A 57,671-nucleotide genomic window follows, 5' to 3' on the forward strand; every position below is an offset into this window, starting at 1 on the left:
GGTAATGTGCCTCTTACTCCAATTCAGTGCTGGTTCTTCGAGCAAGAACATCCACATACAGAGCATTGGAATCAATCAATGCTTTTAAGAGTAAAAGAAAGATTGAATGTGAAATTACTAGAGGGAGCGATATTAAATTTACTGAAACATCATGATGCTTTACGTTTCCGGTACGAACAGTTACCAAACGGAACGTGGAGGCAGAGAAATGAAGGGACTGATGAGCTGTCAGTACTCCATGTTGTAAAACGTAATCAAGTTAATGAAAAAGAGTGGAATAAAATAATACAAGAAGAGATGAACATTAATCAAGCTAGTTTCAATTTAGTTACTGGTCCGTTAATGAGAGTAGTGTACTTTGAAGATAACTTGACTGGAAATGATCGAATATTCTGGGTGATTCATCATTTAGTAGTAGATGGAGTGTCATGGAGGATTCTATTGGAAGATTTACAGGTGGTATATAACCAGATGAAACAAGGTCAAGAAGTTCGCTTACCTGCGAAAAGTACATCTTTTAAAGAGTGGTCTGAACGACTCCAGACATACAGTGATTCGGGTATTTCAAAAGAAGTACAAAATTATTGGAATGAACAAGTAGAAAAAGAAACGATGAAAATTCCAATGGACTATCCAATACAAGAAACAACAGAAGAATCGATTGATCAAGTGACGAGGACTCTAGGAATAGAAGAAACACAAACATTGTTATACGAATTTCTAGTCACTCATAAGACAAGGATTGATGAGGTACTATTAACGGCATTAGGACAAGCTATCGTTGATTGTATAAATCAGCAAACCGTTTCTATTCATCTAGAAGGACACGGAAGAGAAGAGATGATTGAAGGTATTGATTTATCAAGGACAGTGGGCTGGTTCACGAGTATTTATCCCGTTCATCTCAATTTTCAAGGAACTCAGACACCTATTGAAGGGTTAAAGGCTGTCAAAGAACAATTACGTCGAATTCCAAATCGCGGAGTTGACTATGGTATTTTACGTTACTTGAATAAAGGATTACTTCCGTTTTATCAGCAAAAGCCTTCAATAAGCTTTAACTATTTGGGCCAATTTGATCAGGTGTTTTCAAGGGACTCTTTGTTTATGCAAGAGACAGGATTTACATTTTTAGATCATGCTCCAGATTCCAAACCGTCTCATCTAATTGATGTTATCGGAATGGTGAAAGATGAAAAGTTACATTTTATTTGGATGTATAGTAGGGAACAGTTTTCTAAATTAAAAATTCAAGTGATAGCAGATGGTATGTTAAGGCATCTCCGTCAACTTATAAATAAACCAACAACAGAGTCTGCTTTTACGGTATCAGATTTTGCTGATGCAGAGGATCTTACGGAAGAAAGCTTAAGCAAAGTATTACTTAAATTAACAAAAAAGAGGGTGTAAAAATGGGAGACGTTATTGATATATATGGTTTATCACCTTTGCAAAAAGGAATACTGTTTCATACTTTATACGATCAAGATGATGAACATTCTTTTTCCTATATTGTACAAGTAGGTTTCTTGCTCGGGGGGCAATTGGATGTTGCTACTTTTGAAAAAGCTTGGGAATATGTTATTCAACGACATGAGGTTCTGCGCTCAGTATTTGTTTGGGAAGAAGTAGAAAAACCTCTACAAGCAGTTTACGAACGTCTTCCTTTTACTATTCATCAAGAGGATTGGAGTACCTATTCGCATGAGGAGAAGGAGAAGAAATTACAACAGTTTTTGACTGCAGATCGTAGGAAAGGATTTTTATTGGATGAAGCACCATTGATGAGAGTCACTGCGATTAAAGAAGCAAAAGAGGAAACGAGAATTATCTGGACACATCATCATATTTTGCTAGATGGATGGAGTGTGTCATTGGTCTTTAGTGAAGTGATGGAAGTTTATCTCAAGATGATAAAGGGAGAATTTTTGAATCTTCCTAAATCTCTTCCTTATAAAAAATATATTCAATGGATAAATAAACAAGATCAAAGTCAAGCAGAGGAATTTTGGAAAGAAGAATTAAAAGGATTCTATGCACCTACTCCATTAGCAATGGAAAGAAAGGATCGAGGACAAGAGAAGGGTTATGGGGAGTGTGCTTATCAAGTATCTGAGGAACTTACTGAGAATTTACAAGAGTGGGTACGAAATAGTCGATTAACGTTGAATACGTTAGTACAAGGTGCATGGGCTTATTTGATGAGTAGGTATAGCGGTGACAGTGACGTCGTATTTGGCGTAACTAGCGCTGGACGTCCTACTGATTTAATGGGAGCAGAGAATATGGTGGGGCTATTTATTAACACATTACCTACCAGAATTCGATTAGCGGATAATACATCAGTAGTAGATTGGCTTCGTAAAATACAAATGAAAGAAATGGAACGAAGACAGTATGAGTATAATTCGTTGATAGATATTCAAGGCTGGAGTGAGGTTCCGCGAAATAGCTCCTTATTTCATACCTTGTATGTGTTTGAAAATTATCCAATTCAAGGTGAGAGAAATGATGATTTAAGATTACTAGATGTTAAAAGCACGGAACAAACAAATTATCCTTTAACACTCATTGTAATGCCCGGTAAGAAAATTACTTTAAAGTTGATGTATGATCGAAGCTATTTTAATGAAGAAACAATAAATCTGATTCAGAATCACTTATTGCAAATATTAATTCAGATGACGAAGAGCCTAGACTCAAAACTATTTGAAATTACCCATTTAACAGAAGAAGAACAGATACAGTTACTAGAGGAATGGAATCATACTCAAGTTAATTATTCGGCTGAAGGCATGATTCATACGATGTTTGAGGAGCAAGTTAAAAAAACACCGGAAGCAATCGCGGCTAGTTACGAAAATGAACAAATTACCTATAAAGGGTTGGAGAAGCGTGCAAATCAGCTAGCTCATTATTTACAAAAGCATGGTGTAGGCCCAGAGTCTCTAGTTGGGGTATATATGGAACGTTCATTACAAATGATGATAGCGTTATTAGGTATTCTAAAATCAGGAGCAGCGTATGTTCCACTTGACCCTACTTATCCAGAGAGTCGACTTCGATATATATTAGAGGATGCTGGAATCGAAGTACTAGTGACGGAAGAGAATTCTAAAAATTTGTTTGTATCTGAAAATATAGAAACGATTTGTATGAATAAAGATTACACTGCAATTGAAAAAGAAGAAACAACCCCATGTATAAGTGGTGTAACAGGAGAAAATTTAGCGTATGTTATGTATACTTCAGGATCTACAGGGAATCCAAAGGGAGTAATGATTGAGCATCATTCAGTAATTAATTATCTAGAATGGATGCAACATAAATATCCGCTTTCTGAAAAGGATGTGGTCTTGCAGAAAACGCCATTCTCATTTGATGTCTCTGTTTGGGAATTGTTTTGGGGCATTCACGTTGGTGCAAGTGTATCTTTCCTACCTCCAGGTGGAGAAAAAGATCCTTCTATTATAGCTGAAGTGATTAAACAACATCAGGTTACTATAGTTCAATTTGTACCTTCGATGTTATCTGTTTTCTTAGACCACTTCAATCATATTGAATTGAACATGAATTGTTCGTCCGTACGCCATGTATTTTCTGGTGGAGAAGAACTAAGTTCAGGGTTAGTTAGACGTTTTCAACAGAAATGGGATTATAGTGGACAAGTGAAATTAACCAACTTTTATGGGCCAACTGAAGCCACTATTTATGTGAATGCATTTGATATTCAGCCTAATCAAGAATTTGTTTCTATTGGGCAACCAATACAGAACACGCAATTATATGTATTAGACCAAAATCAACGCTTGCAATCAATAGGAATTGAGGGTGAGTTATATATTGGTGGTGCTGGTTTGGCACGTGGATACTTAAATCGTCCGAATCTTACTGCTGAAAAATTCGTTTCGCATCCATATCGATTTTGGGAACGACTATATCGAACAGGAGATTCAGTAAGATATCTAACTGATGGAAATTTAGAATTTATAGGTAGAATGGACCACCAAGTCAAAATGCGTGGTTTTAGGATTGAATTAGGAGAAATTGAAGCGACTTTAGAAAAATGTTCGTTTATTAAAGAGGCTGTCGTATTAGTTAGAGAAGATCGTCCAGGTGATCAACGATTGGTTGCATATGTAATAAGCGATGGAAATACCCAAGAGTGGAGAGAGTATTTACAAAAACAATTACCGACTCATATGATTCCAGCGCACTTTATAGAGTTAGAACACTTCCCGCTTACTCCAAATGGGAAAATTGACCGAAAGGCCTTGCCAGCACCTGATGAGCAAGTTATTGAAGATTTAAATGTGCTACCTCGGACGCCATCGGAAGAGCTTATTGCCTCGGTTTGGGGTCAAGTGTTAGGGATAGAAAATATTAGTATTCAGGATTCCTTCTTTGAACGTGGTGGGCACTCACTACTTGCTACTCAAATCGTCTCTAGATTGCAAGAACTGTTCCAAATTAAAATTCCATTACGTGAACTTTTCAAGCACGATACAGTGGAAGCATTGGCGAAACGAGTGGATCAGTTACGAAAAGAAGATAAAAAACGAGAGGTTGCTCCTCTTGTACCTATGAAACGAGAAGAAATTATCCCACTTTCCTATGCGCAGAAACGTCTATGGTTTATTGATCAATTAATGCCAAATAGTGCTATGTACAATATTCATGCAGCGTGTCGCTTAACAGGTAAATGGTCAATTGAAGCATTGGAGGTCGGATGGAATCAATTGTTGGAGCGTCATGAATCATTAAGGACGACAATTCTAGAACAAGAGGGTGAACCTTTTCAACAGGTTCAATCTCATGTGTTCAGACATATTCCTCAAACGAATCTAACAGATCTTTCTTTGGAAGATAGGGAAAAAGAAATGCAACGCCTTATTCAAAACGAGGCGGAGGAACCATTTCATTTTGGACAAGATCCTCTGATTCGAACACGAATATTGAAAGTGGACAGGGAAGAATGGGTTCTCATTTGTACGATGCATCATATTATTTCAGATGGATGGTCAATGGGAATCTTACTTGAAGAATGGATGGCTTTTTATGAAGGAGCACTAACCGGAAAACCAGTGGAATTGAAGGAGTTATCTATCCAATATGCAGATTTTGTCATGTGGCAGAAGGAATGGCAAAAAGAGGAGAATTTGAATCAGCATCTTCAATATTGGAAGGAAGAATTATCTGGGGAACTACCGGTTTTACAATTACCGATGGATCGTCCTCGACCTGCAGTTCAAACCCATCGTGGTGCAAGTCAGTCCTTAATAGTGGCGAATTCCCTACAGGAAAAGCTCAAAGATTTAAGTCTGCAAGAAGGATGCACTTTATTTATGACATTGATGGCAGCGTATCAAAGCTTCCTTTCTCGTTATACAGGACAGGACGACATTATAGTTGGAAGCCCAATCGCTAATCGAAATGTGAAAGAGATTGAGGGATTAATTGGATTCTTTGCAAATACGTTGGTTTATCGAGCTGATTTCAGTGAAAATCCGACGTTCCAAGAACTTTTGTCGCAGGTAAGAAAAAAAGCGCTAAAAGCATACGAGTATCAGGACATCCCATTTGAGAAAGTGGTAGAATCCGTAAAACCTGAACGGAATACAAGTCATTCACCAATATTCCAAACTATGTTTACTTTACAGAATACGAAACAAGAGTTTCTTCAGCTATCTGAAAGACAAATGGAACTCATGGAAAGCCATGCTTCTGTTGCCAAATTTGATTTGAGTTTATTTGCTTCTGAGACGGAAGAAGGATTATCACTAACCTTTGAATATAATACTGATTTGTTTAATGATACAACCATTGAGCGTATGGCAAGTCATTTTAAACATTGGTTAAATCAAATTGTCTCTCATCCAAAATGTGTACTATCAGAACTGAATATGTTATCGAAAGTAGAATATAAGCAACTACTAGAGGAATGGAATAAATCGCATGTTATAGATATGGAAGAAAGTACGATTCATACAATGTTTGAAGAACAGGTGAAAAAAACACCAGAAGCAATTGCAGTAGTGTGCGAAGATGAAGAACTAACATATCGAGAGTTGGACGAACGCTCGAATCAGTTGGCACATTATTTACAGAAAAATGGTGTAGGTTGCGAATCATTGGTTGGGATTTGTGTTACACGTTCATCTGAGATGATTGTAGGCCTCTTAGGAATTATGAAGGCAGGAGGAGCATATGTCCCAATTGATCCAGCGTATCCGGAAAGTCGACTGCAATACATTTTAGAGGATACTCAAATAAAGGTACTGGTGACACAGGAAAAGTTACAACAAAAAATGGTTATACCTAAATTCGTTGACGTGATTTGTATTGATCGTAATCGAGCAGAAATAGAACAAGAAGTAACTACGGTATGTATGAGTGAAGTGACGGGCGATAACTTAGCCTATATTATCTATACTTCAGGTTCCACTGGAAATCCAAAGGGAGTAATGATTGAGCACAGGAATACAGTAACAATGATTCATTGGGCGCATCGTACGTATTCCCGAAAGGAATTAGCGGGAGTGTTAGCTTCAACTTCGCTATCTTTTGATTTATCCGTTTTTGAATTATTTGTTCCCTTAACGATGGGTGGTAAGGTGATTGTCACTGAAAATGCTCTACATCTAGAGAAGTTGTCTACCAAAGGTGTAACTTTGGTTAATACTGTGCCATCGGTAGCGAAGGAACTGGTTCGAGTAAAAACAATCCCTTCTTCGGTAAAGGTGATGAATTTGGCTGGAGAACCATTGCCATATTCGCTTGTTCAAGATTTATACGAGAGAAGTACAATCGAAAAGGTGTACAACCTATATGGACCGTCCGAAGATACTACGTATTCCACGTATATGGAATTAGAAAAGGGTGTCATGTATAGGGTACCACCAATTGGTAAACCAATATTCAATACAGAAGTATATGTACTAAGTGCCGAACAAAAAATGGTTCCAATTGGTGTAGTTGGTGAGCTATACATTGGTGGATCAGGGTTAGCACGTGGATATTTAAACCGCCCTGACTTAACGCAAAATCTTTTTATATCGCATCCGTTTAAAGAAGGAGAGCGAGTATACCGGACTGGAGATCTAGTAAGGTATTTACCAGATGGAAATTTGGAGTATGTTGGACGAATTGATCATCAAGTAAAAATTCGTGGGTTCCGGATTGAACTAGGAGAAATTGAAGCGGCATTACAAAGGCATATATTAGTTAACGAAGCTATTGTAATGGTGCGGGAAGATTATCCTGGCGATCCACGTTTGATCGCCTATGTTGTAGGAGACGGGGATGCTCAAAAGTGGCGTGATTATCTCAAGGATCAACTACCAAATTATATGATTCCATCCTATTTTGTTGGATTAAATGCATTTCCACTCACTCCTAATGGGAAAATTGATAGGAAGGCTTTACCAGCACCAGAGAAGCAGGAGATAGCGAGTTGTTATATTGCTCCTCGTACGTCTACGGAAAAAACAATTGTTTCGATATGGCATGAAGTTTTAGGTATGGAAAACATCGGAATTCAGGATTCGTTTTTTGAAATTGGTGGACATTCATTACTTGCTACGCAAGCTGTTTCCAATCTTAAAGAGGCTTTTGGAATCGAGATACCATTGCATGATTTATTTATGTTTCATACGGTGCAGCAATTGGCAGAACAGATTGATCAATTGCTCGATAACAAAAATCAAGAAATGCAGAATGATAGTAAGGAGAATGTAAGTCTTCAAGACTATGTTCAAAAAGAAGCAGAAGTGAGTAATGATGAAGAATTATTGGAACTACTTAAGCAATTAGAGGAGCTATCAGAGGAAGAAGCACAAGGGATATTCGAGAGTAATTTGATTGAGGAAGGGGTAAAAAAATGAGAAGTGATTTACTTGCAAAGCTGAGTTCACTTTCTCCTGAGAAGAGAGCATGGCTTCAGAAGCAAATGCAAAAAAAGGAGAATAAAGAAGCACTCCCGTTGTCTTATGCACAACAACGTTTGTGGTTTATGGACAGATTTAACCCAAACAGTTCTTTATATAATATTCCAACAGTATGGCATCTAAAAGGAAATTGGATACCTGAAGCATTAGAGAAGGGATTCAATCGACTCATTGAACGTCATGAATCATTACGAACTGTTTTTAAAGAAATAGGAGAACAGCCTGTGCAACAAATTGTCGAATTCCTTCCTAGCGCATTACCTGTAAGGGATTACTCTCAACTTCCTCTAGAAGTAAAAGAAAAAGAGGTAGATAGTTTAATTGCGAGAGAAGCGCAAGAACCATTTGATTTAATGAATGGTCCTTTAATTCGTAATCAGCTTGTTCAATTAGAGAAGGATGAATGGTTATTACTGTGTACGATGCATCATATTATTTCTGATGCTTGGTCCATTGGTATATTCATGAATGAATGCCTTGCTTTCTATGAAGAAGAAACAGGCGGAAATCCTGCTAAATTAAGTTCATTATCTATTCAATATGCAGACTTTGCGAAGTGGCAAAAGGAGTGGTTGCAAGGTGATGTGCTAAATCGTCAGCTTACGTATTGGCAGGAAGAATTGTCTGGTGAGCTTCCTATCTTACAACTGCCAGTGGATCGACCTCGACCGGTTAAGCAGACTTACTCTGGGGCTGCGCATCACGTGATTTTTCCTTATAAATTGCTCAGTCAATTGAAGGATATAAGTCGACAAGAAGGATCCACTTTATTTATGACTTTAATGGCCGCATACCAGAGCTTTCTCGCTCGTTATACGGGACAAAAAGATATTCTAGTTGGTAGCCCGATTGCAAATCGGAACCATAAGGGAGTAGAAGGATTAATTGGTTTCTTTGTTAATACATTGGTTTATCGATCAGATTTGAGTGGCACCCCTACTTTTCGGGAGATTTTGAACCAAACAAAGAAAAAGGCGTTAAAAGCTTACGAATATCAAGATATACCATTTGAAAAAATGGTAGAAGCTGTGCAACCTGAACGAAGCATGAGTCATTCCCCTATATTTCAGACCATGTTTACGCTACAGAATATAAAACAAGAACGACTAGATTTGCCTGATAGAAGTATTGAAATGGTAGAAAGTAATATGTCTATTGCTAAATTTGATTTGAGCTTAACTGCCTATGAAGTGGAAGAAGGTCTATTCGTCTCATTTGAATACAACACGGATTTATTTGATAGTAGTACCATTGCACGTATGGCAGGACATTTTGAGAACTGGATAAATGAAATCACGTATCATCCAGATGAATCATATACAAAGCTGTCAATGTTATCGGATACTGAGCAAAAACAACTCTTAGAAGAATGGAATGATACGGACGTAGTTTATGGTCATGATTGTATGATTCATGAGCTATTTGAGCAACAAGTTGCACGGACACCTGATGCAGTGGCGGTAGTTTATGAGGGTGGAAAGCTAACGTATCAAGAACTAAATGAAAAATCGAATCAATTGGCACATTTTCTACAAAAACGAGGTATCGGACCTGAATCATTGGTTGGTATATGTATTGAACGTTCTCCTGATATGATTATCGGTCTCTTTGGGATTTTGAAGGCAGGTGGGGCTTATGTCCCACTGGACCCAAGTTATCCTGAAAACCGCCTGAGATATATTTTGGAGAATTCACAAATTCAAGTGCTGTTAACAAAAGAGGCACTACAGGACTGGTTACCTAAAGATATTCAAGCAATTTGTTTAGATCGGGATCAAGTGATGATTTCTAAAGAGAGTAATTTAGCTCCGGTAAGTGGAGTAACAGCAAATAACTTAGCCTATATTATATACACTTCGGGTTCGACGGGAAATCCAAAGGGGGTAATGATTGAACATCATTCCGTTATCAACCGCCTACAGTGGATGCAGAAAAAATACCCATTGTCCGGGGAGGATACAATCCTACAAAAGACACCGTTTTCATTTGATGTTTCTGTATGGGAATTATTTTGGTGGTCATTTGTAGGAGCACGTGTTTGTTTACTTCCACCAGGAGGAGAGAAAGATCCTGCGGTGATTGAGGAGTATATTGAACGATATCGCGTGTCCACCATGCACTTTGTTCCGTCGATGTTATCTACTTTCTTAGATTATATGGAACTATATAATTCGAAAAGGGATGTATCGTCTTTAATTCAAGTTTTTACTAGTGGAGAAGCGTTAAACACTGAGCAGGTTCGCCGGTTTAAGGGGATCTTTTACAATGTTCAGCAAACAAAGTTAATTAACTTGTATGGTCCTACTGAAGCAACTGTGGATGTGACTTATTACGATTGTGATTTAGAAAAAGAACCAATGCTTATTCCGATTGGTCGTCCGATTGATAATACAGAGTTGTATGTGTTAGATCAATATCAACAAGTCGTCCCGATTGGTGTGGCAGGGGAACTTTACCTTGGAGGAGTAGGATTAGCACGTGGCTACTTCAATCGACCGGATTTAACTACTGAACGTTTTATTCCGCATCCCTTTAAGGATGGGGAACGATTATATCGAACGGGTGACTTGGTGAGATATATGAATGATCGTAACTTAGAATATATTGGAAGAATAGATAACCAAGTTAAAATTAGAGGATTCCGAATTGAATTGGGAGAAATTGAAGCAGCTTTACATGATCACTCATCTGTAAAAGAGGCAGTCGTGTTGGTGAAGGAAGATCGACCAGGAGATAAGCAGTTAATAGCTTATGTAGTGGGTGAAGGCGATACTGGGGAGTGGCGTGAATATCTCAAGAAGCAACTGCCACATTATATGGTTCCGGCATACTTTTTCAAAATTGAAGTTATGCCACTCACTCCAAATGGTAAGGTGAATCGGAAAGCCTTACTGGAATTAGAAGAACAGTTCATAAGTGAAGATATTACTTCATCACGAACACCAGTGGAGGAGCTTATCGTTTCCGTTTGGAGCCAAGTGTTAGGAATAAAAAATATTAATGTTCAGGATTCCTTTTTTGAAATCGGTGGTCATTCACTACTAGCTACTCAAGTAGTTTCACGTTTACAGGGAATTTTTCAAATTGAATTACCAGTACGTGAACTATTTGAATATACAACGGTGGAGTCACTGGCAAAGCGATTAGATCAGTTACGTAAAGGAGATAAAAAACGAGAGATTCCGCCGCTGATACCAATGAAACGAGGAGAAGCTATCCCACTATCTTATGCCCAACAACGCTTATGGTTCATTGATCAATTTACACCTAATAGTGCCCTTTACAATATACCAATGGTATGCCGCCTTACAGGGAATTGGCTACTTGAAGCATTGGAAACGGGATGGAATCAACTAATAGAACGTCATGAATCACTGCGGACGGTCTTTCACGAAGTGAACGGTCAACCCGTACAGCAAATTGAAACGTATGCTTTTCAATCAATTCCGAAAACGGATTTAACTATGCTTTCTTCTGAAGACCAAGAAGAAGAAGTTAAACGTTTAATTCAACAAGAAACAGAAGTGCCATTTGATTTAACAGAGGGTCCATTAATCAGGACAAGTATTTTGCACGTGGGAGAGGAAGAATGGATACTCCTTTGTACTCTACATCATATCATTTCAGATGGATGGTCAATGGGAATCCTACTTGAAGAATGGATGGCATTTTATGAGAAAGCAACGGATGGAAAGGTAGCGGAACTTGAACCATTACCGGTTCAATATGCCGACTTTGCTCAGTGGCAAAAAGGATGGCTAAAGGAGGAGGTGCTTGATCAACAACTCCAATATTGGAGGGAAGAATTGTCTGGGGAGCTTCCTGTACTCCAACTTCCTGTGGATAGCCCGCGTCCCGCAATACAAACTCATCACGGGTCGATATACACTCTGGTTCTGCCAAGCACGCTACATGATAAATTGAATGAACTTAGTCGAAAAGAAGGGGCTACACTCTTCATGACGCTTTTAGCTGCATATCAAAGTTTTCTATCTCGTTATACGGGACAAGAAGATATCCTGGTCGGAAGCCCAATTGCGAATCGGAATTATAGAGAAATTGAAGGACTAATTGGTTTCTTCGTTAACACGCTGGTTTATCGAGCTAATTTAAGTGGTAGACCGACATTTCAAGATGTACTATATCAGGTTCGTCAAAAGGCATTGAAGGCGTATGAATATCAAGATATTCCATTTGAAAAAATTGTAGAAGTTGTGCAACCGGAACGAAGTACAAGTCATTCGCCAATCTTCCAGACTATGTTCATCTTGCAAAATATGAAACAAGAGTTTCCGATGTTATCTAGTAGAAGTATTGAAATGATAGAAAGCCATAGTCCAATTGCAAAGTTTGATTTAAGTGTAATGGCAACTGAGACGGAAGAGGGATTACTTTTTACTTTTGAGTACAATAAGGATTTATTCAATGCTACTACTATTGAACGGATGGCAGGACACTTTGAGAAATGGCTACATGAAGTTTCTCATCGTCCACAAAATCCGTTGCATGACCTGAGCATGCTATCGGAACCCGAACGTACTTTGTTATTAGAAACATGGAATGACACTGTAATGGAAATGTCTCATCAGGGTCTTATTTGCGACAGATTTGAGGAGCAAGTAGCAAGGCGTCCGGATGCGATTGCGGTAGTTGATCAAACAAAACAGTGGACTTATGGTGAACTGGATGCACAAGCAAATCAGTTGGCAAATGTTTTACAGCGAAAGGGAGTAGCCCCAGAGTCAGTGGTAGGAGTTTATCTTCCGAGGTCAGCTGAGCTGATGGCAAGTTTACTGGGCATTTTAAAAGCTGGTGGAGCTTATGTCGTTTTAGATCCGTTGTATCCAAAATCAAGGTTAGAATACATGATTGAAGATGCAGGAATTCAATTTGTAGTGACGGCGGAAGGGCAAGAAGGACATTTCGCACAAGTCGAAATGGTGAGGCTAGAAGAATTAACGGTGGAAAGCGTAATCGCACCTACACGTCAAATAAATCCAGAGAACTTAGCCTATATTGTCTATACCTCTGGTTCTACAGGAAAACCGAAGGGTGTCATGGTTGAATATCGCTCATTAATGAATATGGTTTCTTGGCATCAGGAAGTTTATCATATTTCAGCAGAGGATCGTGCGACTCAGATTGCAGGGGTTGCTTTTGATTCGGCTGTCCAGGAGATTTGGCCGTATCTAACTGCTGGCGCAGCACTCTACTTGTCAACAGAGGAACTGAGAATTAATCCAGAAGCGCTAAGGGACTGGCTCATCGATTCACAAATAACAGTTAGTTTTGCACCTACGCCTATTCTGGAAAGACTATTGAAATTATCTTGGCCAGATGAAACGGAGCTTCGTTTTATCATTACTGGTGGGGATCAATTAACGCAGTATCCATCTAACGATATTCCTTTTGCGGTAATTAATCAGTATGGTCCATCGGAAAATACCGTTGTTACCACAGATTGTTACGTACCTGTAGGAGTGACAACAGGTACGCCATCGATTGGTCGACCGATTGCGAATACAGAAGTTTATGTGTTAGATTCTCATCTTCAGCTAGTACCAATTGGTGTAATTGGAGATCTCTATATTGGAGGGAAGAGCCTTGCACGTGGATATGCTAATCGTCCGGATCTTACAAAGGAAAAATTTATTCCACATCCTTTCAAGTCAGGAGAACGTCTCTATTATACAGGAGACAAAGCAAGTTATCTTTCTGATGGTAATCTCCAGTTCCATGGACGTATAGATGACCAAGTGAAAATTCGTGGTTTCCGGATTGAATTGGGAGAAATAGAAGCTGTTTTGCAGGCGCATTCTTCTGTGAAAGAAGCTGTTGTATTGGTACGAGAGGATAATCAAGGTGATAAGAGATTAGTAGCTTATGTAGTTGGTGAAGGAAGTTTACATGAATGGCGAGAACATCTACAAACACATTTACCAAATTACATGGTTCCAACAAACTTTATTGAGATGGAATTTTTACCACTTACACCGAATGGAAAACTTGATTTGAAGGCATTGCCTATACTTAGTGAACAATCCGTCGAAAATACTGTATACCCACGAACTCCGCTGGAAGAACTTATCGCTTCAGTGTGGAGTCAAGTGCTAGGAATAAAAGAAATTGGTGTTCAGGATTCTTTCTTTGAGCTTGGTGGTCACTCTCTACTTGCTACACAAGTGGTCTCACGTTTACAGGAAGTCTTTCAAATCAAATTGCCAGTACGTGAACTGTTCGAATATTCAACGGTCGAGGCATTATCGAAACGAATAGATCAGTTACGTAAGGGGAGCGAAAAACGAGAAATTCCACCATTGGTGCCGATGGAACGCGGAAATAATATTCCACTATCTTATGCCCAACAGCGCTTATGGTTTATTGATCAATTTGCACCTAATAGTGCACTTTATAATATGCCAATGGCATGCCGCCTTACAGGGAATTGGTTACCTGAAGCATTGGAGTTGGGATGGAATCAGTTGATAGAGCGTCACGAATCTTTGCGGACTGTATTTTATGAAGAGGATGGCTATCCTGTGCAGCAGATTCAACCGTACGTTTTCCGTCCGCTTCTCCAAATGGATTTAACTAAGCTTTCATTAGAGGAGCGAGAAAGAAAGTTGGAGCAATGGATTCAAACTGAAGTCGAATCTCCATTTGATTTAGAACAAGGGCCATTGTTCCGTGGGAAACTCATAAGAATTTCAGAAGAAGAATGGGTTCTTCTGTGTAATATGCATCATATTATCTCAGATGGATGGTCGATGGAAATCTTACTTCAAGAATGGATGGCATTTTATGAGAATGCGATTGGTGAAAAACAAGCAGAGCTGGAACCACTACCAGTTCAATATGCCGATTTTGCTCAGTGGCAAAGAGAATGGTTGAAAGATGAAGTACTATATCAACAACTTGCATATTGGAAGGAAGAATTATCTGGTGAGTTACCAGTCTTAATGTTGCCAATGGATCGTCCGCGTCCGCCAGTGCAAACCCATCATGGATTAACTCATAATGTTTTGTTGTCACGCTCATTACTGGATAAATTAAACGAACTAAGTCGTCAAGAAGGGGCCACACTTTTCATGACCTTATTGGCATCGTATCAAAGTTTCCTTGCTCGTTATACGGGACAAACGGATATTATTGTTGGCAGCCCAATTGCAAATCGAAATTATCGAGAAATTGAGGGGCTAATTGGTTTCTTTGTCAACGCCTTGGTTTATCGAGCTGATTTAAGTAATGCACCGGCATTTCAAGAGTTGTTATCTCAAGTACGGATAAAAGCATTGAAGGCGTATGAGTATCAAGATGTTCCGTTTGAGAAAATTGTAGAGGTTATCCAACCTGAACGAAATACAAGCCATTCTCCGATTTTCCAAACCATGTTTACTTTGCAAAATACGGGACAGAAGCTACCAGAACTACATGGAAGAAATATAGAAGTAATGGAAAGTAATGCTCCAATCGCTAAGTTTGATTTAAGTTTAACAGCTGCAGAAGTGGAAGAGGGTTTATTACTTACTTTTGTTTATAGAACTGATTTATTTGACAGCTTAACTATTGAATCCATGGCTGAACATTTTGGAAACTGGTTGAATGTAATCGTGGAGAATCCTGATAAATCATTAGCTAAGTTGCCTATATTGTCAGTATTACAGCAAAAACAGTTGGAAGAGTGGAATAATAATGCTGTAGCATATCTACGGGAAAGTACGATTCATCAGTTGTTTGAAGAGCAAGTAAATCGTACACCTGATGCGGTAGCAGTGGTAGATGAAAAACAGAAGTTAACGTATCGAGAGCTGAATGAAAAAGCTAATCAATTGGCCCACTATCTTCAGCAATGCGGGATTGGGAATGAATCATTGGTTGGACTTTGCTTTGAGCGTTCAGTTGAGATGATTGTTAGTATTATGGGGATTTGGAAGGCTGGAGCAGCCTATGTTCCATTAGACCCATCATATCCAGAGAGTCGTCTACGATATATTTTGGAGGACACTGGAATTCAAGTATTAGTTACGAACGAGTCATTGGAAGACTGGATACCTAAAGAAATCAAGATAGTTTGTCTAGATAGGGATCAAGCAATGATTTCACAAGAAAGCATTCTTTCACCAAAATGTGAAGTAACAGGAGAAAACTTAGCGTATGTTATCTATACTTCAGGATCAACGGGGAATCCAAAGGGTGTCTTGATACAGCATCATTCTGTACTAAACTTGTCGCATGGTTTACAAAAAGAGGTTTTCGAACATGAGATACCATCTAACATGCATGTCGGTTTAAATGCGTCAATTGCCTTTGATGCATCTATCCAGCAATTACAAATGCTGCTTTATGGTTCAAGTTTGTATATTATTCCGAATGAAGTACGAAGTGATCCGGAGCAGTTTGTAGCTTATATTAGGGAGAACAAGTTAGAAATCTTTGATATAACACCTTCATTGCTTCAATTACTTATAGATGCCGGATTGTTAGAAACGTGCGATGGCGTTCATGCTCCAAGTAAGGTACTGGTTGGTGGTGAAGCAATTATGCCGTCATTATGGGAACAGCTAGTAGAGACTGATAAAATACAGTTTTATAATGTATATGGTCCTACAGAATGTACGGTTGATGCAACATGCTATCATATCAAAAAAGATAGTAAGAGAGTAACAATTGGACGTCCATTGCCTAACGTCCAAACTTATGTATTAGATAGTAATAGGTTGCTAGTTCCAGTTGGTGTGATGGGGGAACTTTATATCGGAGGAGTAGGTCTAGCAAAGGGGTACTTGAATCGTCCAGAGTTAACATCCGAACGATTTATTTCTCATCCATTCAAAGAAGGCGAGAGGTTATATAGAACAGGCGATCTTGTGAGATATCTTCCTGATGGTAATATAGACTACTTAGGAAGAATGGATAATCAAGTGAAGATTAGAGGATTTCGAATCGAACTTGGGGAGATTGAGTCGACTTTACAAGAGCATGACTTGGTAAAAGAGGTAGTTGTAATAGTTAGGGAAAATCAGTCGGGAGATAAGAGGTTAGTAGCTTATGTAGTGGGCGAAGGTAGTGTAGAAGAATGGCGAGAGTATCTTAAAACAAAACTGCCAATCCATATGATACCTTCCTACTTTGTCGAAATGAAAGAATTACCGCTAACCATAAATGGAAAGGTTGATCGGAAATCGTTACCTATACCAGATTATCAAGGAATACAAGAAGGCTACGCAGCCCCAAGAAATGAACGTGAACATAAGCTTTCTATCATTTGGGAACGTGTGCTAGGTTCAAAACGTATTGGTATTTATGATAACTTTTTTGAAATTGGTGGAGATTCAATTCTTAGCATTCAGATTGTCTCTCGCGCAAAGCAAGCTGGTTTACAGTTGACACCAAAACAACTATTTGAACACCAAACGATTGCTGAGTTAGCGCAAGTAGTCAAAGAAGAACAAGGTGTACAAGCTGAACAAGGAATTATAACTGGAGAGACGATACTTACACCTATTCAGCAAAGGTTTTTTGCGCAAAATCATCCTAATCCACATCATTGGAATCAATCCATGTTCTTTAGAACGAAAGAAAAATTGGACATAGGATCACTGGAAAAGGCAGCGCGTAACCTTCTACTTCATCATGATGCCCTGCGTTTAAGATATGAACGTTTACCTAATGGGACTTGGGAACAGTGGAATGAAGGAATTGAAGAACAATTGATGCTGACTGTCATTTCATTAGACGAAGTGCCGGAAGCGGATTGGCATGAAGTTATTCAAAAAGAGATTAATGTTGCACAAGAAAGATTGAATTTACATGATGGTCCTTTAATGAGAATGGTGTATTTTGATGAAGGTGAGGAGACTGGTCGATTATTTTGGACAATTCATCACTTAGCCGTGGATGGTGTTTCTTGGCGGATTTTATTGGAAGATTTGCAAACAGCATATACGCAAGCGGTCCAAGGGCAAAAAATTCAATTACCTATGAAGAGTACATCTTTTAAAGAATGGTCGGAGAAATTACAACATTACGCTCAAACTGGAATATCAAAAGAAGTGCTACATTACTGGGAGCAGCAGGTTGAACAAGACGTAGTTATACTGCCAGTAGATGGTACTATAAGTAATCCAGTAAGCGCAGTAACTGAGGAAATTACTGTGGTGTTAAACGAGAATGAGACCCGTATGTTATTGCAAGAGACTTTAAGCACTCACCGTGTCCAAATCAATGAAGTATTATTAGCAGCATTGGTACAAGCTACAGCAGCATGTACGGGGCAGCCGATACTAAGCGTAGATTTAGAGGGACATGGTCGAGAAGAGATTATTGAAGATGTTGATTTATCGAGAACCGTGGGATGGTTTACAAGTATTTACCCAGTTCATTTAAATATTACTAATGCTAATACGCCAATTGCAGCATTAAAAGCAGTTAAAGAACAAGTTCGCAAAATTCCTAATAAGGGTGTTGATTATGGGGTGTTGCGTTACATGAACACAACAATGTGTGAGCCATTAAGCTCCCAATATACACCGTCTATTAGTTTTAACTATCTTGGACAATTTGACCAAATGTTTTCTAGCGATGCAATGTTTATTCCGGAGAACGAATTTAAGCGTTTAGATCATGCTGCCGGTTCCAAGCGATCGCATGTAATTGATGTAATTGGGGTTGTAACGGATGGAAAACTTCATTTCACTTGGGTATACAATGTTGGACAATTTGCCAAATCAACGATTCAAAGTATTGCACAGAATATGCTATATCAACTGAGTAGATTGATTCAATCTTCAGATAGAGAATCTGCACTGACCATTTCGGATTTTGCAATGGCTAATCTTAGCCAAGAAGGTTTGACAAATGTACTAAATAAAATGCATCGTGGAAAGAAAAATCAGATTACTGATTTATATCCACTATCACCTTTGCAAGAAGGTATGATCTTCCACACATTGCATGATCAAGGGGATGAACATGTTGCACCGTATATAGTGCAATTGAGTTTTATGATTCAAGGGGAAATGGATATTCCTACTTTTGAGCAGGCGTGGAAATCTGTAATTCAGCGGCATGAAATTTTTCGTACAGCATTTGTATGGGACGAAATTGAAGAACCTGTACAAGTGGTGTATGAAAATATCCCATTTAAAGTGAACAAAGAAGACTGGCGTACAATGACAAGTGAAGAGATAGAGGAAAAAAGAAAAGTCTTTTTGGCATTAGATCGAAAACAAGCCTTCCAATTTGATGAAGCACCATTGATGCGGGTAACAGTCATTCAAGAAGGTGAGGAAGAATATCGGATTGTTTGGACCCATCACCATATTTTACTGGATGGATGGAGTTTACCATTAGTATTTAATGAATTACTTACAGTCTATCAGAAGAGAATGAATGGAGAAGCTGTGAAGTTACCTAAGTCCTCACCATATAAGAAATATATCCAATGGCTAAGAGAGCAAGATAAGGAGCAGGCGGAACAATTCTGGAGAGAGAAGCTAAAAGGTTTTACTGCGCCAACTTTGCTGGGCTTAGAAAGTAAAGAGGAAGAAAAAGGTTACACAGAGAAGGTTACGTATTTATCAGAAGAGCAGACTCAAGCGTTACAAGGATGGGCGAAACGCAATAAACTTACTTTGAGTACAGTAATTCAAGGTGCATGGGCATATCTCATGAGCCGATATAGTGGAGAAAATGACATTGTTTTTGGTGTAACAAGCTCAGGGCGTTCTACGGAGATTATTGATGTTGAAAACATCGTAGGTCCTTTCATTACAACGTCACCGACGCGAATTCAATTGATGGATGATATAAAATTAATAGATTGGTTGCAGAAGATACAAGAGGAAGAGATAGAAAGAAGACAATATGAGTATGCTTCTTTGACAGAGATTCAGGGGTGGAGTGAAGTTCCTAGAGGAATACCGCTGTTCAATAGTTTATATGTGTTTGAAAATTATCCAGTGAAAGAGGAGTCTTCAGAAAATCTGGAAATTGGTGAATTGGAAGGGGTAGAACAAACCCACTACCCATTAGGGTTAGCTGTAGTTCCAGGAATCCAGTTATCGTTAAAGTTAATGTATGACCGTAGTAAGTTTAATAGAGTAACCATTGAACGAATGCTGGGTCATTTACACCAAGTGTTAATGCAAATGCTCAAAAACATTGATCAAAATCTATCGGAGCTAGTATATATTACGGAAGCTGAACAAAGAAAGCTATTGGAAGAATGGAATAATAATACTATATCCTATCCACGTGAGAATGCGATCCATCAACTATTCGAAGAGCAAGTACATCGTACGCCTGACGCGTTGGCAGTGGTAGATGAAAAACAGCAACTAACATATCGAGAGCTGAATGAAAGAGCTAATCAATTAGCTCATCATTTACAGAAATGTGGAATTGGGACAGAGTCATTAGTTGGCCTTTGCTTTGAGCGTTCAGTTGAGATGGTTGTTGGTCTCATGGGAATTTGGAAGGCTGGAGCAGCCTATGTTCCATTAGATCCATCGAATCCGGAAAGCCGCCTGCAATATATTTTAGAAGACACGGGAATTAGAGTGTTAGTTACAAATGAGGTATTACTAGGATGGATACCTAAAGACATCAAGACAGTTTGCCTAGATAGGGACCAAGCAATGCTTTCTCAAGAAAGCAAACTTTCACCAATATGTGAGGTAACAGGGGAAAACTTAGCGTATGTTATCTATACTTCTGGTTCGACAGGGAATCCAAAGGGGGCTTTAGTACAGCACCATTCTGTAATAAACCTATCCTATGGTTTACAAAAAGAAGTTTTCTCACATGAGATACCTAGTAATATGCGCGTCGGTTTGAATGCGTCAATTGCCTTTGATGTATCTATTCAGCAATTACAAATGCTGCTGTATGGTTCAAGTTTATATATTATCCCAAGTGAAGTTCGCACTAATCCGGAACGATTTGTGTCTTATATTAGGGAGAATAAATTGGAAATGTTTGATATGACACCTTCATTACTTCAATTACTTATAGATGGAGGATTACTAGAAACAAGTGCTGATGTTCATGTGCCAAGCAAGATATTGGTCGGTGGTGAAGCAATCATGCCGTCATTATGGAAACAGCTAGTAGAGACTGAAAAAATTGATTTTTATAACGTATACGGTCCTACAGAATGTACGGTTGATGCAACGTGTTATCATATCGAAACAGATAGTAAGAGAGTTACAATTGGACGTCCGTTGCCGAACGTTCAAACTTATGTATTAGATAAAAATTTGTTACCTGTTCCAGTTGGTGTAACAGGTGAGCTATATATTGGTGGTGCAGGTATAGCGCGAGGATACTTGAATCGTCCAGAATTAACAACAGAGCGATTCATCCGTCATCCATTTAATGAAGAAGAGCGTTTATATCGTACGGGAGATTTGGTTCGTTATTTACCTGATGGTAATTTAGATTACTTGAGAAGAATTGATAATCAAGTGAAAATTAGGGGCTTTCGTATTGAACTTGAAGAGATTGAAGCGAGTATAGAGAGGCATCCATTGGTAAAAGAAGCAGTAGTTTTGGTGACAGAGGATAAGCTAGGAGAGCAGAGATTGGTTGCTTATGTAGTTGGAGATGGAAGTATGCATGACTGGCGTGAATATCTCAAGACACAAGTACCGAATTATATGGTTCCCGCACACTTTATAAAGGTAGACAAGATTCCTCTTACACCGAATGGAAAAGTTGATCGAAAGGCATTGAACAGTTTAACAATTCAAAGAAAAAATAATTTGTCTACACCAATCATTCCAAGGGATGAAATTGAATATCAGTTGATTAAAATCTGGCAGGATGTGTTACAGATAGAAGATGTCTATGTAAATGATGATTTCTTTAATAGAGGGGGACATTCTCTCCTTGTAATTAAATTGATTTCAAAAATTAAGGAGAAGTTTGGAAAAGAGATTAAGGTGTCTACATTGATTAAGAATCCAACATTGGAAGGAATCGCATGCCTTATTCGCGATAAGCATGATATGACAAAATCTGTATCAGCGCTGGTTCCACTACAAGAATCAGAGAAAAGACCTTTCTTCTGTGTTCATCCGTTTATGGGAAATGTATTCTGTTACATTCAACTAGCAAGATTACTTAAGAACCATTGTTCATTTTATGGTTTACAGAATCCTCTTATAGAAAAGGGAGAAATTGATGAATTGACCTTGCCGGAAGTAATTCAACTTTACATTGAAGAAATCAAACGTGTTCAGCCAGAAGGTCCATATCGTCTTGGAGGATGGTCTTTAGGCGGTGCGATTGCTTATGAAATCGCAACTGTACTAAAGAATCAAGGTGAGGAAGTTGAGTTGTTGATACTAATGGATACTAAAGTACCTTCAGAGCAGGACTATAAAACAACGGAGGATATGCTCTCATATATATATGAGCATTTCATTTCTAGAGATTTTACTGAGCGGGGGAAAGGCCTCTTCCATGAACAAGATATGCTTGTAGAGCGATTACTTATGGAAGGAGTACTCCCGCCTGATGCAGATCTTATGAATTTGAAGCAAGTTATCAATGCTCATAGGAAATGCCTAAACATAATGGCAGATCATGATTTAATACCATACTCTGGAGAAGTTCTCTATTTTAGTGCTGAGGAAGGAAAAGAGCTGTTTACAGATTGGGGACCTTTATTAAAAGGAAGAGTAAATAAGTATTCTGTCCCTGGATCACATGAGGAAATAGTAGACTTCCCCGCAGTTGAAAAGATAGCTAAGTACCTATTAAATGAATTTGAAGGGATAAAAGAAACATCCCTTTCATTAACTGAAAAGTAAAGAGTGCAAAAGATGCAACGCTATGAACGAAAAGGGGAGACCAATACCTGCATATCAAGTGTAGGGAATAATGAATATATTAAGAGCATTACTTTTTAAGGGGATAATGTAAAAAGTAATTGGTAGAGACATAGAAATCTTTGTAATAGAAGCGAATGCCTGATGATATTACTGAGGGAAGGTGCATATTTTCATTGATATGTAAATATGCACCTTTTCTATTGTATATGCAATTTAATAAAGTTAATTTGAGTTTCTGTAACGTTCATATATGAAGCCATTCTTTAAAAAAGGACGTGATTTATCATACAAATTCACGCTGTGAAAATACCAAAGAATATTGAAAGTCATTTGTTTAAGAAACTTAGTAACTTGGTTTCAAATGGGAAGAAAGAGCGAATGAAGCGATTATTAAATTCATGCGACATTAATAGGACCCTGATAGGGGATTTACTAATCCGATCTCTAATCTGCCAAAAGTATAAAATTAATAATGAAGAAATTAGATTTATATATAATGAGTATGGAAAACCTTTTGTTGAAAACTTTTCTGACTTTCATTTTAATCTGTCACATTCAGGAGAATGGGTGGTTTGTACTACTGCTAATTTTAATGTGGGTATTGATATAGAAAAAGTTTCAGAAATAGAGGCTTTTAAATTAGCAAAAGAATTTTTTTCAGCGGAAGAATTTTATGATATATCTAATATGAATTCTGATGAACAAATTAATTATTTTTATGATTTATGGACATTAAAAGAAAGCTATATAAAAACGATTGGAAAAGGGCTTTATACCCCATTAAATTCATTCTCTATAAAAAAAGAATCACGAACTTTAATTTCATACAAGCATATACCTAAAAACTTTTACTTTAAACAATATAACATTGATCCAAATTATAAGTTATCTGCTTGTGCAACAAGAGATGAATTTCCTCAAGAGATAATAATTAAAGACATTTATACAATTTGCCAAACTATATACAAATTTGAAAGTAAGGAGAAAATCAATGCAGAAGACTAAACTTTTTTGCTTTCCACATGCTGGGGGATCTGCGTTTAGTTACGCAAAATGGAAAAATCACTTTAATCCATATATTGAGGTAGTCCCGGTAGAGTTAGCTGGTAGAGGATATAGAATTGAAGAAAACTTGTACCAAAGTATGGAAGAGGCAGTAAATGATGTCTACAATAAAATAGTTATGCAGATAGATGATTCGCCCTACATTCTATTCGGGCATAGCATGGGAAGTTTGATCGCCTATGAAGTAGCCAGAAAAATAAAAGATTCTAAAAACGTATCGCCTGAATTTCTTGTTTTGTCCGGTAGAAATCATCCAAATAGTAAAATAAGAAATATCCGACATAATCTTTCTAATGAGCAATTTAAAAGAGAAGTTATTGCAATGGGAGGTACACCATCTGGGGTACTGCAATCAGAAGAATTAATGGAGATCTTTCTCCCTATTCTAAGAGCAGATTTTAAAATCGTTGAGACGTATATTCATGACAAAAATACACAACCATGTGATATTGATTTTCTTATATTTAATGGGGAAAATGATGAATTCACTACATATGATCAAGTAATAAAATGGGAACGATACACAAGTAAAACGTGTACTTTTCATTCTTTTGAAGGTAATCATTTCTTTCTAAATGAAAATATTGAAGAAATAGCAAATAGTATTAAAAGAAAGTTAGATTCTAAAAGATTATCAAATAGTTTTTAGAGTTTTATAAGTATGCTCATAGCTAAAAATATTAAAGGGTTTGAAGTATACACTTCTTGTGCAGATATGCATGGCAAAAAGACAATCGAGTACATTCGGTGGTCTTTTTCTATTTTTATGGAGTTTGTGGCGAAATGCTAGACTTGCTAGATTGTGGATCTGCGGGTTCAAGTCCTGTCATTCCGACCACGAGGGGGTATAATTTAAGGGTAAAACAGGGGCCTCCAGAACCTCTGATGTGGGTTCAATTCCCGCCATCCACTTATACTTGTTCATTAAAAGGTTTCACAAACAATATGTAATACGTTATGGGTACTTACATAAATTTATTGATTTTCAGTTAAAAAGTATTGTGCGATTATACACGTTATGTTACAGTTATATTACTAAATTGTTACAAAATATCATAAATGTTTCGATATTATTTCTTGTTATTTCCGTAATGTTACAAAAAACTATAAATATTGTTATGTGTATAGGAGTGTGTGTAGTAAAAAGTCTGAGTTGAAAGTACGTGCACACTTTAAATTTCCTTTTTGTCTGAATGAAGAAGACTACCAACTAATTAAGGGCTTTAAAGTAACCACTTTAAATAAAATGTGCTTCCTTTCCCACACACAATTGAGTACATATTTAAAGTACAGTCTAATTGCTACACAGACTCTTGTACATATAAACATTAAGGTGAAATAGAGATAAGAATTCATTACATAAAAAGCATTACCAAGCTAAACGTACAAAATATCATCTGTGCATTTTGATGAAATGTTAAAATGCCTAGATGATATTTTTTTGAAGAATTCTTGGATATGTTTATGAATAACAATTCTTAATACTTAATGATTCTCTACTACTAAAACATCCGATAATTTATGTAATTAGATTTATAGGGTGTATGTACATTCACTTATATAGGGAAAATGAGGTTTTTCATATGAAGTATAGTTATAAAGTGTTTATATTTATTTGGACAATTATTTTATTGTTTTTTCTACTTTATTTTGGTTACAGTGAAATTTCCGAAAACGAGCAAATGCCAGTCATAACAATCAAACAATAAAAATAAGAAATACTACAAAAGCAAAACATAATAAAAATAGATACCCGAAAATGTTTAAGAACAGGAACAATTACATGCATAAACAACCTTACGATTTCCATGCATACCCCACGTCATTTGGGCAATAGGGGAAAAGTATTATTATTTGGCGTGCGCAATCTTCCATCACTAGTAGAAACGGAAAGTTCCGTATACCTGCTGAAGGAGGAAGATGTCTACCTGCCAGGGGGCGGATCTATTCAGCATCTAGAAATATTGGAATTAAAAGTGTAGAAAACAAATAGTGAAAAGGGAACATATCTTGTGATTCCTTTTTTATTCTTGTAGATAAGTCTGGGGAGAAAACGGGGATTTCTGCACGTAACATAGATCTCATCGGTATACTAATTGTGTTTTACGTATAGCTGGGAGTTGGTGTGATGGTATTTGCAATGGATGTGAGATTCCGTCATTCTTTTCATGAAATTGAATCATTAGACATTCCAAATATATTGTTTCCGAGTCAGTGCAGGAAATTGTATCAAGTGATTGGAATCGGCATTCAAGAAGAATTCCGCAATCCCTATGTCATTATAAAAGAGCAACATGGTTCCGTTACATTCCGATTACCAGAAGAATTATCAACATGGGTGCAGAACAAATTATTACTTGATAAAGGGGGCCAGTTTGTTTCCATACTGCATTTCAGTTAGCCATGCGAAGTTTTGTGCCATTTTTTGATCTCGGATATAAAAAGAATAGTCTGTCAGGTTAGGTGAGGAGATGCCACCTCTGACTTTCACATCATACGTAGGATGTGGTGTAACTTGAATCAATTCAGATTTATGATTCTGAATAAACATTCTAACCTTTTCAAACTTGTTAATTACAGGCTGTATCTCCATTTTAAACCGATCATAGGGATATGTTTTATTTTTATTGTAATACCTATCCAGTTCAATCAACTCTGACACTGCTGTATCAAATTCACTCTTTACTTCAGGATTTACTTTTTGCAACCATTCTTTTGCATAAGAGCGGAATGAAGATTTATAAAACAAATTCATATCAAAACCAGCTAATGTGAGTGGCTTTCCTTTTTCTTTTTGTTCTTTCATATAGGTAAATAATTGTTCAAGTTCTTCAGTTTTCCATACAGAGTATAAGGATTGTTTCATCGCTTCTGTAGCGGTTGAGTTATCAAAATTTTGCTGAACATCTGCTGCTTCCCAAAGCCCTGTTTCAAATGCAATCACATCATATTCCAGGTGTAACAGCTTGAGAGGAAGTGCTGGAAGACGGGATCCCTAAGAAAGCAAAAAAACTAGGTGTGAAATAATCAGTTATTTGTGATGGTGGATTCTCCTAGGTGGAGGGTTCGCCGTTTTTTATTATATGTTATGTTGTGGTTTTTATATAAAGCATATTGAAAAGATGGATTAAATCTTCTGGAATGATGTCTCCATAATTAATAACTTGTACAATAACCTTTCAATTATCACTAAATCCATTCATATCAACAAGTTGTCCCATATATCCCTTTGTAGCAATATCTTTTAAAGTACGCTAAAAAATACCCTTTATTTTATCTTTATCTTATCTTTACCTTATCTTTAAATTTTTATATTAAACTTAAAACCTTAAAGTATTGATGTTTGAGTCTAAAAAGGGCGGGAGATAGATGTTCATTACATAGTTTGTAAATAACCAATTACCTTTGAAAAATTAAATTTTTTATACGAGGAGGAATATATGAAGGATACAAGTAAAAAACAAATTATAAAAGTGTTCCTTATTAGTATTTTAGGCTTAGTAATAATACTTGGAATGCTATATTTTAATCATAAAACCAATATTCAACAAAATAAAGCGCAAGCCACCGAAAAACGTGTATTGCAATATGAGTCTACCTTAAAAAAAGAATTAGAAAAATATAATTTAGGAGAGAAAACACCAATTTTATTAGGAATTATGTATCAAGAGAGTAGAGGTGAGGGAAACGATCCTATGCAGTCATCTGAATCACTTGGATTAAAGCCAAATGAAATTCAAGAGACAAGCTTGAGCATTGAACAAGGGGTAAAACACTTTGCTAAAATGTATAAATATGGAACGGACAAGGATGTTAGCATGGATACAATTATTCAAAGCTATAATATGGGGTCAGGTTATATTGATTTTGTTGCTAGTCAAGAAGTTAAACAACACTCGGAGGATTCAGCCAAAAAGTTTTCTAAGATGAAAGTTGATCAAAATCCAGCGATGTATACTTGTGGTGGAAATAAAAATAATTTTAGGTATCCATATTGTTATGGTGATTTCACATATGCCACAAAGGTAAATGAAAAAACAAAACTTATTGAAGAACTTCTTCGAAATGTACATAGCTCTTCTAAATAAGTTGCAGAATAAAATATAATGATACCGTCAGTTAATAATAATAATAATAATAGCTAAGAAAAAACTACTTCCTTTCTTAATTCACATAATTTTCAAAAATAAATCCTGTGGATGTTAATATTTGTTATATAATATATTTGTCAAAGCATTACCCCTAAAGTTTCTACAGTCAATCTGTAAGATAGTTTGTTTGGCTCGTATATTCACCTTAAAACAAAAAGAACTTGTAGAGAGTCCTACAAGTTCTTTTTGTTTTAAGGGTTAAATGTGGATTTAAAATATAGTTGCAATTTTTTGAGGGGGAAAAGTAAATGTTTATAAAAACAGAAAGATTATTAATACGGAAATTTGAGTTCAAAGATTGGCAAGCTGTTCATGAGTATACATCAGATATCAATGTTATGAAATACATACCTGAAGGGGTTTTTACTGAAGAAAATACAAGAAACTTTGTGAATGAAAACATTGGTGAAAACGCTAAGAACTTTCCTGTAGTATTAATTCATAAAGATATTCTGATTGGTCATATAGTTTTTCATAAATATTTTGGTGAGCATACATATGAGATTGGTTGGGTGTTCAATCCTAAATATTTCAATAAAGGATATGCTTCTGAAGCAGCACAAGCTACATTGGAATATGGATTTAAGGAAATGAAATTACATAGGATTATAGCTACATGTCAGCCACAAAATACCCCATCATATCGAGTAATGGAGAAGATTGGAATGAGAAGAGAAGGCTATTTCAGGAAGTGTATACCACATGGGAATGAATGGTGGGATGAATATTATTACGCTATTTTAGAAGAAGAGTAGTGTTTCAGAATGCATTATTTAAATTGACACTCTTATTCCTAAATAGGCAAGTTGACTATCTTTATTGGGGATTCTTGCTACTAAAGGCGAAGTTTATTTCCGGTATCGCTGACGTGCAAAACTTTGTATAATCTGATCTTATCTCTAAATCACAACTGTTACCCCATCACCATCAAGTTAAAGTTTCGTTTTATTTTGCTAACTTGATGGTGATGTGACGTAACCTTAATTATTTAAAAATTTTAAAAAGGCCCATTAGTCATGTTAAAGGGACCTTGATCACGCAAATGATCTGTAAACCAATTCATTTTTGATATACAGATCATTTGTATAATAATTTTTATAAATAATTGCTAAATAGTGAATTTACATAAATACTTTTAGTAGTTCTTGAATTAATGGGATTGCTCCACCTATAAATTTTAAAACTGCCATTGCGATTTCCATATTATTCTCTCCTCTTTTTCGTATTAAGATGTAATAAATCTTTATAACTTTATTATAGTAAGCGCTTACAATAATAACAATACATTTCCGTATGCAATATTGCATATTTATACATTAGATCTCTATTATTCATTTTTTAATGGTACTATAGCGAGGTGAGAGTCTTTAAGGGTTCTCCTTAATAGGAGGAAATATGGAAAGAGTGCAAGCGATTTACAGTAATCAAAAATTTAAGAGTTGGGTTAAACAGGTATTAGCTGTAGGAGGAGTAATAGGGTGCTGTTATTTGGTGTTATATGTTTTCTGTTTCTTAGTTATCATGTAAATAGTATACAACTAAACTAGTAGAGTCTTGCCTAGAGAGGTAAGGCTCTTTTATTGTAGTACCTGGAGATGAGCAAACTACATACAATATCTCTCAGGTTTTTCAGATCACTTTGTAGGATTCCTTGTTTAGAACACTAATTAATATCATTGAAAACAGAATTCTATGGATAAAAAATATGTTTTTACTAGATACATACTAAAAAGATAAGCATAAATTATATTAGATTTTGGCAAAATCTTTTTGAATTGGAAAAGGATTTAAATCTTACTTATAGACTTGATTCCTTTTTATATAATATAATCCTTATATTGATACGTAAATATAATACAGTAATAATAAATTAAAAGCAAGAATTTTAGTAGCGGTACGTTCACACATCCATCAACTTAAGATTTTCAAACAAAAAATTCTTTTTTTAATTGATTAATAGTAAACGAGAAAGATTGGCAAATTAACAACTAAAGAGATTTCTTCAGGTAAAATCTATCAAAAGGTCCTTTACAAAATTTATACATAAGTCAATTATAAAATCATGTAAATATTATGTATTTTTGTAAAAGAAATTCATTGACACTTGTGTATATAAGTAACTATACTCGTTACATCAAATTGAATGCGTGATAATACGATTTTATTATTATTACAAACATGTAAATATAAAAATAGAAAATCTCAATTTGATAAATACAATGGTAGAGGTGTTTATTTTAATGAAGCACAAATTAATTGCAACAGGTATCCTTGCAGGAGCTATATTATCCTATTCTTCTAATATTTTAGCAGATACTCATAAATTCCCTGATGTTCCTACATGGGCTGATAAATCCGTTAACTATTTAGTTGATAAACAGGTATTAAATGGTTATCCAGATGGAACTTTTGGTTCAAATGACTCCTTAGACAGAGCTTCGGCTACAAAAATTATGACAAAAGTTTTAGGTATAAAAATTGACCCTAATGCAAAACCATCTTTTACAGATTCACAAAACCACTGGGCTACTCCTTATATTGCTGCTGCTGAAAAAGCTGGTATTGTTAAAGGTGAAGGTAATGGAATCTTTAATCCATCCGGAAAAGTAACTCGTGCTGCTATGGCTACCATGCTAGTAAATGCATATAAACTACAAAGCACAGCAAATCATAACGAGCAGGTTAGATTTGAAGATTTAAAAGGGCATTGGGGAGAAAAACATGCCAATATTTTAATAGATTTAAAAATTTCTAATGGTACCGAGAACGGTTGGCAACCAAATAGATTTATAACACGTGCTGAAGCTGCTCAACTTACTGCAAAAACAGATATGTTACAACAAAATTTAAACGATGAAAAAGAGGTTATTACTGCTACCTCATATGAAGATTTAAATTTAACAGTGGCTTCGAAAATTACAGCTCAAGAGATTGATAGTTTTATTGCAAAATATCATTCAGATAGTCCCTTAGTTGGACATGGACAAGATTTTATCAATGCGCAAAATCAATATGGCGTGAGTGCTCATTATTTAGCGGCGCATGCGATTTTAGAATCTGGATACGGAAAATCAGAAATCGCATATCAAAAACATAATTTATTCGGTCTACGTGCATATGATGGAGATCCGTTTAAATATGCGAAATATTTACCAAGCTACGGCGATAGTATTGCTTATAACGCTAATTATGTACGAGAAAGATATTTAGAAGAAAGTGGTATGTATTATAACGGGTCAACATTAACTGGCATGAACGTGAAATATGCATCAGATAAAGGCTGGGCTAAGAAAATTGCGGGTATTATGGAACGTATTAAACCGTTTCGTGTAGAAGACTATACATATGCAAAAAAATTACCAAAGAATCCTGAAACATTAGATGTCGACGCGTTATCTAATGAAATTCCATATAAAATGTATGCAGACGGTTCAAGCTCAAATGTTGTATCATCAGCTACTTACTATCAGGTACCTTATCCATTTAATTTAAAAATTAAAAGTAGACCAGATGTAGCTGTCGAGGAGAATAAAGTTGGTACAGTAACTCCTGGAACAACCATCTTTATTTATCGTGAAGATCCGAATGGATGGGTAGAATTCTCTTTTGAAGCTAATGGAGAAAAATATTGGACATTAAAAAATAAATTAAGTATGTAATTAAAAAGATCTATTTCACTAGTTTTAAAAGTATGGGATTGGACAATTGATTCTCTAGATTGGAAATACAATAAATTACCCGTTGATGTAGCAGCTGCAAAGATTATTCAAAATGTCTTAGCAGGTGCTACATCCGCATACTTTTTCGGGAAAATGTTGCGCAAAGTAGGTTCATTTTCAACACTATCTCCTGGTTCACCGTAATCTTCAATGATGTAATATTCTTTATCTTTAATGTATATATTGAATATACAAATATATTGTGTTATGATGTGAATTAGAAACTCGCGTGTTTCAAATACAACATTTTTATCTTTTTGATGACCTCTTATCTTTCCGTAAGAGGTCCTTTTTTATCCCTCCGTATTGCATAGCCGCTAAAATACTATGAAAAGATACTAGAGACTACTACAATGTGATATTCTCTAGTATTTTTTCTTTATCCATATTATCTATTGTTGGGTAATTGATGAATTGTTAATTTTTGTATAATTTTCACAAAATAACTTTGAACCATTATTTATTTCAATATAAAATAATAAAGGTATATATATGAATAGGTATGTCCTTTTTATGTGATGATAATGCGAATTGAAGCGTAATACTGAAACGGTAAACGAGAAGAATCAGGGCCGAAACAGATAGTAAGGAGCAGACAATACTTATAATGAAAACGTTCATAATGGACTGTCTATGGATGGAGAAAAAATACGAAAAGATAAAAGGGGCAAATGAATATGAACAGAGCCTTTAAAGGTACCGTATTAGCAGGGATAAGTGTGGGTTTCTTGCTAGCTGGTTGTACAATAGAAACATATGTCCTAACGCAGTCCAGAATATAAGCAAGTAGATTAAGTATTCTAAGCAGATAAATGAAGACTATAGCGATGAAGAAATTGAAAGACAACTAAGAGGTATAGCATCCTGACTTTCTAAATAACATGAGTGTTTCTATAGAATGAATCCTTAGGAGGGCTATTGTGGAACCTTTAATCAATGCTATTTTATACTTTGTATTTTTATTTGGAGCACTGTTTCTTATACTGGGTACTGCATTGGTTTTATTAATCGCGGCTGCATTACCAGTAATCTGGAAGAAAAATCTATCATTCCTAATGATTAGCTTAGGTATAAATATACTTGTCATTCCATTGTCTTTTTTTATTGGCGGGATGGCAACAGATTCCCCTGGTAGTACGATGCACGATTTTTGGGAAGTATTTTTGTTTATTCAGATATTTCCGTTTCCCCTAGTACTGCTATCTTTAGTTTGGTGGCTTGTGCGTCGAAAAAAAGAAAAAGTTCATGTGTAGCGTTTTTAATGCAAATAAGCTGTCCGTTTGGGCAGCTTATTATATTTATTACTAAGCGTGATTATTTCCAAAATGAATGCAATACCACTATACAGTTAAATTGAAGGTGAACCATATTGAAATCTTATCAAACTTTAGCCCACTTGTATGCATTAGGACTAGGCTGCGGACTTTGGAATAGAGAGGAGGTTATTTCATGGTGCGATAGGTTGATTGAAGCAAATGATCACCCGCCATATGAAATTATGGAGATATCTTTAATGTCTAAAGCAAAGCTGATATATATAGAATCGGCTTTACTGTCATATAGCCGCATAGTTGATGAAAACCCCTCGGTAAACATCCTTCTTTCAGTCTTAAATGAAAAGTTAGTAGTTCAGAAATGGAATATTAAACAAGCTATTACTTGCTCTACTCGATTACTAGTAAATAGAGGCCTGTATTGGGAAGAAGAATATTTTGATTTATACAGCCTTAATGATAGCTATGACTTAGCACAGGAAGGTATCCATTTTAATGAAAAAGATGTGATTTCTGCTTATATCGATACATTAGGTGTTTTTCGCGTCCATTTTAACGAGTTTGAAGATCTCTATTTACAAGTCATGAAACAGAAGTGGCAAGGGTAGAAGGCAGGAAAAAGAATCATTGGATCGTAAGAGTTACTTCCTGTATTTATCACCAAATTTATCTAGCCAAGACAAATCTGTCTTCGTGTTGATGAATTTTTGTCTCTTAATAACTTAATGCTATCGTTTTTATTTTTTCCGACAGCAAGCTAAGTTAGCATGTTTAATGCATAATGAGACGCCTGTAAATGAGCATTACTATTTAAATTTTTACCAGAGAGTAATTTAGTTAATTAGTAGAAAAAGGAAGGGGCCTATTTGGCTCCTTCCTTTTTCTCATACATACATAACGCTTGTTGACAACTTATGAAATAATAGCATTCATCGCTATTAAAATATAACATTAAAAGCAATTAATTAGATATGTAATTTTGCATATATTGTACTATTTCATGAATAGGAACAAAACTATTTATCTCTTTCTGTATGGAGACAAATAGATTTAGGTTTACTTAAGTTAAGAAGATCTGATCATTGATTACTGGTTAAACCATATTTCTACGTATTTGAAAAAAATTATATTTGATGACGGATCTATTGTCTTTAAGACGGGAGATAAAGTAACAGAAGAAAAAATTAAGAGATTATATTGGGCAGCCAAGGAAGTAAAAGCACAATATCACCGTGTAATTGGAAATGATAAAGCACTAGAACCGGGTAATGCTGATGATGTACTAACAATAGTAATTTATAATAATCCAGATGAATATCAATTAAATAGACAATTATATGGATATGAAACAAACAACGGTGGAATTTATATTGAAGAGAAGGGGACTTTCTTTACATATGAGCGTACGCCAAAGCAGAGTATTTATAGTTTAGAAGAGTTGTTCCGTCATGAATTCACTCATTATTTACAAGGAAGATATGAGGTTCCTAGTTTATTTGGAAGCGGAGAAATGTATCAAAATGAACGGTTAACTTGGTTCCAAGAAGGGAATGCAGAATTTTTTGCAGGATCTACACGTACAAACAATGTTGTTCCACGTAAAAGTATAATAAGTGGCTTATCATCTGATCCAGCAAGCCGTTATACAGCAAAGCAAACTTTGTTCGCCAAATATGGATCTTGGGATTTTTATAAGTATTCCTTTGCACTACAGTCTTATTTGTATAATCATCAATTTGATACATTTGATAAGCTTCAAGATTTAATCCGTGCAAACGATGTGAAAAATTATGATGCGTATCGTGAATTATTAAGCAAAAATACACAATTGAATGCAGAATATCAAGCATATATGCAGCAGTTGACTGATAATCAAGGTAAATATAATGTACCTCAAGTAACAAATGATTATTTAATTCAACACGCACCAAAGCCGTTAGCTGAAGTGAAAAACGAAATTGTAGATGTAGCAAATATAAAAGATGCAAAAATTACAAAACATGAGTCGCAATTCTTTAACACATTTAGCGTGGAAGGCACGTACGTTGGTGGGATATCAAAAGGTGAGTCTGAAGATTGGAAAACGATGAGTAAACAAGTAAATCAAACTTTAGAGCAGTTATCCCAAAAAGGGTGGAGCGGTTATAAAACAGTTACAGCCTATTTTGTAAACTATCGTGTGAATGCAGCTAATCAATTTGAATATGATATTGTTTTCCATGGTGTTGCGACAGAGGAAAAAGAAAAAACGACTACTATAGTAAATATGAATGGACCATACAGCGGGATAGTAAATGAAGAAATTCAATTCCATAGCAATGGTACAACAAGTGAAAATGGAAAAGTTATTTCTTATCTATGGAACTTTGGGGATGGTATAACAAGTACAAAAGCGAATCCTACCCACATATATGGAGAAAAAGGAACATATACTGTGGAACTAACTGTGAAAGATAGTAGAGGAAAAGAAAGTATAGAACAGACAAAAGTTACTGTAAAACAAGATCCGCAAACAGGCGGGTCCCTTGAAGAAGAGAAGATACTCCCGTTTAATACGCTTGTAAAAGGAAATCTGGTTACTCCTGATCAAACAGATGTTTATACGTTTAATGTTACAGATCCAAAAGAAGTAGAGATTTCTGTGGTAAATGAACAAAATATTGGGATGACATGGGTACTTTATCATGAATCAGATATGCAAAATTATGTAGCTTGTGGTGAAGATGAAGGAAATACTATAAAGGGAAAATTCGTAGCGAAACCAGGGAAATATTATCTGAATGTGCATAAATTTGATGATAAAAATGGTGAATATTCACTATTAGTAAAATAAATTCATTTCCGATATGTATACGAGAGTTGTATTTTAGGAGGAGTCTGTCACGATAGGCTCCCCCTATTTTTTTATTTATAAGGATGAAACTAAGCTTCCAACCTGTGTTCCGATTGGGAGGCATACAGGTGACACTCCAGGATTTAGTACTTTTGCTGAAGTACACTTGACGGAGAACGCATGCTTGTTATCAGGTTTGAGTAATACGAAAAGCGCTAACAGTCAGGATTCTTCTTCCATTTGGTGAAAAGGAAAAAATTTTCATGGAACAATAATTTCTCAAGTAGAATATTTTGTTATGTGGAAAATAAAGTAAAATGAATATTTACGTTATAGAAGAAGCGCTGTAAAATATTGTTTATATTAAGATTTTTTGTATATTTCAATAATTAATTCTATTGGCTTTCATTCCAATCAAAAAACTGTCATAAAAAAAGAGGGGGAAGACATTGTTTGCTAAAATTTGTTTGTAAAAGCTTTTAACCTGTTAAGAGCAATCCTAAGGTAGACTATTAATTTCTTTAATAATTTTTGCTTTCCTTTAGTACTTGGCATAATGCATTAAAAAGTTTAAATTTTGAAAGGAGAATTTGACATTTTATATATATAGTATTTTTTATTGTATTCCTAACCATTCAAAGAGAAGGGGATGTGATTAAGGTGAATAATACATATAATGAAAAGACGCATACATTGATTAAACAATTATTAAAAAAGTTTTCACCAAAAGTTCCTGGCTTTGCATATATGGCCAGTTTTGATAGCGGAGTAACGTATAAAGGTGCAGTTGGCTTAGCTTCTATAGAGGAAAATCTACCGATAACCACAAAGAGCGTTTTTAATATCGCCTCAGTTTCTAAACAATTTACAGCGTTTTCTATATTACTCTTAGAACAAGAGGGAAGATTGAGTTTAGATGATTCAATTGTAAAGTTTGTCCCTTCTATAGGAACATATGCTGAACCAGTAACATTGAGGCATCTAATTCATCATACTGGCGGACTAGTTGATTATATGGAATTGGCTCATGCGGAAAATATTGAATTTACTGATATATTAACTGTGGAACAATCGCTAAAACACCTTAATGGTCATCAAATTGCAAGGTTCCCTGTTGGCACAAAATTTGAGTATAGCAATACAGGATATTTTTTATTGTCATTGGTGGTAGAGAAGGTAAGCGGGAAGTCTTTACGTCAGTTTGCAAAAGAACGTATTTTTGATTCTTTAAATATGAAAGACACAACAATTGTAGATTGCTACCCAACTACTATATCAATTGCTAGGGGGTATTCAAAGAATGAACAAGGAGCATATATGGTCTATGAAAGCCCTTGGGAACATACAGGTGATGGGGCAGTTCATGCAACAGTCGAAGACCTGGTAAAGTGGGGAGAAAATTTAACTACAGGTACCGTTGGCGGAAAAGAACTTGTTAAAAGAATGAGCGAAATAGGTCCGGAAATTTCTCCAACTAGGGAAACGATTATTGACAATGAAGATTATGCTTTTGGGCTAAGGCTTGCAGAAGGTTTTAACTGTCGATACTTGGAACATTCAGGTAGCTGGGCAGGTTATCGTTCATACTTCATGCGGTTTCCAAAAGAATATTTGACTGTTGTAGTACTAAGTAACTATGATGGATTTGACTCTAAAAAATATGCTAATGAAATAGCAGGAATTATTTTAGAAAAGTAAAAAATAGGGTGTAGAAGAGTATCTGGATTTGGTTAACCACACGTTGTTTTAGGGTGTAATTGATTTTGGGAACGGAAGGCAGGCATATATTTATGCCTGCCTTTTTTGTATTAAAATGAACATAGATATTAATTTTTTTGTAAATATGGAACAATGTCATTACTTACACTGTCTATTAAGCGTTAAAACATTTTTTATTAAATAAATTACGAAAGGAATCATCATTTTTAACTAAGGGAGAAGATTGAATTGAAAAAATTATGGATGCTGCTTTTCGTTTGTTTCGCAGTTTTGTTGGTAGGATGTAATAAAAACGAACCACCAAAACAAGCATTTGAAGAATATATCAATTTATGGAATGATAGAAAATTTGCAAATATGTATGATCATTTATCAGACCATGCCAAAAAATCGATTTCTAAAAAAGAATTCACAGAAAAATATCAAAAAATCTATGAGGGGATTGGAGCTAATAATTTAAAAGTTAAAATGAAAGGAGAGAATACGAAAGATAAAGAGCTTTTTCTTTTTGAAGTTAAGATGGATACGGATGTAGGACCAGTTTCATTCATCCATGAAGCAAAACTTGTGAAAGATAAAGAGTCTTGGGAAATAGATTGGACACCAGACTTCATCTTCCCAGGTATGAAAAAAGATTACAAAGTACGTATGCAAATAGAGCAAGGAAAACGCGGAGAAATATATGATCGAAATGGAAAAGGGCTTGCAACGAATGGTAAAGCGACTGAGGTTGGAATTATTCCAGAGAAACTAGGCGAAACAGCAGCGCAAACGAAAGAAATAGTAGCACAATTACTTGATATGTCTATAGAAGAGGTCGAACAAAAGCTCACAGCGAAATGGATAAAACCAGACTCCTTTGTACCAATTGGCATTTTAAAAGAGGGAACCAGACAGAATGATTATATTGAATTAGAAGGAGTTTCATCTCACCCAGTAAATATTCGTACGTATCCATTAGGTGAAGCAGCGGCACACTTAACTGGATATATAGGAAAGGTGAATGCGGAGGAGTTAAAATCACTTCAAAAACAAGGTTATCAAGCAGATGATTTAGTAGGTAAGACTGGTTTAGAGAAAGTGTTAGAAAATAAATTGCGTGGTGAAAAGGGTGGACGCGTATTTATAGAAGATGAGAAGGGGAAAGAGATTAAAAACGTAGCAAAAAAAGAAGCAAAAGAAGGAGAAAATGTTACGTTAACAATTGATGCTGCAATTCAAGAAAAAATCTTTAATGAGATGAAAACTGAAGCAGGGTCTAGTGCAGCGGTCAATCCTAAAACAGGTGAAACAATCGCACTTGTAAGTAGCCCTGCTTATAATCCAAATATAATAGTTAGAGGAGCATCGAAAGCCCAACGAGAAGCATGGAGTAACGACTCGAAACTACCAATGACGAATCGCTTTACACAAGCATTTGTACCAGGTTCCGTATTTAAAACGATCACAGGTGCAATTGGTTTGGAAACAAACACAATAAATCCGAAGGAAGAATTTAAAATTCAAGGATTGAAGTGGACAAAAGATTCATCTTGGGGAAATTACTATGTAACGCGTGTAAAGGATGCAAGTCCAATTGATTTTGATAAGGCAATGAAGTACTCTGATAATATTTATTTTGCTCAACAAGCTTTGAAAATAGGAAAAGATCAGTATGTAAATGAACTGAAGAAATACGGTTTTCATGAAAAATTACTAATCGAATACGAATTTCCTATTTCAATCATTGCAAGAGATGGGATAAGAAACGATATCCAACTAGCAGACACAGGCTATGGACAAGGACAAGTATTAATGACACCACTTCATTTAGCATTAACATATGCACCGATTGTGAATGAAGGGAATATTCCGTCGCCACATCTTTTAAAAGAAGCAAAAGTAGCAGGGAATTGGAAAGAAAATGTGGTTTCTAAAAAGAATCAAGAAATATTAAAGAGTGCATTAATCAAAGTCATTAATGACCCTGATGGTGCAGGGAGAATTGCAAAGGTTGATGGTGTAACGCTTGCTGGTAAAACTGGTACAGCAGAACTGAAAGAGTCGAAAGAAGCAGACGGAAAAGAACTGGGATGGTTCGCAGCTTTCGATGCAAATGCGCCAGACATGATTGTTACAATGATGATTGAAGATGTAAAAGGAAGAGGGGGAAGTAACGTTCCAGGTGAAAAAGTAAAACATGTATTTCAGAAATAATACTTAATTATAAGGTGAATTTTTTGACTACATTTATTACATGTTTGCTTAACTCAAAGATATAAATTGGGGAAAATATAGAGCAATGAAATTTCAAAAAAGCATTCTTTCTAATCGAGAATGCTTTTTTGCTGCGACTCTAGAAAGTTAATACCTTATCTTAATTTTCATTTCTGAAAAGTTGGCATTGCTAATGGTAAATAGAAGAGTATAGCAAGTTGAAATGGACAAGTGGAGTGTTACGTTAAATTCAAAAAACAGATTTTCATGAGTAGAATTTTATCATTGTATGCTTTACTTGTTTTTTAGTAGTATTATTCTGCTTGAAAAAAGATAAACAATGGAACAAATGAAACTTGTATCTTGTCTATATATTGAAACCATAATAAAAGTGAGGGCAGTTTTTATGTTTATTCAAATAAGTTTGAGGTGTGGAAATGGAACAGACGTTTATTGAAAAGTGTAATCATGATGAGCTGGACTATGTTATAAAAGACTATTGGCAAGATGTATGGAATTATTCATTTATTATTACGAAAGATCCACACTTATCAGATGATATCACGCAAGATGTATTTATAAAGGTGTTTAAAAATTGGAATTCATTTCGAAAGGAGTCATCTATTAAAACGTGGATTTTAAAAATCACAAGAAATACGGCAATAAACTATTTGAAATCCTCCTATTTTAAAAGGATATCTTTAATAGGATTTTTTAGTGACGATAAGCAATCCCTGTCAGCAGAACAAGAATTTTTTAACCAAGAAGAGATGAATGAGGTGTGGAAGGTTGTATTAAAACTACCTAAAAAGCACCGTGAAATAATTATATTGGACGCAAAATATGAATTATCATATGAAGAAATGGCTGAAACATTAGGAGTATCCATTGGAACTGTAAAATCGAGATTAAGTAGAGCGAGAAGTAAGGTTTCAAAATTAATAGGGGAGGGTAGTAGTGATGAACAATAAACAAAATCCTGACTGGTATAGAAAAATAAAAAAAGGCCCAATGGAGAATCGTAAAGATGAAGAAGAATTTATTTCTAAAATAAAGCAGTCTATATACGAAAATAATGAAGTGGATTTTGTAAAACATAAAAGACCATTTCGTAAAAAAGCATTACCTATTGTAGTTGTTTTAGTTTGTACAATGTTATTTTTCATTGTTCAACAACCTTGGCTTGATGATAATAAATCACCAGTACAAAGTAGTACTCAAATTAAGCCTAAAACAAAAGATGAGTCTGCTCAAGATCCATCATTAAAACAATTTATGAATGAACTATATCAAAGTACGAACTCAAAAAATGAAAATGACCTGTACAAAGCGTTAAATGATGAAGTTCTATTTAAAGGGAAGAGTTATAAGAAGGATGAACTGAAGTTTGATGAAGATATTTTTCATGAGTTGCAAGTCGCCCTTACAATGGGGGGAGAGTTTGGAAATGATACAAAGCAAGTATATAAAGTACCAAGTGGATTGACGGAAAGTAACCAACCAAAGCAAGCACATTTTATATATGCAACTGTTACTGGAAATAAAACAAAAATTTTAGCAGAACCAAAGCGAGAATCACAAGTTTTATATGAAGTATCTAATGAAATGGTAAAAGCTTGGATTCCAGAAAAAGTGCAGAATGATGGATATATAAAAATATCGACAATTAACGGTAATACTGGATATGTACAGAAAGAGTACATTTTAACTGATATTAAATATTCATTTATGTTCGAAAAGAATAATGAAGGTATATGGAAAATAATAAATATAGATTCTATATGGTAAAAGAGGAAGGTTCACTTTAATGAACCTTCCTCTTTGTTTTTATTCTCTTTTTGAAGAGTATTCCAGTACTCTAAAATTTCTGATGTAACGAGAGCGGCAATGTTTTTTTCGGAATTACTGCCAGGAATAACGACAGAAACGGCAATTTGTGGATCTTCAGTAGGAGCATATGCAATGAAAAGAGAATGATTTATCATTCTTTCTTGCTCATTTGGAAAACCTGTAATACCTGTTTTACCTGCGACGTCAAAGGGCAACTTTTTAATTTCCTCTATATTTTGACTCATTCCACCTTGCACGACACTCCAAAAGTTCATCGGGTAACGATTTGAACTTTCTAAAATGGTTTTAAACTTTTTGGTTTCCTTACCATCTTGACCAATAATCGCACTTACGATTTGAGGTTTATATTTATCACCTTTACTTGCCAATGTTGCTGCATATTGAGCGAGTTGAAGAGGAGTATGCACTTCATTTCCTCCCCAAGAGGCATTTAATAAAGCAGAAATCCCATTTTCAAATTTATTAGATGGATGGAATTCATATTGTCCGTCTTCTTCAAAGGGCAAATCAATCCCGGTTTTAGAACGTAGGCCGAATTGCATTAAATAATCTGTCCATATATGTGCCACTTTTTCTATATTTCCATTATTTTGGTTGAATAAGGGCAGAGCTACTTTTGCTGTCATAAATGTGTTAGATGAATTAATGATAGCCTGCCTCGGTGTAATCTCACCTGTTGGTGTTCCAGGTGCATTCGTAATGTTATTTTGATTATCATACTGAAAAGTACCTTTATCTAAATAAGTATCTTCGGGTTGAAAAAGTTTTTCGTTTAATCCAATTAAAATAGTAAGTGGTTTTATAGTAGAAGCCATATTTACATAAGATTCACCATACTTTAATTTTTGAATCGCTTTATTTTGCGAAAGAGATTTAATATTTTCTTTTCTAGAAGATACATGTGTATTTAATATATTTGGATCAAAAACTGTCGAGTTGACCATAGTTAAAATCGCGCCAGTTTTTGCATCGCTCACTACAGCATAACCAGCTTTAGCATCAGGTGTTTTCTTAATTTGCGATCTTAATGCTTCTTCTGCCTTTTGCTGCAACTCAGAGTCTAAAGCTAGCCGTACATCTTTTCCTTTTTGTACTTTTTGAATGTTCCATAAGAACTTTTTATTATTCAATTTAAAAATAAGAGTTTTACCTGGTTTTCCTTTTAAATCATTTTCATATTGCAGCTCAATCCCGCTTTTTCCAACAGCCATATGCTTTGAATTAAGGTCATTTTCTACATACCCAATTACTTGTGAACCAATTTCGTGTTTAGGATAATATCGAATCCATTCATCTTTAATTATTACATTATTGGGTTTGTTTTTGTTTATGAATGCAAGTTCATTCTCAGTTATATCAGAGTATAACGGTATATCATTCATAGTCTGCTTTTTACAAGATTGTTGTAATTGAGATTTTATGTTCTCTGTAGAAATATCATGTTGAAACTTGCTTGAAAATTGATTAAAAAAAGCTAATGTGCTTGATGTATCTTGTTTCGATAGCTTTTCATCATTAGAAGTGCAATATAGAGACTTAACTTTCTTATTTGTAGCTATTATTGCACCATTTTGATCAAAAATCTTTCCTCTTTCAGCTGAAGAAGTTGCGATAGTAATTGAAATGAAGTTGATTTTTAATAAAATTAGTAAAATCAAACCTACAATAGAAAGAACCGCAAATAATCTCCATCTTTTTGTATGTAACATATAACCCTCCCTTATGTAGCCTACTTCATCTTATATTTAATTATTTTTTTTGTAAATGTGGAACAACTGTATTGTTTAGGTTGTCTATTAAGTATTACAGCATGAAGAAAGGAATAATCAATATGAAAAGTTACTAGCAAGCCTATGTGTAAAATATAATATGAGTCACATTGCAAGCGACAAAAAACAAGTGAGAAAAAAGGAAGGGAGATTTATCAATTACGCGGCTATACAAAAAGGAATTAATACTTACAAAGATTTAGAAAAAAAGATAAGACACTATTTATAACCGAATAATGGTTTCAAATATATAGGGAACGTTTAAGTATTAGTGAGGAGTTCCGGAAGAATTATATGGAGGATTTATGAAAGAACAAAAAGGAAAGAAACAGAAGACATATATATCTATTCGGTTAAATATTATGTTCCTTTGCATATTTTTACTATTCTCAGCTATTATTATGCAGCTAGGGAAAGTACAAATTGTGGAGGGAGAGGCTTATAGGAACCAAGTGGAAAGTAGTCAAAATGCAATAACTAGTATTCCAGTTCCACGTGGACAAATTTTAGATCGAGAAGGGAAAACAGTCGTTAATAATAAACCTCTTCGCACAATTACGTATACAAGGGTAAAGGGGATTACGAGTGAAGCTATTTTAAAAACAGCAAAAGACTTGGCGGAAGTACTTGAAATGCCCGAACAAGACATAAATAAATTAACCGATATCGATAAAAAAGATTTTTGGATGCAGTTGAATTCGAAACGTGCGGAGACAAAGATTACTAAGAAAGATATAGAAAAATTTAAAGAAAAGGGTATAGAGGGCAAAGAGTTAGATAAAAAAATAGAAGACTTAAGACGAGGTCGCGTTACAGAGGTAGAATTAGCAGAATTAACAGCACAAGATTTAAAGGTGTTAGCTATTAAAAGTAAAATGAGTTCGGGTTATCAACTAACACCACAAATTATAAAAAAAGATGTAACAGATGAAGAGTATGCGCGGATAAGCGAAAATCTTGGAGATTTTCCAGGAGTAGATGCCACTGTTGATTGGGAACGTAATTATGTAAATGGTAATTTATTTCGTTCTATATTAGGAAATATTACGAGTAGTGAAGAAGGATTACCGAAAGAAAATTTAGATTCTTATTTAGTACGTGGATATAACCGTAATGATCGTGTTGGAAAAAGTTATATTGAACAACGATATGAAGATGTATTACACGGCACGAAAGAAGAAGTGAAAAATATTACTGATAAATCAGGAAACATTGTTAGCACAGAAATAATCTCTAAAGGAAAAAGTGGTAATAGTTTAACATTAACGATTGATATGGAATTACAAAAGAAAGTGGAAGAAAGTATAGAGAAAAACTTGAGAGCTTTTAAGAGTTCAGAGCCACTGCTCGATCGAGCTTTTGTTGTCATGACAAATCCAAATAACGGACAAATTTTATCTATGGCAGGCAAAAAGATTGTAGAAAAAGAAGGGAAAATAGAGGTTGAGGATTTGGCGTTAGGTAACATGACAACTTCGTATGAGCTAGGGTCAGCTGTAAAAGGTGCTACTTTATTAACTGGATATGAGACAGGGGCAATACATCCAGGAGATCAATTTTATGACGCGCCGATGAAATTTAAAGGTACACAAGCTAAAAAATCGTGGAATGTATCCGGATTTGGTAATATTAATGATTTACGAGCTTTACAAGTATCTTCAAATGTATACATGTTCCAGACAGCTTTAAAAATTGCGGGAGTCAATTACGTACCAAATGGCTCATTGGATATTAAACAAGGAGCATTTGATACGATGCGCTATTATTTCAAGCAATTTGGTTTAGGTGTCCCAACAGGTATTGATTTACCGAATGAAATAATTGGACAAACGAGAAAAGTAGATAGTCAACCTGGGTTTTTACTAGATTTTTCTATCGGTCAGTATGATACGTATACGCCGTTGCAATTAGCGCAATATATTTCAACGATTGCGAATGGTGGTTATAGAATGCAACCTCAAATTGTACAAGAAATACGAGAACAATCAATAAAAGAAGAGGTTGGCAAAGTTATACGTTCCATAGAGCCTGTCGTATTAAATCGAATTGATATGAAGAAAGAACATATTGATCGGATAAAAGAAGGGTTTAGATGGGTATTCCAAGAAGGTGATGGAACTGGCGTGAAATATTTCAAAAACGCGCCATATAAACCAGCAGGAAAGACAGGAACAGCCCAAACTGTATATGGTGGAGATGACCCGATTGGTAGAAATGCAAAAGGAGAACGTATGGAATGCTACAACTTAACGTTAGTTGGATATGCTCCATATGATAATCCAGAAGTAGCATTTTCCGTAGTAGTTCCATGGCTTCATGATGATAAAAATGGAATTAATTCTATAATTGGAAAGGAAGTATTAGATGTATACTTTGATTTGAAACAGCAACGTATACATGGTGAAGCTACTAGTACAGGTAGTTCTAAGCAAAATTAGAGTACTTTTCTCAGGGAAGAGACCCTGTTCATATAAAGCCATTTATAAGTAAAAAAATGAAATATGAAATAAGAGATAGAGGCGTCGTAGCTACTATCTCTTATTTTGTTAATAACTCTCATACTAGCTATAAATTTTTTTCAGTTTATGGAACAAATTTGGTTCGGTGATTGTCTATTATGTGTACGTATAAAAAGGTGCTAAAAATTTGGAAGGAATGATGATTTTGAAAAATAAGAGGATGCTAAAAATAGGAATATGCGTTGGTATATTAGGTTTAAGTCTTACAAGCCTAGAAGCTTTTACAGGAGGGGCACTGCAAGTTGAAGCGAAAGAAAAGACTGGTCAAGTGAAACATAAAAATCAGGCAACGCATAAAGAGTTCTCTCAACTTGAGAAAAAATTTGATGCTCGATTAGGTGTATATGCGATTGATACTGGTACAAATCAAACAATCTCTTATCGACCTAACGAAAGATTTGCCTTCGCATCAACTTACAAGGCTTTAGCCGCGGGAGTATTACTACAGCAAAACTCAATTGATTCATTAAATGAAGTAATCACATATACGAAAGAAGACTTAGTGGATTATTCACCTGTTACAGAGAAACATGTAGATACTGGAATGAAACTAGGAGAAATTGCTGAGGCAGCTGTTCGTTCAAGTGATAATACTGCAGGGAACATTTTATTTAATAAAATAGGAGGACCTAAAGGATATGAAAAAGCGCTTAGGCATATGGGGGATCGGATTACTATGTCTGATCGCTTTGAAACAGAATTAAACGAAGCTATTCCAGGAGACATTCGTGACACTAGTACAGCGAAAGCTATTGCTACGAATCTTAAAGCTTTTACGGTCGGAAATGCACTTCCTGCTGAAAAACGTAAAATTCTTACAGAGTGGATGAAAGGAAATGCTACAGGAGACAAACTTATTCGTGCAGGCGTACCAACTGACTGGGTAGTTGGAGATAAATCAGGTGCTGGCAGTTACGGGACAAGAAATGATATTGCTATCGTTTGGCCTCCAAATAGAGCACCAATTATCATCGCAATTTTATCTAGTAAAGATGAGAAAGAGGCAACTTATGATAATCAACTCATTGCAGAGGCAACTAAAGTTATAGTTAAGGCTCTTAGGCAATAGTATTTTAGTTTTCGCATTTTTAACATGAAAGTATTAAAAGTATAAAGTTAGAAAACGACTCTTTTCGTGTGATAAGAGTCGTTTTTGTATTCTTATTATTAAAAAGGTAAAAGTAAAAATATAACGAATATATATGACATATCTTATATGAAATTTCATGTACTGTATTATTTTATTAATTTAAATAAATTTCAAGAAAGTATAATATAACTCAGTTAGCATATAGAAGTGTTTGATGAGAATGTAAAGGAGAAAATATGAAAAAGAAGATTAATAGAATTGTAATGATTATTTGTATATTAGTAGGTTTTACAATCTTTTTATATTTACAGAACAATTTAATAAGTATAACTGAGATTAAAATAACCTCTAGTAAAATACCATCCTCTTTTAAAGGGTATAAAATTCTACAAATTTCAGACTTACACAATAAAAAATTTGGCGATAATCAAGATGTGTTAATTCAAAAAATGAAAAGTATAGACCCAGATATTATTGCAATTACGGGTGATTTAATTGACAGTAAATCATACGATGCAGAAGTTAGTATGCAATTAATACGAGAAATGGTAAAGAAGTATCCTGTATATTTTGTGACAGGAAACCATGAACAATGGTCTGGAAAGTATAACAGTTTAGAAAAAGAGTTGAAGAAATATGGTGTCAATGTTTTAAGGAATGAACATGTAGGCATTCGAAAGGGTGAGCAAGAGATAAACTTGCTAGGTATTGATGATCCAGAGTTTGGTACTGGAAACCGTGATGAAGGAAATATTATAATAGATGAAATTAAAAAAGCAAAAATTGAAATGCAGCCAGATAGATATAATGTATTATTATCCCACAGGCCTGAATTTATAAAGGAATATACGAATGAGCGGTTGGATTTGGTTTTATCGGGACATGCTCATGGAGGGCAAGTTAGATTGCCATTTATCGGTGGATTAGTTGCTCCAAATCAAGGTGTTTTACCTAAATATACAGCGGGTTTATATGTAGAACAAAATACATCAATGGTAGTGAGTAGAGGATTAGGAAATAGTATCATTCCGCAAAGGATTTTGAATAGGCCAGAAATTGTAGTCGTGCAGCTAAATTAAGCTGTACGATTTTTTTTATACAAAAATGAGTAAAGGGGCTTTCTGTATTTTGCAGGAGTAAACATTACAATTTTGTTAAAAATTTTCTACGTTACATAAAGTAACAAAATTTGACCCTCAGTGTTTGTTATAGTGTAAATAATCAAAAAACTTAAAATTTGTCGAGTGAAAATTGTGATAAGTAATTCATATAAAAAACTTAAAGGGGTGTACACATGCATAAAGAATATGAAATTGAAGAATACACGGCGATTGAGGAACAAATCCATTATTATTGTAAATGTTTATTAGTAAGTCATCCTGATCAAATAATAAAGTATTTAGAAAAAAGGTTAGAAAAATATGCAGAAACATTACAATATGCACATTTATATCCTGACACAGTTATTTTACCGTTACAGCAATTAGTTATCGAATATTCTTTAGACGTTGCTAGAATTCGGAAGTATATGAATTTAAAAACGTAAAGTGAAATTTATAGTTTAAATGAAACAGAGTCGACTTTAGGAAATGAAATTCTAATGTCGACTCTGTTTCATTGTTTAATATCGGTGATTGAACATACATACTAATCAACGAAGTTTGACATATAATTAAGCAAGAGTAAAATAAAAGTGAGTACTCACTCATTTTTATTGGAAAAGGAGGATGAAACGTGCAACAACCTTCAATTATTTTACGGACTGTATCAAAAAGTTTTGGAAAAAAAGAAGTGTTACACAATCTTTCATTGCAAGTTGAAAAAGCAGAGATTTTTGGTTTTGTTGGACCTTCTGGATCGGGGAAAACAACGCTCATTAAAATGATTGCAGGTATTAATGAGGCAACGAAAGGTGAAGTGCTTGTTAATAATACTAATATGCCTAATTTAAATGAAATGAAACGAATTGGTTATATGGCCCAGGCGGATGCATTATACGAAGAATTGTCAGCATATGAAAATGCAGATTTTATAGCAACGATGTATGGGCTAAAGGGAAAACGTAAAAAGACAAGAATTGCAGAGGTTTTTGAACTTGTACAATTGTCACAGTATATGAAAAAGCAAGTACAACAATTTTCAGGTGGAATGAAAAAACGCTTATCATTAGCAATAGCGCTCCTTCACGAACCAGAAATATTAATTTTAGATGAGCCTACAGTGGGGATAGATCCGCTTCTTAGAAAAACGATTTGGGAAAAATTTTATGATCTTAAAAAGAAAGGCACAACGATTATTGTAACGACGCACATTATGGATGAAGCTGAATTTTGTGAGCGTCTAGGGTTAATTAGAGAAGGGAAACTAGTTGCGGTTGGAACAACTGAAGAATTGAAAAAACGCGTGTCATCTGGACGGATTGAAGATGTCTTTTTGCTAGAAGAGGTGGTGCCATCATGAGAGTTACTGGTGTAATCATACGTATTATTCGTCAATTTTTTCGAGATAAGCGTTCGTTAGCAATGATGTTTGGAGCACCGATGTTATTACTTTGGCTTTTGTCACTAGTGTTTACACAGAAAGACTATATACCGCAAATTGCTGTTGTTGATATGCCCGCTCAAATAGTAAAAGTGATGAAAAATCAAGAAGCGTCAATTTATGAATACAGTAAGGAAAAGGCGATTTCTGAGTTGGAAAAACAAAAGGTAGATGCAGTATTTCGAATAGAGAATGGAAAAATGAAACTTCTGTTGGAAGGTAGTGATTCGTCAAAAAATCGTGCTGTACTTCAAGTATTGCAAAAAAGCACAGAGAAGAATGATGTATCGATTATGAAACCTGAAGTAAATTATTTACATGGCTCTAAAGACTTTACGATGTTTGATGGGCTTGGTCCTGTATTAATTGGTTTCTTTACATTTTTCTTTGTATTTATATTATCAGGTGTATCTTTCGTAAGAGAACGTTTAAGTGGTACGCTAGAAAGGTTATTATCCACCCCAGTAAGAAGATGGGAAATAGTCGCAGGTTATATTATTGGTTTTGGAATCTTTGCCTTTATACAATCCATTATTATCGTAAGTTTTTCCGTTTATATTTTAGATTTATACGTAGCTGGCTCCATATGGCTAACGTTACTTATTACATGTATGCTCTCTTTAACTGCACTAACATTAGGTACGTTTTTATCGGCATACGCAAATAATGAATTTCAAATGATTCAATTTATACCGCTTGTTATTGTGCCACAAATCTTCTTTTCTGGATTGTTTCCAATGGAATCTATGAACCTACAAATGTTAGGGAAAGTATTTCCACTCACATACGGCGCTGACGCAATGAGACAAGTGATGATTCGGAATCAAGGGTTTACAGAGATTGCATTAGATCTTACTGTATTATTACTTTTTGCAATATTATTTGCAGTAGGAAATGTATTTGCTTTAAAGAAACATCGCAAAATATAATAATGACAAAAAGGAGCTTTATAAATGCAGAAGGATTGGCTGGAGGAATTAATAGCTGCAACTAATACGGATAAACGAAATGAACGTCAAATGCGTATATTAGAGGCGGCTGTTGATATGTTTGGAGAAAAAGGATACGCTTCAACTTCAACAAGTGAAATTGCAAAGCGTGCTGGTGTAGCGGAAGGAACCATCTTCCGCTACTATAAAACAAAAAAAGATTTATTATTAGCGGTCGTAATGCCAACTTTAACTAAGTTCGCTGCACCATTTTTCGTACAAACCTTTGCAAAAGAAATATTTAAATCGGAGTATGAATCATACGAAGGACTTTTAAGGGTTGTAATTCATAATAGGTTTAAATTTGCTCAAAAACACTTTCCTATGATAAAAATATTAATTCAAGAGGTGCCATTCCAACCAGAACTGAAAAATGAAATACAGCAATTAGTAGAAACAGAACTGTTTTCACATTTCAAAAAGTTGATTGTGAAATTTCAAGAAGTAGGGGAAATTATTGAGATACCACCATCTTCCGTACTACGTCTTACTTTATCAGCTGTATTAGGTTTATTATTAACACGATTTTTATTATTGCCTGAAGAAAAATGGAATGATGAAGCGGAAATTGAAAATACGATTCAATTTATATTGTATGGATTAACTCCACGATTTTAATCGTTGAAGTGTGAATTACATACATTACTTTTAAGTAAAAATAAATCGCCTTTAAAAAGGCGATTTATTTTCATTATATATTTTTGATAAATAAGTACTTGTTTACTAAAAACATTCTAAATCAGCGTGTTTCTTTGTCTCTTCTTCTAAGACCTAATAATCCTGCTAGTCCTAATAAACCAAGCCAAGCCCAATTATTATTTTTATCACGATTATCATTTAAATCATTTGTTGTATTTACATTTCGAGTTCTTACATCATTATTAACTCTGTCTAAGTTATTGTCATTTACTCGAGTTGAAATATCAGTGTTATTCACTCTATTCATATTATTTCCATCGTATTCAGCTTGCGTAGATGTACCTAAAAACATAATAGATAGTGCTAAAACACTTAAAATAGATGATAATTTCTTTTTCATAACAATCCCTCCTTTCTTAATCATTAATTTCTCCGAAGCATGTGTGTATTATTCATTTCACAATATCTAAACCCTCATTAATAGGGCGCACATTTATAGAAAATAGAGTTGAATGATTGTTAATATATCATTGGATATATATTTCTCATAAAAATAACTGAATCAAACTTTGCTTAAAATGTTAATCTTAGTACAATTTATATTATACGGGCTAGCAATAAGGAGGTAATAAGATGCGACAATTTGCAAAACCTACAATCGTCGTAAGTAAGTGTTTAGAATTTGATGCTTGTCGTTATAATGGAGAGATGATTCCAGATGTAACAATACGAAATTTGCAGCCATTTGTTACATTTATACCTGTTTGTCCAGAAGTGGAGATTGGATTGGGGACTCCTCGTGAAACGATACGAATTGTAGAAGAAAATGGTGAGAATAGACTTGTGCAACCGTCGACACGAGAAGATGTAACTGAAAAAATGGAGCAGTTTTCAAATGACTTTTTACAAACGATACCGGATGTGGATGGTTTTATTTTAAAGAATCGTTCACCAAGTTGTGGTACGCGTGATGTGAAAATTTATTCTGGTTTTGAAAAAGCGCCAGCAAAGGGAAAAGGAGCTGGCTTATTCGGCGGAGCAGTAGTAAAAAATTTTTCGCATCTTCCTATTGAAGAGGAAGGTAGATTGTCGAATTTTATTATTAGAGAGCATTTCTTTACAAGGTTATTTACAATCGCATATTACAAAATGATTAAACACAATAAAAATATGAAAGAACTTGTATCGTTTCAGTCGGACAATAAATATTTATTTATGGCATATAATCAGGTGAAACAAAAGGAATTAGGTCGTATAATTGCAAATCAAAAAAATGAAAAGATTGAAGTGGTATTTGAAAACTATGAGAAGACTTTATATGAATTATTTATGCGTGCGCCCCGTTATACATCGAATGTAAATGTATGCGAGCACATTTTTGGATATTTTAAAACAAAGTTAAAAAAACAAGAAAAAGATCATTTTATAGAACTGTTACAAAAGTATGCAGAAAAGAAAATACCACTTAGTAGTTTACTTACAATATTAAAATCATGGGCTATTCGATTTGATGAAAAGTATTTATTAAGACAAACGTATTTCGAACCATATCCTGAAGCATTAGTAGAAATTTCTGATTCGGGAAAAGGTAGAGATTATTAAACAATAAATTACATAATTCGACACAAAATCTCCTATGTTGTTGTAGAACAATGTAGGAATTTTTTTGTGCATTAGTACAGAATCTGTTTTAAAATTAAGTTATGACAGAATTGTAGCAATTGTCTAACTAATATTCTTGTCTTTTAAGTTGTTATGTTTGTAGTAGAAACTCGCACGCTGTCGAAACTCAATATTCGATAAGGGGTGTGTAGCGGAATGGAATTTACTCTAACTCGCGAAAAACAAATGATTAAAGAAATGGTACGTGACTTTGCTGAAAAGGAAATCGCACCGAAAGCTGTATATTATGACAAAACTGCAGAGTTTCCATATGAAACATTTCAAAAAATGGGCGAACTAGGATTATTAGGCATCCCATTCCCAGAAGAGTATGGAGGTTCAGGTGGCGATACGGTATCGTATGCGTTAGCAGTTGAAGAAATTGGTCGCGCTTGTGGTGGCACCGGTTTAAGCTATGCTGCAACAATTTCATTAGGTGCTTCTCCAATTTATTATTTCGGTACAGAAGAACAAAAACAAAAGTATTTAGTTCCGATGGCGTCAGGTAAAACATTAGGTGCCTTCGGATTAACGGAGCCGAATGCTGGATCAGATGCAGGTGGTACTCAAACGAAAGCGGTATTAGATGGTGATGAGTATGTAATCAGTGGTGAGAAGTGTTGGATTACAAACGCAGAGTATGCAAATACAATTATTGTAACCGCTGTCAACGGTATTGAAGAGAATGGTAGAAAACGTATTTCTGCATTTATCGTGCCTACTACGAGTGAAGGATTAACGATTTCAAGTCCTTACGATAAGATGGGTGTTCGCGCTTCTAATACTTGTGAAATCGTACTTGATGGCGTTCGTGTACCGAAAGAAAATATTCTTGGTGATGTAAATAAAGGCTTTAAACAATTTTTATATACACTTGATGGAGGGCGTATTTCAATCGCAGCATTGGCAGTTGGTATTGCGCAATCAGCCTTTGAACGTGCATTACAATATGCGAAAGAACGTCAACAATTTGGAAAGTCAATCTCTAATTTCCAAGCGATTCAATTTAAATTAGCTGATATGGCGACTGAAGTAGAGCTAGCACGCAATTTAGTACATAAAGCAGCTTGGTTAAAAGATAACGATAAACCTTTCGGCAAAGAAGCGGCAATGGCAAAACTATTTGCATCGGAAGCAGCAAGCCGTATTGCGAATCAAGCAGTACAGATTCATGGTGGATATGGTTATATGCGTGAATATGAAGTTGAACGACATATTCGTGATGCGAAACTATTAGAAATTGGTGAAGGAACTTCTGAAATTCAACGTCTCGTAATTGCTAGACATTTAGGATGTAGATAAAAGGGAGGAATCACTATGTTTCAAAAAATATTAATTGCGAATCGCGGGGAAATCGCTGTTCGTATTATGAAAACTTGTCAAAAACTTGGCATTCGCACTGTTGCTATTTATTCTGAAGCAGATGAAAATGCCCTTCATGTGAAAATGGCAAATGAAGCTTACTTAGTAGGTGGACCGCGTGTTCAAGAAAGCTATTTAAACCTTGAAAAAATTATTGAAATAGCTAAGAAGACAAATGCAGAAGCCATTCATCCGGGTTATGGTTTATTATCAGAGAATCCGTCTTTTCCGGTTCGCTGCAAAGAAGAAGGAATCGTATTTATCGGTCCTTCAGAAGAAATCATTACGAAGATGGGAAGTAAAATTGAATCACGTATCGCAATGCAAGCAGCAGATGTCCCAGTAGTCCCAGGTATTACTACAAATATTGAAACTGCTGAAGAAGCAATTGAAATTGCAAAACAAATTGGTTATCCATTAATGCTTAAGGCATCCGCAGGCGGCGGAGGCATTGGTATGCAGTTGATGGAAACTGAGCAAACGCTCACCAAAGCGTTTGAAAGTAATAAAACAAGAGCGCAAAACTTCTTCGGTAACGGAGAAATGTATTTAGAGCGATATATAGCAGATGCGCATCATATTGAAATTCAGCTTTTAGCAGATACACATGGTAACACAGTGTATTTATGGGAGCGTGAATGTTCGGTACAGCGCCGAAATCAAAAAGTAATCGAAGAAGCACCTTCACCATTTTTAGATGAAGGTACACGAAAGGCGATGGGAGAAGTTGCTGTACAAGCTGCCAAAGCACTTGGCTATACAAATGCAGGTACAGTTGAGTTTCTTGTAGATAATCAGAAAAATTTCTATTTCTTAGAAATGAATACGAGATTACAAGTAGAGCATCCAGTGACAGAAGAAATTACGGGATTAGACCTTGTAGAACAGCAACTCCTTATCGCAAGTGGAGAGAAACTATCATTTACTCAGGATGATGTAAAACGTAGTGGTCATGCCATTGAAGCTCGTATTTATGCAGAGGATCCGAAAACATTCTTCCCGTCACCTGGGAAAATTACAGATTTAACATTACCGTCAAATGTACGAATTGATCACTTCTTAGAAAATCATGTAACGATTACACCTTTCTATGATCCAATGATTGCGAAAGTCATTGCACATGGCGAGACTCGTGAAGAAGCAATTTCGAAATTACATGATGCTCTAGAAGAATTAAAAGTAGAAGGTATTAAAACGAACACGCCAATGCTACTGCAAGTTTTGGAAGACGAAGTGTTCAAAGCGGGTATTTATACAACGGGTTTTGTAACGAAACAACTCGTTAAAAAATAAGATCTAACAATATTAAGGGGGAAAAAATGATGACGAAAGTATACGCATCGATGGCAGGAAACGTTTGGAAGATTGTTGTAGGAGTAGGAGATACAGTAGAGGAAGAGCAGGATGTCGTCATTTTAGAATCTATGAAAATGGAAATTCCAATCATTTCAGAAGAAGCCGGCACAGTTATGAAAATTAATGTGCAAGAAGGCGATTTTGTAAATGAAGGAGATGTATTATTAGAAATTGAATAGGGAGATATAGGGGGAAGCGAATTGAAACTACCTAATTTTGCTGTCATTAAAGAAGTAGGACCACGAGATGGTTTACAAAATGAAAAAAAGATTGTTGGCACAAAAGATAAAGTAAAATGGATTCAACTACTTACAGAAGCAGGATTGTCGTATGTTGAAGTTTCCTCATTCGTTCACCCAAAATGGGTCCCAGCATTAGCGGATGCAAATGATGTGTTTTCTGAGCTGAAAAGAGATCCAAATGTTACATATGCTGCGCTTGTTCCGAACCAAAATGGTTTGGAACGAGCTTTTTTGCAAAATGTAGATGAGGTGAATGTTTTTTTATCAGCAAGTGAATCTCATAATAAAAGTAATATTAATAAATCGATTAAAGAAGCGTTAGTTGTAATCGAAGATATAACAAAACAGGCATTATTCGAAGGGAAAAAGGTAAGAGGCTATGTTTCTACTGTATTTGGATGTCCTTATGAAGGGGATATAAGTGTCACAGCAGTTGACGAATTATGTAATCAACTATTTTCATACGGCATTTATGAAGTTTCTCTTGGGGATACAATCGGTGTAGCGAATCCATTACAAGTAGAACAAGTATTAGAACATCTATTAAAGAAGTATGATGCTTCGCAGTTTGCCATGCATTTTCATAATACGTATGGAATGGCTCTAGCAAATGTAGTTAAATCATTAGAATACGGTATTACAACATTTGATAGTTCTTGTGGTGGACTCGGGGGCTGCCCTTATGCACCAGGAGCATCAGGTAATGTTGCTACTGATGACCTAGTACATATGCTCCATAAATTAGGAGTTCAAACGAATATAGACGAAGAAAAGTTATTGCGAGCTAGTCAATTTATTCAAAGTAAGCTAAATATCCAATTACCGAGTCATGTGTATAGAGCGCTTCAACATAAAACGATAAGTAGGTGAGAAGATGCTACAATTACAAAACATTTCAGTTGATTATGTAACACCTCACGTTGTAAAGATTTCGTTATATCGTGAAAGACAAGCAAACTCATTATCTTTAGCGTTATTAGAAGAGTTACAAAACATATTAACTCAAATAAGTGAAGAGTCCAATACGCGTGTAGTTATTCTAACAGGTGCTGGTGAAAAAGCATTTTGTGCTGGTGCTGATTTAAAAGAACGTGCTGGTATGAATGAGGAACAAGTTCGCCATGCTGTTAGTATGATTCGCACGACTATGGAGATGGTTGAACAATTACCACAGCCAGTTATTGCTGCTATAAATGGAATCGCACTTGGTGGTGGTACGGAATTAAGTTTAGCTTGTGATTTTAGAATTGCTGCTGAATCTGCAAGTCTTGGTCTTACTGAAACGACACTTGCAATTATACCAGGAGCGGGTGGTACACAGCGCTTACCGAGATTAATTGGTGTTGGTAGAGCGAAAGAATTAATTTATACAGGTAGACGTATTTCAGCGCAAGAAGCAAAAGAATATGGTTTAGTAGAATTTGTTGTACCAGCTAATTTACTTGAAGAGAAAGCGATTGAAATAGCAGAGAAAATTGCTAGTAATGGACCTATTGCTGTTCGATTAGCAAAAGAGGCAATTTCAAATGGTATTCAAGTTGATTTACATACCGGATTACAAATGGAAAAACAAGCGTATGAAGGTGTAATCCATACGAAAGATAGATTAGAAGGATTACAAGCATTCAAGGAAAAACGCACACCAACGTATAAGGGGGAGTAAATATGTTAGATCAAAAACAACAATCTAATTCATTTGAAGAACGAGTTGAAACGATTAAACAAGGCGGCGCACCAAAGTATCATGAACAAAATAAAGCAAAAGGAAAATTATTTGTTCGAGATCGTTTAGCGCTTCTATTTGATAATGGCGAATATGTAGAAGATGCATTATTTGCTAACTGTGAACAAACAGGCTTACCTGCGGACGGCGTTGTAACGGCAACGGGTAAAATACATGGTCGTACTGCA

33 protein-coding genes and 3 pseudogenes (2 of these 36 cut by a window edge) are annotated in these 57,671 nt (G+C 35.3%); 31 read left to right on the forward strand and 5 right to left on the reverse strand.

What is annotated here, in order from left to right; genetic code table 11:
- The 6 genes from ACX9TM_RS12650 to ACX9TM_RS12675 form a co-directional block, all read left to right on the forward strand.
- Positions 1-1,410: the 3' end of a non-ribosomal peptide synthetase gene (locus tag ACX9TM_RS12650; RefSeq protein WP_072770283.1), read on the forward strand. It extends 3,147 nt beyond the left edge of the window; 1,410 of the gene's 4,557 nt are visible here — the last part of the coding sequence; its start codon lies beyond the left edge, outside the window; it ends in the stop codon at positions 1,408-1,410.
- A 2-nt stretch (positions 1,411-1,412) separates the two neighbouring features.
- A complete protein-coding gene (locus tag ACX9TM_RS12655) occupies positions 1,413-7,883 on the forward strand; it encodes a non-ribosomal peptide synthetase (RefSeq protein ID WP_072770284.1) in 6,471 nt (2,156 codons plus the stop codon).
- Complete coding sequence (locus ACX9TM_RS12660) at positions 7,880-22,762, forward strand: non-ribosomal peptide synthetase (RefSeq protein WP_072770285.1); 14,883 nt, start codon at positions 7,880-7,882, stop codon at positions 22,760-22,762. Before ACX9TM_RS12655 ends, ACX9TM_RS12660 begins: the two co-directional genes overlap by 4 nt.
- A 321-nt stretch (positions 22,763-23,083) precedes the next feature.
- Positions 23,084-23,788: a 4'-phosphopantetheinyl transferase family protein gene (locus ACX9TM_RS12665; protein ID WP_002195517.1), complete on the forward strand. Its 705-nt coding sequence runs from the start codon at positions 23,084-23,086 to the stop codon at positions 23,786-23,788.
- The gene (locus ACX9TM_RS12670) at positions 23,775-24,497 is read left to right on the forward strand and encodes a thioesterase II family protein (protein ID WP_001172947.1); all 723 of its coding nucleotides are present in this window, start codon (positions 23,775-23,777) and stop codon (positions 24,495-24,497) included. The genes ACX9TM_RS12665 and ACX9TM_RS12670 overlap by 14 nt, the downstream gene beginning before the upstream one ends.
- Positions 24,498-25,976: 1,479 nt before the next feature.
- Positions 25,977-26,249, forward strand: a complete 273-nt coding sequence (locus tag ACX9TM_RS12675) for a hypothetical protein (RefSeq protein ID WP_065382389.1) — start codon at positions 25,977-25,979, stop codon at positions 26,247-26,249.
- Here ACX9TM_RS12675 and ACX9TM_RS12680 read toward each other — a convergent pair.
- Positions 26,202-26,792, reverse strand: a complete 591-nt coding sequence (locus tag ACX9TM_RS12680; RefSeq protein ID WP_065382390.1) for an erythromycin esterase family protein — start codon at positions 26,790-26,792, stop codon at positions 26,202-26,204. The two genes, ACX9TM_RS12675 and ACX9TM_RS12680, sit on opposite strands and share 48 nt — an antisense overlap.
- Before the next feature lie 496 nt (positions 26,793-27,288).
- On the opposite strand from ACX9TM_RS12680, the gene ACX9TM_RS12685 reads away from it, so the two are divergent.
- Both ACX9TM_RS12685 and ACX9TM_RS12690 read left to right on the forward strand, forming a co-directional pair.
- Entirely contained in the window at positions 27,289-27,936 is a 648-nt protein-coding gene (locus ACX9TM_RS12685) for a lysozyme family protein (protein WP_000655736.1), read from the forward strand.
- Positions 27,937-28,247: 311 nt separating this feature from the next.
- Positions 28,248-28,754, forward strand: coding sequence for a GNAT family N-acetyltransferase (locus ACX9TM_RS12690; protein WP_000470150.1), 507 nt, complete (start codon positions 28,248-28,250; stop codon positions 28,752-28,754).
- A 366-nt stretch (positions 28,755-29,120) separates the two neighbouring features.
- Here ACX9TM_RS12690 and ACX9TM_RS12695 read toward each other — a convergent pair whose 3' ends face one another.
- Positions 29,121-29,306, reverse strand: coding sequence for a hypothetical protein (locus ACX9TM_RS12695; RefSeq protein WP_002196003.1), 186 nt, complete (start codon positions 29,304-29,306; stop codon positions 29,121-29,123).
- 933 nt (positions 29,307-30,239) lie between these two features.
- On the opposite strand from ACX9TM_RS12695, the gene ACX9TM_RS12700 reads away from it, so the two are divergent.
- Positions 30,240-31,658, forward strand: coding sequence for an S-layer homology domain-containing protein (locus tag ACX9TM_RS12700; RefSeq protein ID WP_000680975.1), 1,419 nt, complete (start codon positions 30,240-30,242; stop codon positions 31,656-31,658).
- Between the two features lie 24 nt (positions 31,659-31,682).
- Positions 31,683-31,796 (forward strand): annotated as a pseudogene (locus ACX9TM_RS12705) (polysaccharide deacetylase); the annotation flags it as partial.
- Here the strand turns inward: ACX9TM_RS12705 and ACX9TM_RS12710 are convergent.
- Positions 31,784-31,891: pseudogene (locus ACX9TM_RS12710) on the reverse strand (peptidase M56); the annotation flags it as partial. The pseudogenes ACX9TM_RS12705 and ACX9TM_RS12710 overlap by 13 nt on opposite strands.
- A gap of 747 nt (positions 31,892-32,638) precedes the next feature.
- On the opposite strand from ACX9TM_RS12710, the gene ACX9TM_RS12715 reads away from it, so the two are divergent.
- The 7 genes and pseudogenes from ACX9TM_RS12715 to ACX9TM_RS12745 all read left to right on the forward strand — a co-directional run bounded on the left by ACX9TM_RS12715 (position 32,639) and on the right by ACX9TM_RS12745 (position 41,528).
- Complete coding sequence (locus ACX9TM_RS12715) at positions 32,639-32,971, forward strand: hypothetical protein (protein WP_000433519.1); 333 nt, start codon at positions 32,639-32,641, stop codon at positions 32,969-32,971.
- A 116-nt stretch (positions 32,972-33,087) separates the two neighbouring features.
- Entirely contained in the window at positions 33,088-33,600 is a 513-nt protein-coding gene (locus ACX9TM_RS12720) for a protein kinase (protein WP_065212723.1), read from the forward strand.
- A gap of 509 nt (positions 33,601-34,109) precedes the next feature.
- A pseudogene (colA, locus tag ACX9TM_RS12725) lies at positions 34,110-35,825 on the forward strand (collagenase ColA); the annotation flags it as partial.
- 660 nt (positions 35,826-36,485) lie between these two features.
- Positions 36,486-37,523 (forward strand): serine hydrolase domain-containing protein, encoded by a 1,038-nt coding sequence (locus ACX9TM_RS12730; protein ID WP_001066665.1) that lies wholly within the window; start codon positions 36,486-36,488, stop codon positions 37,521-37,523.
- A gap of 249 nt (positions 37,524-37,772) precedes the next feature.
- Positions 37,773-39,740, forward strand: coding sequence for a penicillin-binding transpeptidase domain-containing protein (locus ACX9TM_RS12735; RefSeq protein WP_000737757.1), 1,968 nt, complete (start codon positions 37,773-37,775; stop codon positions 39,738-39,740).
- A 437-nt stretch (positions 39,741-40,177) separates the two neighbouring features.
- On the forward strand, positions 40,178-40,711 hold the full coding sequence (locus ACX9TM_RS12740) for an RNA polymerase sigma factor (protein WP_000438330.1): 534 nt from the start codon (positions 40,178-40,180) through the stop codon (positions 40,709-40,711).
- Entirely contained in the window at positions 40,701-41,528 is an 828-nt protein-coding gene (locus ACX9TM_RS12745; protein WP_001060762.1) for an SH3 domain-containing protein, read from the forward strand. The genes ACX9TM_RS12740 and ACX9TM_RS12745 overlap by 11 nt, the downstream gene beginning before the upstream one ends.
- Before the next feature lie 11 nt (positions 41,529-41,539).
- Here ACX9TM_RS12745 and ACX9TM_RS12750 read toward each other — a convergent pair whose 3' ends face one another.
- Positions 41,540-43,300: a peptidoglycan D,D-transpeptidase FtsI family protein gene (locus ACX9TM_RS12750; protein ID WP_065382198.1), complete on the reverse strand. Its 1,761-nt coding sequence runs from the start codon at positions 43,298-43,300 to the stop codon at positions 41,540-41,542.
- 365 nt (positions 43,301-43,665) lie between these two features.
- Here ACX9TM_RS12750 and ACX9TM_RS12755 point away from each other — a divergent pair, with 365 nt between their 5' ends.
- From ACX9TM_RS12755 to ACX9TM_RS12785, 7 genes are all read left to right on the forward strand, one after another.
- Positions 43,666-45,798 carry a peptidoglycan D,D-transpeptidase FtsI family protein gene (locus tag ACX9TM_RS12755; RefSeq protein WP_065212719.1) on the forward strand — a complete coding sequence of 711 codons (2,133 nt, stop codon included), beginning with the start codon at positions 43,666-43,668 and terminating at the stop codon, positions 45,796-45,798.
- Between the two features lie 220 nt (positions 45,799-46,018).
- Positions 46,019-46,948, forward strand: coding sequence for a class A beta-lactamase Bla1 (gene bla, locus ACX9TM_RS12760; RefSeq protein WP_063219966.1), 930 nt, complete (start codon positions 46,019-46,021; stop codon positions 46,946-46,948).
- Between the two features lie 257 nt (positions 46,949-47,205).
- Positions 47,206-48,048 (forward strand): metallophosphoesterase, encoded by an 843-nt coding sequence (locus ACX9TM_RS12765; protein WP_000727181.1) that lies wholly within the window; start codon positions 47,206-47,208, stop codon positions 48,046-48,048.
- Positions 48,049-48,263: 215 nt separating this feature from the next.
- Positions 48,264-48,515, forward strand: coding sequence for a hypothetical protein (locus ACX9TM_RS12770; RefSeq protein ID WP_000548621.1), 252 nt, complete (start codon positions 48,264-48,266; stop codon positions 48,513-48,515).
- 188 nt (positions 48,516-48,703) lie between these two features.
- Positions 48,704-49,429 carry an ABC transporter ATP-binding protein gene (locus ACX9TM_RS12775; protein ID WP_001187071.1) on the forward strand — a complete coding sequence of 242 codons (726 nt, stop codon included), beginning with the start codon at positions 48,704-48,706 and terminating at the stop codon, positions 49,427-49,429.
- Complete coding sequence (locus ACX9TM_RS12780; protein WP_001266729.1) at positions 49,426-50,439, forward strand: ABC transporter permease; 1,014 nt, start codon at positions 49,426-49,428, stop codon at positions 50,437-50,439. The genes ACX9TM_RS12775 and ACX9TM_RS12780 overlap by 4 nt, the downstream gene beginning before the upstream one ends.
- 24 nt (positions 50,440-50,463) lie before the next feature.
- On the forward strand, positions 50,464-51,117 hold the full coding sequence (locus tag ACX9TM_RS12785; RefSeq protein WP_065382197.1) for a TetR/AcrR family transcriptional regulator: 654 nt from the start codon (positions 50,464-50,466) through the stop codon (positions 51,115-51,117).
- A 121-nt stretch (positions 51,118-51,238) separates the two neighbouring features.
- Here the strand turns inward: ACX9TM_RS12785 and ACX9TM_RS12790 are convergent, their stop codons facing one another.
- Positions 51,239-51,538, reverse strand: coding sequence for a WGxxGxxG family protein (locus ACX9TM_RS12790; protein ID WP_000728157.1), 300 nt, complete (start codon positions 51,536-51,538; stop codon positions 51,239-51,241).
- Positions 51,539-51,771: 233 nt separating this feature from the next.
- On the opposite strand from ACX9TM_RS12790, the gene ACX9TM_RS12795 reads away from it, so the two are divergent.
- From ACX9TM_RS12795 to ACX9TM_RS12825, 7 genes are all read left to right on the forward strand, one after another.
- On the forward strand, positions 51,772-52,740 hold the full coding sequence (locus ACX9TM_RS12795; RefSeq protein WP_001248640.1) for a YbgA family protein: 969 nt from the start codon (positions 51,772-51,774) through the stop codon (positions 52,738-52,740).
- Positions 52,741-52,956: 216 nt separating this feature from the next.
- Positions 52,957-54,102: an acyl-CoA dehydrogenase gene (locus tag ACX9TM_RS12800; protein WP_000397279.1), complete on the forward strand. Its 1,146-nt coding sequence runs from the start codon at positions 52,957-52,959 to the stop codon at positions 54,100-54,102.
- Between the two features lie 15 nt (positions 54,103-54,117).
- Positions 54,118-55,455 (forward strand): acetyl-CoA carboxylase biotin carboxylase subunit, encoded by a 1,338-nt coding sequence (locus ACX9TM_RS12805; protein WP_000486749.1) that lies wholly within the window; start codon positions 54,118-54,120, stop codon positions 55,453-55,455.
- Positions 55,456-55,481: 26 nt separating this feature from the next.
- Positions 55,482-55,697 (forward strand): acetyl-CoA carboxylase biotin carboxyl carrier protein subunit, encoded by a 216-nt coding sequence (locus tag ACX9TM_RS12810; RefSeq protein WP_001987345.1) that lies wholly within the window; start codon positions 55,482-55,484, stop codon positions 55,695-55,697.
- A 21-nt stretch (positions 55,698-55,718) separates the two neighbouring features.
- Positions 55,719-56,630 carry a hydroxymethylglutaryl-CoA lyase gene (gene mvaB, locus ACX9TM_RS12815; RefSeq protein ID WP_000775436.1) on the forward strand — a complete coding sequence of 304 codons (912 nt, stop codon included), beginning with the start codon at positions 55,719-55,721 and terminating at the stop codon, positions 56,628-56,630.
- Positions 56,631-56,634: 4 nt separating this feature from the next.
- Positions 56,635-57,423: an enoyl-CoA hydratase gene (locus ACX9TM_RS12820; RefSeq protein WP_000939818.1), complete on the forward strand. Its 789-nt coding sequence runs from the start codon at positions 56,635-56,637 to the stop codon at positions 57,421-57,423.
- A 2-nt stretch (positions 57,424-57,425) separates the two neighbouring features.
- Positions 57,426-57,671, forward strand: the beginning of a protein-coding gene (locus ACX9TM_RS12825; RefSeq protein WP_000886744.1) for an acyl-CoA carboxylase subunit beta. Its footprint extends 1,296 nt past the window's final position; the window shows 246 of its 1,542 coding nt (coding positions 1-246); the start codon lies at positions 57,426-57,428; the stop codon falls past the right edge of the window.

Source organism: Bacillus sp. LH1, assembly GCF_057924895.1.

What these genes read in the sequence shown, in the direction of transcription:
- ACX9TM_RS12785 (WP_065382197.1), top strand. Translation starts at nt 50,464, where the DNA reads ATGCAGAAGGATTGGCTGGAGGAATTAATAGCTGCAACTAATACGGAT.
- ACX9TM_RS12765 (WP_000727181.1), top strand. Translation starts at nt 47,206, where the DNA reads ATGAAAAAGAAGATTAATAGAATTGTAATGATTATTTGTATATTAGTA.
- ACX9TM_RS12805 (WP_000486749.1), top strand. Translation starts at nt 54,118, where the DNA reads ATGTTTCAAAAAATATTAATTGCGAATCGCGGGGAAATCGCTGTTCGT.
- ACX9TM_RS12740 (WP_000438330.1), top strand. Translation starts at nt 40,178, where the DNA reads ATGGAACAGACGTTTATTGAAAAGTGTAATCATGATGAGCTGGACTAT.
- ACX9TM_RS12790 (WP_000728157.1), bottom strand. Translation starts at nt 51,538, where the DNA reads ATGAAAAAGAAATTATCATCTATTTTAAGTGTTTTAGCACTATCTATT.
- ACX9TM_RS12675 (WP_065382389.1), top strand. Translation starts at nt 25,977, where the DNA reads ATGGTATTTGCAATGGATGTGAGATTCCGTCATTCTTTTCATGAAATT.
- ACX9TM_RS12820 (WP_000939818.1), top strand. Translation starts at nt 56,635, where the DNA reads ATGCTACAATTACAAAACATTTCAGTTGATTATGTAACACCTCACGTT.
- ACX9TM_RS12660 (WP_072770285.1), top strand. Translation starts at nt 7,880, where the DNA reads ATGAGAAGTGATTTACTTGCAAAGCTGAGTTCACTTTCTCCTGAGAAG.
- ACX9TM_RS12800 (WP_000397279.1), top strand. Translation starts at nt 52,957, where the DNA reads ATGGAATTTACTCTAACTCGCGAAAAACAAATGATTAAAGAAATGGTA.
- ACX9TM_RS12745 (WP_001060762.1), top strand. Translation starts at nt 40,701, where the DNA reads ATGAACAATAAACAAAATCCTGACTGGTATAGAAAAATAAAAAAAGGC.
- bla (WP_063219966.1), top strand. Translation starts at nt 46,019, where the DNA reads ATGATTTTGAAAAATAAGAGGATGCTAAAAATAGGAATATGCGTTGGT.
- ACX9TM_RS12700 (WP_000680975.1), top strand. Translation starts at nt 30,240, where the DNA reads ATGAAGCACAAATTAATTGCAACAGGTATCCTTGCAGGAGCTATATTA.
- ACX9TM_RS12750 (WP_065382198.1), bottom strand. Translation starts at nt 43,300, where the DNA reads ATGTTACATACAAAAAGATGGAGATTATTTGCGGTTCTTTCTATTGTA.
- ACX9TM_RS12670 (WP_001172947.1), top strand. Translation starts at nt 23,775, where the DNA reads ATGCAGAAGACTAAACTTTTTTGCTTTCCACATGCTGGGGGATCTGCG.
- ACX9TM_RS12690 (WP_000470150.1), top strand. Translation starts at nt 28,248, where the DNA reads ATGTTTATAAAAACAGAAAGATTATTAATACGGAAATTTGAGTTCAAA.
- ACX9TM_RS12810 (WP_001987345.1), top strand. Translation starts at nt 55,482, where the DNA reads ATGATGACGAAAGTATACGCATCGATGGCAGGAAACGTTTGGAAGATT.
- ACX9TM_RS12655 (WP_072770284.1), top strand. Translation starts at nt 1,413, where the DNA reads ATGGGAGACGTTATTGATATATATGGTTTATCACCTTTGCAAAAAGGA.
- ACX9TM_RS12685 (WP_000655736.1), top strand. Translation starts at nt 27,289, where the DNA reads ATGAAGGATACAAGTAAAAAACAAATTATAAAAGTGTTCCTTATTAGT.
- ACX9TM_RS12780 (WP_001266729.1), top strand. Translation starts at nt 49,426, where the DNA reads ATGAGAGTTACTGGTGTAATCATACGTATTATTCGTCAATTTTTTCGA.
- ACX9TM_RS12695 (WP_002196003.1), bottom strand. Translation starts at nt 29,306, where the DNA reads ATGCAATATTGCATACGGAAATGTATTGTTATTATTGTAAGCGCTTAC.
- ACX9TM_RS12770 (WP_000548621.1), top strand. Translation starts at nt 48,264, where the DNA reads ATGCATAAAGAATATGAAATTGAAGAATACACGGCGATTGAGGAACAA.
- ACX9TM_RS12795 (WP_001248640.1), top strand. Translation starts at nt 51,772, where the DNA reads ATGCGACAATTTGCAAAACCTACAATCGTCGTAAGTAAGTGTTTAGAA.
- ACX9TM_RS12755 (WP_065212719.1), top strand. Translation starts at nt 43,666, where the DNA reads ATGAAAGAACAAAAAGGAAAGAAACAGAAGACATATATATCTATTCGG.